We start from the raw sequence: 55052 nt of genomic DNA on the forward strand, positions 1-55052 counted from the left end.
CGAGGGCGGCGCGCGTTTCCTCGACGCGCTGCAGCTGTTCACGCGGCTGGTCAATATCGGCGACGCCAAGTCGCTGGCCACGCACCCTGCGTCGACCACGCACCGCCAGCTCAACGCCCAAGAACTGCAGGCGGCCGGCGTCAGTGAAGACATGGTGCGTCTGTCGATCGGCATCGAGCATATCGACGACCTGATCGAGGACCTGGACCGCGCGCTGGCCGCGGCCTGACCTCCTGCCCGCGGTTTTTCTCCCCTCTCCCGCTCGCGGGAGAGGGGCCGGGGGAGAGGGTAGGCGCATGCACTAGCCGATCATCCCACCTCTTTCTCGTCACCGCGCTTGCCCCGCGCCTCCAGCACGAAATAGCTCACGGCCCCGATCATCAACGGAATCAGGTAATACAGCGCCCGATACGCGATCAGCGCGGCAAGCAGCAGCCCGTGCGGCACCTGGTCGCCCAGCATCGTCAGGAACACGGTCTCGATCACGCCCAGCCCGCCGGGGATGCGCACCACCACGCCCGCCAGCCCGGACGCCAGCAGCACGCCCAGCACCGTGAAGTAGGTCGCATGCGTATGCAGCAGCGCGTACAGGATCGCGCCCATCGACATCCAGTGGGCGGCCGACAGCACGCATTGCAACGCGGCGAAGCGCACCGTGGGCACGTAGATGTCGTGATCGCGCACGGTACGGTGGCGGCCGTGCCAGAGCGCGCACGCGGCCAGGTAGGCGGCCGGGAGGGCCAGCATCAGCACGCCGAGCATCCGCGTCAGCGCCGCGGGAATGCCCCACTCCGGCGGCAGCACCACCAGTTCGCCGGCGAGGATGGCGCCCGCCAGCACCGCATAGCCGAGCCAGTTGGTGGTGACCACCACCACGAACAGGCTCCAGATCTGCGGCGCGCTCAGTCCCGCGCGCGAGTACAGCCGGTAGCGCACGCCCGCGCCGCCCAGCGTGGCGCCCAGGTTGAGGCTGAGCGTGTAGCTGACATAGGAGATCGCCATCACCCGGCGCAGCGGCAGCGGGTGCCCGGCATAGCGGCAGCCGAGCACGTCGAACTGGCTGTACAGCAGCCCGCTCAGTGCCACGAATCCGGCCGCCGGCAGCAGCGTGCGCGCGTTGAAGCCGCGCAGCGCTTCCAGCACCGCGTTCCAGTCGATGGTGCCCAGCTTGCGCGCGATCAGCGCCAGCACGGCGGCAATGAAGAGGATGCCGATGGCACGGCGCCAGGCCGGCCAGTGCGCGTGCTGGCGGATGGCGGTCAGGGCCTCGGCGCCCGTCATTCCGCGCCTCCGCGCAACACCACCACGCGCCGCGCGTTGCGCCGCCCGCCCGGCATCGGCTGCACCAGCCGGGGCGCATGCGCCGGCAGCCAGCCCGCCCAGGCCGGGAAGCGCCGCAGGAAGTGGAACATCAGCGTCGCGCCCAGCGCATCGAGGCGGTTGCGCGGAGACTTCAGCCCCGGCGGCACCGCGCGGCAGCGCGCGCCGATCAGCGCTTCCAGCCGGCTGCGCAGGTGGCGTGCAAAGGCTTCATCGCGGATCACGAGATTGGCCTCGAGGTTCAGCGACAGGCTCAGCGGGTCGAGGTTGCTTGAGCCGACCGTAGCCCAGTCGTCATCGACCACCGCGACCTTGCCGTGAAACGGCCGCTCGACGTATTCGAGGATCTGCACCCCGGCGTCCTGCAGCTGCGCGTAGAGCAGGCCGCCGGCGCGCGCCACCCACGGCATGTCGGGCTTGCCCTGCAACAGCAGCCGCACCCGCACGCCGCGCGCGGCGGCCTCGCACAGCGCATGCAACAGCCGGTAGCCCGGCAGGAAGTACGCATTGGCGATGATGACCTCGCGCCGCGCCGCGCGGATCGCGTCCAGGTAGGCAAACTCGATGTCGTTGCGGTGGCGATGGTTGTCGCGCGTGACCAGGCAAGCGCGTGCGGGATGCGTGCACGGATCCTGCTCCTCGCGCTCGGCCTGCGGCCCGGCCAGGGCCGGCGGCAGGCTCGCGCCTGGCATCGCGCGCACCAGGAAGTCGTGGACCTGGCGCGCAAACGGCCCGCGGATTTCCACCGCATAGTCCTGCTTGGCCAGCGGCCCGAACTGGTACAGGTGCTGCGCGGAGAAATTGAGGCCGCCGACGAACGCGACTTCGGCATCGATGGCGATCAGCTTGCGGTGCATGCGCCGGAAGATATGCGTGCGCACGCCGAACAGCCGCGGCCGCGGCGAGAATGTGCAGAACTGCACGCCTGCATCGACCAGGCTGGTGATGAAGGCCGGCGACAGGTCATGCGAGCCGAAGCCGTCCACCGTCAGCGCCACGCGCACGCCGCGGCGCGCCGCCGCCAGCAGGGCGGCGTGCAATTTGTGACCTACCTCGTCTTCAAAGAGGATAAAAGTTTCCAACAGTACGCTTCGGCGCGCGCGCGCAATGGCGTCGAACACGCGCGGAAAATACTCCTCGCCGTTCTCCAGCAGGCGGAAGCGGTCGGAAGCGGTCGGCAACTGTGTCATGGCCGGGAAATCGCCGCAAACACCATGCCAGCGAAAACCCGGGGCCGGTCGCTCCTAACCCGGGCGACGGCCGCGCCGCCAGCGGGCCAGCACCGCGGCGGCCAGCGCACCGGCCGCCACGCCGGCAACGAAGATCGCCACCGTCATGCCGCTCCACGGGCCCGCGGCGTCGGCGTCGGCGCTGCCGCGAGCCAGGGGGGCGAGCGACTGCCAGTCGGCGGCGGTGAACTGCGTCATCGCGGGCGCGCCATCGAGCCCGTACACGCAGACCTCGCCGCCGGGCAGCTTGCAAAAGCGCGCCGGCGGACAACTGCGCAGAATGGCCTGGGTCTCGCCCTCGCCGCAGCGGGCGCCGGCGCTGCGCAACACCTGCAGGGTGACGTCGGGATGCTTGGTCAGTTGTTCGGGCATGGCAGCCTCCCAGGGGCAGGGCAAGCGGGTGTCGCGTTCCTACAGCGTAGGCCTTATTCCGCCCGGGCATATCGCCATGCGTAATCGCTCGTTCGTCCTTTGGCTGCCTTTCCATACAATGGGCCGATGCCACGGCGCGACGCCGCGGGCAACAACCACATCAAAGGGGAGCATCCGATGCAATACGGGAAATTCGGCCTGGCCGCGCGGCTGGCAGCAGTCGTGCTGGCGCTGGGCGTGGTCCATGGCGCCGCCGCGGCCGATCCGGACAAGAAGGAAATCCGCTTCGGGGCCACCGCGGGCCCGTACGCAGACCAGATCCGCTATGGCGTCAAGCCGGTGCTGGAACAGCGCGGCTACAAGGTCACCATCGTCGAGTTCAGCGACTACGTGCAGCCCAACCTGGCGCTGGCCGACGGCGCCATCGACGCCAATGCCTTCCAGCACGTGGCCTACCTGAAGAAATTCTCGGCCGACCGCAAGCTGGCCCTGAGCGACGTGGTCCAGGTGCCAACCGCGCCGATCGGCATCTACAGCCGCAAGCACAAGGCGCTGGCCGAGGTGAAGGCGGGCAACACCGTGTCGTTGCCGAACGATCCGACCAACCTGGCGCGCGCCATCGCCATCCTGCAGCAGATCGGCTGGGTCACGCTCAAGCCAGGCACCGACCCGATCCGCGCCAGCGAACGCGATATCGACGCCAACCCGCACAAGCTCAAGCTGGTCCAGCTCGAAGCCGCGCAGCTGCCGCGCTCGCTCGACGATGTCGACTATGCCTTCGTCAACGGCAACTATGCGCTGGCCTCGGGGCTGAAGCTGACCTCGGCGCTGGCGCTGGAGAAGATTCCGGACTACTACATGAACCTGGTCGCGGTGAAGACCGCCGACCTGAACAAGCCCTTCGTCAAGGACATCCGCGAGGCCTACCAGTCCGCGGAGTTCAAGGCGGTGACGCAGCAGCGCTTCGCCGGCTTCGTGCCGCCGCAGTACCAGCGCTGAACGCTGGGCCGGGCCTGCAAGGCGCGCCACGGGGGCGCCTTCGCGTTACTTCTACGGGCCGGCACGGCACCGCCACCGCGTCCGATGCCGCCCCGCATTGTTCTGGTTTTCTGGATGATCTATCCAGTCGCCGCCGATTTATTCCCACCTCTTGCCCGCCTAAGCTGAAGCCTCCTTCGACGCATCCACAGGAGAGTTTCATGGCTGACCATTCCATCCGCGGCAAGGTCGCGCTGATCGCCGGCGGCGCCAAGAACCTGGGCGGGCTGATCGCGCGCGACCTGGCCGCCCAGGGCGCCCGCGCCATCGCCATCCACTACAACAGCGCGGCCTCGCGCGCCGACGCCGATGCCACGGTCCAGGCGCTCCAGGCAAGCGGCGCCGAGGCCGTGGCGCTGCAGGCGGACCTGACCCGCGCGGGCGCGGTCGAGCGGTTGTTTGCCGATGCCGTGGCCGCGGTGGGCCGTCCCGATATCGCCATCAACACGGTGGGCAAGGTGCTGAAGAAGCCGTTCGCCGACATCAGCGAGGCCGAGTACGACGAGATGTCGGCCGTCAACGCCAAGAGCGCCTTCTTCTTCCTCAAGGAAGCCGGCCGCCACGTCAACGACCACGGCAAGATCGTCACGCTGGTGACCTCGCTGCTGGGTGCGTTCACGCCCTTCTATGCCGCTTATGCCGGCACCAAGGCGCCGGTCGAACACTTTACCCGCGCCGCGGCCAAGGAGTTCGGCGCGCGCGGCATCTCGGTGACGGCGGTGGGTCCGGGCCCGATGGACACGCCGTTCTTCTACGGCCAGGAGGGCGACGATGCCGTGGCCTATCACAAGAGCGCGGCGGCGCTGTCGCCGTTCTCGCCGACGGGACTGACGCATATCGAGGATGTGGTGCCCTTGATCCGCCATCTGGTCAGCGACGGCTGGTGGATCACCGGCCAGACCCTGCTCATCAACGGCGGATACACGACCAAATAAGCCATAGGCCAGCCCGCCAGGCGCCGGTACCCGCACGCATTGCAGGTATGCTTGCGCCATCGACGAGCGAGGCGCATGGACAGATTCGACCAGTACCGCGTATTCCTGCAGGTGGCCGAGATGGGCAGCTTCATCAAGGCCGCCCATGCGCTTGGGCTGCCGCGCGCCTCGGTGTCGGCGGCGGTGCAGGGTCTGGAGGCCCAGGTCGGCACGCGCCTGCTGCACCGGACCACGCGCCAGGTGCGGCTGAGCGCCGACGGCGCGCAATTGCTCGAACGATTGCGCCCGCTGCTGGCCGAGGTCGAGGATATCGACCAGCTGTTCCAGGCCGGCCAGCGCCAGGCCAGCGGCCGACTGAACGTCGATATGCCCAGCCGCATCGCGCGCCGGCTGGTGGCACCTGCGTTGCCCGCCTTGCTGCGGCGCCATCCGCGGCTGCAGCTGTCGCTCGGCTCCAGCGACCGTGCCATCGACCTGGTGCAGGAAGGCGTGGACTGCGCGGTGCGCTTCGGCGTGCTGGCCGACAGCAGCCTGGTAGTGCGGCCGCTGGGCCGGATCGCGCTGGTCAACTGCGCCAGCCCGGCCTACCTGCGCGAACACGGCGAGCCCCGTGAGCCGAGCGAGCTGCGCCGCGGCCATCTCGCGGTGGGCTACGCCAGCCCCCGCACCGGCCGGGACCTGCCGTGGGAATTCCTGGATGCCGAGGGCAGCGTGCACGAGGCCGAAGTGGCAACGCGCGTCTCGGTCAACAATGCCGAGAGCTATATCGCCTGCTGCCTCGGCGGAATCGGCCTGATCCAGATTCCGCGCTTCGACGTGCAGCACCTGCTCGACAGCGGACAGTTGCTGGAAGTCATGCCCGACTGGCGCCCGCCCACCATGCCGGTGTCGCTGCTCTACCCGCACCGGCGCCAGCGTTCGCAACGGCTCGCGGTGTTCCTGGAGTGGTTCCGCGCGCTGATGCAGCCGCACCTGGAAGGCTGAGCGGCGGCCCCGCGCGCGCACTGCCGCATTGTGCGCAGCAAGACAATTTCGCGCGGCGCCGGCCGCGCAAATGCCCTACACTCAAGCTCAAGTCCCCCGCGCCCAAAAAGCACGGCAGGGATCACAACGCGATCATTGCCGCGGAGGGCTGCGAAGATCCTCGCCCCGGTCCGCGCGGATCCTGTCGAGACAACCGCATCGAGAGACCTGCCATGTCCACGGTTGCGCGCTTTGAGATCGGCTATACCCGCTACCTTGCCCCACCGGGCGACACCACTCCCACCACTGTTCCCCTTCCACCGTTCGGCAGCGACCCTGACGCGCTGGTACCGCTGTACCAGGCCATGGTGCTGACGCGCCAGTTCGACCTGAAGGCAATCGCGCTGCAGCGCACCGGCAAGATCGGCACGTTCGCGTCGGCCCTGGGCCAGGAGGCCATCGGCGTGGGCGTGGCCTACGCCATGCGACCGGAAGATGTGCTGGTGCCCTCGTACCGCGACCACGCGGCGCAGTTTGTGCGCGGCGTCACGATGACCGAGAGCCTGCTCTACTGGGGCGGCGACGAGCGCGGCAGCGGCTTTGCCGCGGCGCCGCATGACTTTGCCAACTGCGTGCCGATCGGCACGCAGGTGTGCCACGCGGCCGGCGCGGCCTACGCGTTCCAGCTGCGCGGCGAGCCGCGCGTCGCGGTCTGCCTGCTGGGCGACGGCGGCACCTCCAAGGGCGACTTCTATGAAGGCATGAACATGGCCGGCGCGTGGCGCGCGCCGCTGGTGATCGTGATCAACAACAACCAGTGGGCGATCTCGATGCCGCGCAGCGGCCAGACCGCGGCCCAGACGCTGGCGCAGAAGGCCATTGCCGCGGGCATCCCGGGCGAGCAGGTCGACGGCAACGACGTGGTCGCGGTGCGCCACCGCGTCGGCGAAGCGATCGCGCGCGCCCGCGATGGCGGCGGCCCCGCGCTGATCGAGGCCATCACCTACCGGCTGGGCGACCACACTACCGCCGACGATGCCTCGCGCTACCGCGACGAAGCCAGCGTCAAGGCGCACTGGCAGCACGAGCCGCTGTTGCGGCTGCGCACCCACCTGCTGGCCCTGCATGCCTGGGACGCGGCGCGCGAAGAAGCGCTGGTCAGGGCGTGTTCGCAGCAAGTGGCGCAGGCGGTCGAAACCTATCTGGCCATGCCGCCGCCAGACCCGGCCGCGATGTTCGACTGCCTGTACGCGGCCATGCCGGCCGAGCTGCAGGCGCAGCTGGAGATCGCGCGGCGCTTCCCGGCGCAGCACGGCTAGCCGCTGCCGGCGCCGCCGGCGCTGCGCGCGCACTCCTTCCCCGACCCGGTCCCACAGCGAGCGAACCATGGCGGAAATCAATCTGGTCGAAGCAGTCAACCTGGCGCTGGCCCATGCGCTGGACCACGATCCCGATGTGCTGCTGCTGGGCGAGGACATCGGCGTCAACGGCGGCGTGTTCCGCGCCACCGTGGGCCTGCAGGCGCGCTTCGGCGCCGCGCGCGTCATGGATACGCCGCTGGCCGAAGGCGGCATCGTCGGCGCGGCGATCGGCATGGCGGCGATGGGGCTCAAACCCGTGGCCGAGATCCAGTTCACCGGCTTTATCTACCCGGCGGTCGATCACATCATCAACCACGCCGGGCGCATGCGGCACCGCACGCGCGGGCGGCTCGCCTGCCCGCTGGTGGTGCGCTCGCCGTGCGGCGCGGGCATCCACGCGCCCGAGCATCATTCCGAAAGCCCGGAGGCGATGTTCGCGCACATGCCGGGCATCCGCGTGGTGGTGCCGTCATCGCCGGCACGCGCGTACGGGCTGCTGCTGGCGGCAATCGCCGATCCCGATCCGGTCATCTTCCTCGAGCCCACGCGGCTGTACCGGCTGTTCCGCCAGGAGGTGGCCGATGACGGCGCGGCGCTGCCGCTCGACACCTGCTTCACGCTGCGCGAAGGCAGCGACATCACGCTGGTGAGCTGGGGCGCGATGGTCCAGGAGACGCTGGCCGCCGCCGACGCGCTGGCCGCCGAAGGCGTCACCGCGACCGTCATCGACGTGGCCACGCTCAAGCCGCTGGACATGCAGACCATCCTGGAGGCGGTCTCGCGCACCGGCCGCTGCGTGATCGTGCACGAGGCACCGCGCACCGCCGGCTTCGGCGCCGAGATCGCGGCGCAGCTGGCCGATGCGGGGCTGTACTCGCTGGCCGCGCCGGTGCAGCGCGTGACCGGCTTCGATACCGTGGTGCCGCTGGCGCGGCTGGAGTACACCTACCTGCCCGGCGTCGCGCGCATCGTCGATGCCGCGCGCAGGGCGCTGGCGGCGTAGGCCGCCGACCGCAACCGGACCGTTCACGCTAGCCAAGGAGGACCGATGCGAGTCTTCAAGCTGCCCGACCTGGGCGAAGGCCTGCAGGAGGCCGAGATCGTGGCCTGGCACGTCAAGACCGGCGACACGGTGGCGGCCGACCAGCCGCTGCTGTCGGTGGAGACCGCCAAGGCGATCGTCGAAATCCCCTCGCCTTATGCCGGCAGCATCGGCAAGCTGTTTGCGCAGCCGGGCGACATCGTGCACCTGGGCGCGCCGCTGGTGGGCTTCGAGGGCGCCGGCGAGGATGCCGACGCCGGCACCGTGGTGGGCTCGGTCCAGGTCGGCACGCACGTGGCCAGCGAAGCCGCGCCGCCCGGCACGGCCGCGCCCGCGGCGGGCATGGCCGCGCGCGTCAAGGCCACGCCGGCGGTACGAGCGCTGGCGCGCCAACTGGGCGTGGACCTGGCGATGGCGACCGCCTCGGGCCCCGAGGGCATCGTCACCGCCGCCGACGTGGAACGGGTCGCCGCCACGCTGAAGGATCTTGGCGCGCCGGAAGAGCTGCGCGGCGTGCGCCGCGCGATGGCGCAGAACATGGCGCGCGCGCAGGCGGAAGTGGCCGCCGCCACCGTGATGGACGACGCCGACATCCACGCCTGGCACGCCGGCGCCGACGTCACCATCCGGCTGGTGCGCGCGCTGGTGGCTGGCTGCCGCGCCGAGCCCGGGCTCAACGCCTGGTACGAAGGACAGACCGGGCGCCGCCACGTGCTGAAGAAGATCGACGTCGGCATTGCCGCCGACCTGCCCGAGGGCCTGTTCGTGCCGGTGCTGCGCGATGTCGGCAACCGCGACGCCGCCGACCTGCGCCGCGGGCTCGACCGCATGCGCGCCGATATCCGCGCGCGCACCATCGCCCCCGAGGAGATGCGCGGCAACACCATCACGCTGTCCAACTTCGGCATGATCGCCGGGCGCTATGCGGCGCCGATCGTGGTGCCGCCCACCGTGGCGATCCTGGGCGCCGGGCGCGTGCGCGACGAAGTGGTCGCGGCCGGCGGCGTGCCCGCGGTGCACCGGGTCATGCCGCTGAGCCTGACCTTCGACCACCGCGTGGTCACGGGCGGGGAAGCGGCGCGGTTCCTGGCGGCAGTGATTGCGGATCTGGAGATGGCGGAATAGGGAAGACTACTGGTTTTGCCAGCACCAGCTGTGTGCTCCCTCTCCCGCACGCGGGAGAGGGAGCAAGCCACCAGCATGCACACGGCCGCTAAAGCCCCGCGGCAGCGCTGTATATAATGCCCATCCAATCGCCGCCGCCATCTCCGGCCCGGAGCGCCGCACACCCTCATGGAATCCAAGACCGCCCGCCTTACCATCCTGATCGATCCGGTCAAGAAGAAGGCCTTTGAAACGCTGTGCGCCGCGCAGGACCTGACGCCGTCGCAGGTGGTGCGCCAGCTGATCCGCGATTACCTGGCGCAGCATGGCGTGGATTACGCCACCAAGCCCAAACCGGCGGGCAGCACGCGCCAGAAGAAGTAAGTTCAGCGTGGGGCGCTGGCCTCGCCGCGCCCCTCTCCCGCCAGCACGGCGCAGCGCTGCGCCGCCTGCGCCAGCGAATCCGCGTAGTTGCCCTCGCCCAGCGCCGCCAGCACGCCGGCGCGCGCCAGCTTTTCCCGGACCCGCGCGTTGGCCTCGGCCAGCACCACGGCGACGCCGCGCTTCTGCAGCGTGACGATCACCGCCTCCAGCGTCTGCAGCCCGGTCATGTCCATGAAGGGCACGCGGCCCAGGCGGATCAGCAGCACGCGCGGCTCGGTATGGGTCTGCACCAGGGCACGCTCGCACGCTTCGACGGCACCGAAGAAGAACGGACCGTCGATGACATAGACCATCACGCCCGGCGGCATCGGCGCCACCGCGCCGGTGCCTGCATCGCCCAGTTCGCGCGCGACGGCCTCGGCGGCCTGGGGTGCCACTTCCACCGATGCCGACATGCGCCGCAGGAACTGCAGCATGGCCAGGATCACGCCGATATTGACCGCCACCACCAGGTCGGTCAGCACCGTCAGCGTAAAGGTGATCAGCAGGATCGCGACATCGGCGCGCGGCGCGCGCCGCACCATGCGGGCGAACTGGCGCATCTCGCTCATGTTGTAGGCCACCACGAACAGGATCGCGGCCAGCGCGGCCAGCGGCACGCTGGCCGCGAGCGGCGCCAGGAACAGCAGCACCAGCACCAGCGTGAGCGCATGCACCACGCCGGCCAGCGGGCTGTTGCCGCCGTTGCGGATATTGGTGGCGGTGCGCGCGATCGCGCCGGTGGCGGCAAACCCGCCGAACAACGGTGCCAGCACATTGGCGATGCCCTGTCCCACCAGTTCCTGGTTGGAGTCGTGCCGGGTGCCCGCCATGCCGTCGGCCACCACGGCCGACAGCAGGGACTCGATCGCGCCCAGCATGGCAATGGTGAAGGCAGGCCCCGCCAGCTCCAGCACGCGCGCCAGCGTGACCTCCGGCAGCGCCGGCACCGGCAGGCCGCGCGGCAGGCCGCCGAAGGCCGTGCCAATGGTGGCCACGCCGTCGAAGCCGAACAGCGCCTGCGCCGCGGTGGCCGCCACCAGCGCCACCAGCGGCCCCGGCACGCGCCGCAGCCAGCGCACGCGCGGCGCGCCCACCACCAGCGCCAGGCTGCCCAGCGCCAGCGCGGTGGTGGCGGGGTGCCATTGCGGCAGCGCCTGCAGCAGATGCCAGAGCTTTTCATGGAAATGCGCGCTGGCCACCGGTGGCAGCCCGAAGAAATCGCGCCACTGGCCAACGAAGATGATCACGCCGATGCCCGCGGTAAAGCCGACAATCACCGGCGCCGGAATGTAGCGGATCACGCTGCCCAGCCGCGTCAGCCCCATCGCCAGCAGGATCAGGCCCGCCATCAGCGTGGCGATCTGCAGGCCGTCGATGCCGTGGCGCGCCGTCACCGCGGACAGCACCACGATAAAGGCGCCGGTGGGCCCGGCGATCTGCAGCCGGCTGCCGCCCAGCAGCGACACCGCCAGCCCGGCGACGATGGCCGTGTACAGGCCCTGCTCCGGCTTGGCGCCCGAGGCGATCGCGAACGCCATCGCCAGCGGCAGCGCCACCACCCCGACGATCACGCCCGACACCACGTTCGGCAGCCAGTTGCCGCGTTGGAACAATCCGGCCAGCCAGGCTTCGCGTAGCGCAATCATGCTTCAGTCCCTTCCATCGGTGCGGGGGCAAAGGTGAATCGAATGATAACAGCATGTTAATGCTTGCCCCGGCTCCGGCCGGATTGGCGGCCGCGCTCCGGGGCGCCGGGCGTCCTGTTCCTTATGCCGCGCAATTCCTATACTGGATTGGCTCGCCCGCCAGTGCGCGGACGCGCCAGGCTGGCGCGGTATCTTTTTGCAAGCGGAGGCTCATCATGTACAGGCACCTCCTAGTACCGACCGACGGCTCCGCGCGCGCCGATGCCATGGTGGGCCGCGCGATGGCATTCGCCAGCCGCATCGGCGCCCGCGTGACCGGGTTGCATGTGCTGCCCGAGTACCACGTGCTGACCTACCGGCTCACCAGCCTGCAAGACACCAAGAGCAACTTCGCCGCCGAAGCCGCGCGCCACGCCGACACCTTCCTGGCCGCGCTCAGCCACAGCGCGGCACAGGCCGGCGTGCCCTGCGACACCATCACCGCCACCGACGACCATCCCTGGCAGGCCATCATCGCGTGCGCGCAGCAGCGCGAGTGCGACCTGATTGTGATGTCGTCGCATGGCAAGCGCGGGCTGCAGGCGCTGCTGATCGGCAGCGAGACGCACAAGGTGCTGACCCACAGCACGATCCCGGTGCTGGTGTTCCGCTGACGGGAGACAGCGCCAAGGGGGGGTAGCGGGATAGCGGGGATAGCGGGCAACAGTGCGCGGCAACGCGCGATTCCAAACCATGCCAACTGCAAGGAGCGCAACCATGGCGATTCGACTGGGCGAGCAAGCCCCTGATTTCACCGCCGACACCACGGAAGGCCAGATCAGCTTCCATCAGTGGATCGGCGACGGCTGGGCCATCCTGTTCTCGCATCCCAAGGACTTCACGCCGGTGTGCACCACCGAGCTGGGCTACATGGCCCGGCTCAAGCCCGAGTTCGACAAGCGCAATACCAAGATCATCGGACTGAGCATCGATCCGGTGGGGGATCACCAGCGCTGGGTCAAGGACATCGAGGAAACGCAGGGCTGTACCGTCAACTACCCGATGATCGGCGATGCCGACCTGAAGGTGGCCAAGCTCTACGACATGATCCACCCGGAGGCCAGCGGCAGCGGTCCGCGCACCGCGGTGGACAACGCCACCATCCGTTCGGTGTTCATCATCGGCCCCGACAAGAAGGTGAAGGCGATGCTGGTGTACCCGATGAGCGCGGGACGCAATTTCGACGAGGTGCTGCGGCTGCTTGACTCGCTGCAGCTCAACGCCAAGCACACCGTGGCCACGCCGGTCAACTGGAAGCCGGGCGAGGACGTCATCATCCCGACCTCGGTCTCGGACGAGGAAGCCAGCAAGAAATACCCGCAGGGCTTCAAGACGCTGAAGCCCTACCTGCGCACGGTGGCCCAGCCCAAGTAGCGCAACGACGCAGGGAGGCGAGAACAGGGAGAGCGAGGAGCGGCGGCACCAGGGAGCGCGGCGGCGCGGAGCCCGCGCCGGGCCGCGGCTGGGGCTTCCCGGCCGGCATCGCGCGATGCCGGCCGGGAGGGCACCGGCGGCTCCGACTTGTCCACAGAAAATATCCACAGGAACAGTGGATATCCCCCCTCTTGACAACCGCGAAGGGCGCGCCCGTGCTGGAACGCGCTGGAGTGCCCGTTTTATAGGCAACCAACCGGCGTACGGGAATGGTTGCGGGCGCTTGCATTTTGTGCCTGCCGCTCATACCCGCGGCAGCGTGCCTATCGGGTCAGCACCGCGCGGATGGTGTCGGCCAGCTCCTTGGCCACGAACTTGGCCACATAGGCATCGGCCCCCACCTTGCGCACATGTTCTTCGCTGGCCTCGCCCGACAGTGATGAATGAATCACCACGGGCAGCGATTTCAGCCGGCTGTCGGCCTTGATCTTGCGGGTCAGCGTAAAGCCGTCCATCTCGGGCATTTCCAGGTCGGTCAGCACCAGCGCCACGTCGTCCTGGACCGGGCGGCCCTGGCTGGCGGCTTCGGTCGCGATGCGGTCCAGCAGTTCCCAGGCTTCCTTGCCGGACTTGGTCATCACCACCGGCGCGCCCAGGGCCTTAAGGCCCTGCTCGATCAGCCCGCGCGCCAGCGCGGAGTCGTCGGCGGCGATCACCCTGGCGCCCGGCCGCAGCTGCAGCTGCGGCCCGACCTCGCCCGGATCCACGTCTGGCTGGCGCGTCGGCAGCACGTCGCGCAGGATCTGCTCGACGTCGAGCACCTGCACCAGGCGTGCCGCGTCCGCACTGCCCGCGGCTCCATCCGCGCCCCCTTCCAGCTTGGCGATGCTGGTCACATGGCCGGTGCGCACGCTGCCTTCGGCCGAATGCACCTGGTTCCATTCCAGCCGCACGATTTCCTCGACGGCCTCGACCGCGAAGCCCTGGGTCGAGCGGGCGTATTCCGTCACCAGCAGGATGCCCAGGCCGCCGCGCGGCTTGCAACCCACCAGCCGCGGCAGGTCGATCACCGGAATCACCTGGCCGCGGATATCGGCCATGCCCAGGATCGACGGGCCGGCACCGACCACGGTCGTCACCGGCGGCATCACCAGGATCTCGCGCACCTTGAAGACATTGATGCCGAACAGCTCCGACTGGCCGGAATGCTCCGCCTCGCCGAGCCGGAACAGCAGCAGCTCGAACTGGTTGTTGTTGGTGAGGTTAGTCCGTTCGTCGATGTCCCTCATGGAACTGCTCATGCGTTGCTCCCGTGCCGTGCGTGTGTGTGTTGCCGCCATCGTTGTCATCTGCCCGCGGCCGCGGCGGATGGCGCACGGCAGGGTTCATGACTGGATATCGGCGAGCGGTATCGGGAGTTGAGTGGCGCAGCCAGCGCAAGTTCGGATTTCATCCTTGCATATCCGGATTGCTTCGTTCCTCCGGCACGGCGTCGTCCATATAGTGATTCCCAACTTGTCATAACACGCTATGTCGATCCGATGACCTCCCGGACCAACGCGGTACCCACCCTCGGCGCCACGGCATTGCCGGCCACCATGCCGATCCCGCTGCCGCTCTACACGCAGATCAAGGATGCCTTGCGCGCCCGCATCCTCGACGGCACCTATCCGCCGCACCACCAGATGCCGTCGGAGAGCGAGCTGGGCGAGAGCTTCCGCGCCAGCCGCATCACCGTGCGCCAGGCGCTGGGCGACCTGCAGAAAGAGGGCCTGATCTTCAGGATCCATGGCAAGGGCACCTTCGTCTCCAGGCCCCGCGCCTTCCAGAACGTGACCTCGCTGCAAGGCTTTGCCGAGGCGATGTCGAGCATGGGCTATGAGATCCTGAACCAGGTGCGCAGCTGCAAAAGCGTGCCCGCCAGCCGTCACGTTGCCGCGCAACTGGGTCTGCGCGAAGGCGACCCGGTGGTGGAGATCCGGCGCGTGCGCCTGCTCAACCGCGAACCGGTGTCGCTGGAGCTGACCTGGGTGCCGGAGGCCGTCGGCCGCCGCCTGCTCAATGCCGACCTCGCCACGCGCGACATCTTCCTGATCCTGGAAAACGACTGCGGCGTAAAGCTCGGCCATGCCGACCTGAGCGTCGACGCGATCCTCGCCGACGACGACCTGACCCGGGCGCTGCGCATCCAGGACGGTGCGCCGGTGCTGCGCATCGAACGCCTGACCCACGACGCGCAAGGCACGCCGATCGACTACGAGTTCCTCTACTTCCGCGGCGACGCGTTCCAGTACCGGCTGCGTGCAGACCGGCACAAGGCGGCGCCCGCCACCAACGTCAACCACACCGCAGGCCGCGCGCGGCCCCGCAAACCAGCCAGCAAGGGGAAGCCCTCCGCATGAACACCCTGACTCACGAATACGACATCGTTGTCGTCGGCGGCGGCACCGCCGGCCCGATGGCCGCGATCAAGGCCAAGGAACGCAATCCCGCGCTGCGCGTGCTGCTGCTCGACAAGGCGCACGTCAAGCGCAGCGGCGCCATCTCGATGGGCATGGACGGGCTCAACAACGCCGTGATCCCCGGCCACGCCACCCCCGAGCAGTACACGCGCGAGATCACCGTGGCCAACGACGGCATCGTCGACCAGTCCACCGTCTATGCCTACGCGCGCCACAGCTTCGCCACCATCGAGCAACTGGACCGCTGGGGCGTGCGGTTCGAGAAGGACGAGACCGGCGACTACGCAGTGAAAAAGGTCCATCACATGGGCTCTTACGTGCTGCCGATGCCGGAAGGACATAACGTCAAGAAGGTGTTGTACCGCCAGCTCAAGCGCGCGCGGGTGGAGATCACCAACCGCATCGTCGCCACGCGCGTGCTGACCGACGCCAGCGGCGCCGCCAGCGGCGTGATGGGCTTTGACTGCCGCACCGCGGACTTCCACGTGATCCGCGCCCGCGCCGTGATCCTGTGCTGCGGCGCCGCCGGCCGCCTGGGCCTGCCCGCGTCCGGCTACCTGATGGGCACCTACGAGAACCCCACCAATGCCGGCGACGGCTACGCCATGGCCTATCACGCCGGCGCGGCGCTGGCCAACCTGGAGTGCTTCCAGATCAATCCGCTGATCAAGGACTACAACGGGCCGGCCTGCGCCTACGTAACCGGCCCGCTGGGCGGCTATACCGCCAACGGCAAGGGCGAGCGCTTTATCGAATGCGACTACTGGAGCGGCCAGATGATGTGGGAGTTCTACCAGGAGTTGCAAGGCGGCAACGGCCCGGTGTTCCTGAAGCTGGACCACCTGGCCGAAGAAACCATCCAGACCATCGAGACCATCCTGCACACCAACGAACGCCCCAGCCGCGGACAGTTCCACGCCGGGCGCGGCACCGACTACCGCAAGCAGATGGTCGAGATGCATATCTCCGAGATCGGCTTCTGCAGCGGCCACAGTGCTTCCGGCGTGCATGTGAACGAGCGCGCCGAGACCACCGTGCCGGGCCTCTATGCCGCCGGCGACATGGCCGCGGTGCCTCACAACTACATGCTGGGCGCCTTCACCTATGGCTGGTTTGCCGGGCAGAACGCCGCCGATTACGTTGCGGGCCGCGCCCTGCCGGAAGCCGATGCGGCCCAGGTCGGGGCGGAGCGCGCGCGCGTGTTCGCACCGCTGGCCCGCGCGAGCGGCCTGCCGCCCGCGCAGGTGGAATACAAGCTGCGCCGCATGGTCAACGACTACCTGCAGCCGCCCAAGGTCACGCGCAAGATGGAAATCGGCCTGCAGCGCTTCGATGCCATCGCCGAGGACATCGGCCAGATCCGCGCCGCCAATCCGCACGAGCTGATGCGCGCGGTCGAGGTGATGGCGATCCGCGACTGCGCGGAGATGGCGGCACGTGCCTCGCTGTTCCGCACCGAGAGCCGCTGGGGCCTCTACCACCATCGCGTCGACTATCCGCAGCGCAATGACGCCGAATGGTTCTGCCATACGCACCTCGGCAAGGATCACGCCGGGCGCATGGTCAGCCACAAGCGCGAGGTCGAACCGTACATCGTGCCGGTGGAAGGCGACGACGCCACCGCCTACCAGCGGCTGCGCGTCGGCCGCGGCCACGCTCCCGCCCCGGCCGCCACGGCCGCAATGTCCGGACCGGCCACCCTGGCTGCCGCCTGAAGGAACCCACGCCATGGCCTACACCCCGCATGAAATCACCCAGCGCAGCAGCGCACCCGTCACCATCGACGAAGACAAATGCATTGCCGACAAGGGCTGCACGGTCTGCGTCGATGTCTGCCCGATGGACCTGCTGGCTATCGACCTGGCCAAGGGCAAGGCCTATATGCAGTTCGACGAGTGCTGGTACTGCATGCCTTGCGAGAAGGATTGCCCGACGGGCGCGGTCCGGGTCGAGATCCCGTACCTGCTGCGTTGATGGCCCCGCTTCATGACCACAGCACCACAGAGATAGCCCCATGAAAGCCTCCACCAGCCTCCACCTGTTCCTGGCGCTGGCCGCCGCCAGCCTGGGCGGCGCAGCCAGCGCCGAAACCATCCGTGTCGCCATCGGCACGCAGGACACCACCATCAACTGCGCCACCGGCGGCCTGCTGATTCGCGAACTGAAGCTGCTCGACAAATACCTGCCACGCACCGGCAAGTACAAGGACGTCACCTACGACGTGCAATGGAAGAACTTCACCTCCGGCCCGCCGCTGACCAACGAGATGGTGGCGGACAAGCTCGATCTCGGCGCCATGGCGGATTTCCCCGGCTCGCTCAATGCCGCGGCCTTCCAGAAGGCCGGCAAGAAGAGCCTGTTTATCGCGCCCCTGTCGGGCAATGCGATCGGCACCGGCAACGGCATCGTGGTCCCCACCGATTCCCCGGTCCAGTCGCTGGCGGAGCTCAAGGGCAAGACCATCTCGGTACCGTTCGGCTCGACCGCGCACGGCATGCTGCTGCGCGCGATCAAGCGCCAGGGCTGGGACCCGGACAAGGACGTGACGCTGGTGTCGCAGTCGCCCGAGGTCGGCGGCTCGGCGCTGCAGGCGCACAAGGTCGACGGCCATGCCAACTTCGTGCCGTTCCCCGAGTTGTTCGCCTTCCGCGGCTTTGCCCGCAAGATCTATGACGGCTCCCAGGCCGAGGCGCCCACCTTCCACGGCGCGCTGGTGAGCGCGGACTATGCGCAGAAGTATCCGGAGATCGTGGTGGCGTACCTGCGCGCCGCCATCGAGGCCGACCGGCTGATGGCGGCCGAGCCCGAGAAATACAGCGAACTGATTGCCAGGGTGACCGGCATCGACGCCGAGGTGGACTACCTGTTCCACGGCCCGCTCGGCCTGCAGAACCGCGACTACACCTGGAAGCCGGAATACCGCCAGGCGCTGCAGACCTCGATCGAGACGCTGAAGCTGCTCAAGCGTACCGATGCCGACCTGAGCGCCGACACCGTGATCGACGACCGCTACATCCGCGAAGCCTTCAGGCTCGAGGGCCTGGACTATGAGGCGCGCCTGAAGGCCTACGACAAGCAGCCCCTCGCCGCCAGGGACGCGGGCAGCGGCAAGCCCATCGCGGAACCGAAGCTGGCCGCGCAACTTTGGCTGCGCGGCGAGCCCAGGGTGCGCGCCTATGCCTCGCCGGCGGCAGCGTTCGCCGCGCTCAGGCAGGCTGCAAAGGAGGGCAGGCAGGCGCGCGTGCTGTATGTGCATGACCGCAATACCGGCCTGAAGCTGCTGGCGAACAAGGCGTGGTACGTGCAGGACGGCAAGGGACAGGTCAGCGCCTTCCTGCTCAAGGGCTCCGCCGATGGCTGGGCCAAGGCCAATGGTGGCAATGTGCGCGACTTCGCCGCGGTCAGCGGCGCAGCCGTTGCCGTCGCCAGCAACTGACGCGGAGCGCAGCGATGACCGCAATCACGCTTGAAGCCGGGGCGCCCCCGGTGGCGCCGGCCGCACCGGGCGCGGCACGCGAGCGGCTGGCGCGCTGGCTGGTGCGCCTGGCCGCGCTGGCGGCCTGCATCGTGCTGTGGCAACTGGCTTCGTCGCACCGGGCCCATCTTGGCATTGTCACGTTCGCCAACGTGCCGGCGCCCAGCGACGTGGTGCCCGCGGCCTGGCAGTTGCTGCAGTCGCCCAAGCTGGTGCTGCACCTGGGTAACAGCCTTTACCGCGTGTTTGCCGGCTTCGGCGCGGCGGCCGTGGCGGGCATCGTGCTCGGCATGGCGATCGGCCGCTCGCGCTGGCTGGAAGACCTGCTGCTGCCGCCACTGGAGGTGCTGCGCCCGATCCCGGGCGTGGCGTGGATTCCGCTGGCAATCCTGATGTTCCCCTCGTCGGAGCTGAGCATGATCTTCATCACCTTTATCGGGGCGCTCTTTCCGATCCTGCTCAACACCATCCACGGCGTGGAGCGTACCGATCCCCGCCTGATCGCCACGGCGCGCAGCCTGGGCGCGCGCCGCTGGACGCTCTTCCCCGAAGTGCTGCTGCCGGCGGCGCTGCCCAGCATCGTCACGGGCCTTGCGATCGGCATGGGCACGTCCTGGTTCTGCCTGGTCACCGCCGAGATGATCGCGGGCCAGTACGGCATTGGCTACTACACGTGGGAGGCCTACAACCTGCAGAACTATGCCGACATCGTCGTCGGCATGCTGCTGATCGGCGCCTTCGGCATGGGCAGCAGCGCACTGATCAAGCGAACCGGCGCGTGGCTGATGCCATGGACCCGCCTGCAGCAGGTGCGTGCATGACGAGCCAACCGATCCGCGCGGGCCGCTTGCAGGTGCGCGGCCTGGACGTGGCGCTGGGCCACGGCGAGTCCGGCTTTACCGCCGTGCACCAGCTTTCCATCGACATTCCCGCCGGGCAGTTCGTCTGCATCCTGGGGCCGTCGGGCTGCGGCAAATCCACGCTGCTGGGCGCTATCGCCGGCCACCTGCCGGCGGCGGCGGGCGAGATCCTGCTCGACGGGGCGCCCGTGCGCGACCCCGCCCCGGAGCGCGGGCTGGTGTTCCAGCAGCACTCGCTGTTCCCGTGGAAGCGCGTGCTCGACAACGTCGGCTTCGGCCTGAAGATGCAGGGCGTTGCCGCCGCCGCGCGCAAGCGCGAGGCGCAGGCCCTGCTGGACCTGGTCGGGCTGGGCAGTTTCGCGCGGCGATATCCGGCCGAGCTCTCGGGCGGCATGCAGCAGCGCGTGGAGATCGCGCGCGTGCTGATCAACCGGCCGCGCGTGCTGCTGATGGACGAGCCCTTCGGCGCGCTCGACGCGCAGACCCGCGCCCACATGCAGGCGCTGCTGCTCGACATCTGGACGCAGGTGCGCACCACCGTGGTCTTTGTCACCCATGACATCGACGAGGCGTTGTTTCTCGCAGACCGGGTGCTGGTGATGTCGCAGCGGCCCGGACGCATCCTGGAAGACATCGCCATCCCCTTCGAGCGGCCCCGCCGCGCCGAGCTGATGACCGATGACGATTTCATCCGGCTCAAGCGCCGCTGCCGCGACCTGCTCCATGACCACACCCAGGCCGGCGCGCTCGCGACTGCCGCCTGACTGCCATATCGACCCGACTGCCATCCATGCCGCACGATTGCGCTTTGCCTGACCCCTCCCTGCCTGACCTCGATCCCGCCATCCGCGCGCTGGCGCTGCGCCTGGCCGACCCCGACCCCGCCGTGCGCCGCGTGGCCGTGCTGCAACTAGCCGACCTGGAGGACGAGGACGGCGTGCCGCTGCTGCTGCAGCGGCTGCAATCCGACCCCGCCGAGACCGTGCGCGCCGAAGCCGCGCGCACGCTGGCCAGCTGGGAACAGGCAGAGGTCGTGCCGGCCCTGGCCGCCGCCCTGGCCGATCCCGGCCGCGAAGTGGCGGACGCCGCGGCGCAAGGGCTGTCAGAACTGAAAGACCCCGCTTCCGGCGCCGCCCTGCTGCCGTGGGTCACGCACCAAGACCCCTTTGTCCGCGCGGCCGCGTGGCGCGGCCTGCGCGAGTTGCGCCATGCGCCAGGCTTCGATGCGGCCATGGCCGCGCTGTCCGATGCGGCCGCGCCGGTGCGGCGCGAAGCCGTGGCCGTGCTGGGCTGGCTCAAGCGCAACGAAGCCCTGCCGGCGCTGGCCCGGGCCGCCACCGGCGACACCGACACCGACGTGCGGCGCGCCGCCGCCGGGGCCCTTGGCCTGGCAGCCGACCCGTCGGCACGCGACGCCTTGCTTGCGGCCCTGCGCGACAGGGCCTGGCAGGTGCGGGAAGAAGCTGCGCGGACCATGGGAAAACTGAAATTCCCCGACGCCGTGCGCCCGTTGATCGAGGCGCTGGAAGACCCCTACTGGCAAGTCCGCCTGCAGGCCGCCAGGGCCCTCGGCAAGCTGCGCGATCGCGCCGCGACGGCGCCGCTGACAGTGCAACTGACCCACGCCATCAGCAACCTGCGCAAGGAGGCCGCGCTGTCGCTGGGCAACCTGCAGGATACGGCGGCGCTTCCGGCCCTGACCGTTGCGGCGGACGATGCCGATCCGGAGGTACGCAAGGCCGCGCGCATCGCGCTGGCGCAGATCGGCTCGCCGCCGGGACCGGCATGAGCGGCGGCATGGTCATCCCCACGCGCCTGGAGCTGTCGCGCAGCGAAGGCGCGCTGCGCATCTGCTGGCCGGACGGACAGCGCCAGTCGCTGGACCCGGCCCGGTTGCGCGCGGCATGCCGTTGCGCCGCCTGCCGCGGCAAGCCGGTTCAGGGCGGAATGCGCGACCTGCAAATCGTCGCCCTCGGGGACATGGGCTACGGCGTGCAGATCGTGTTCAGCGACGGGCACGACCGCGGCATCTACCCATGGCAGTACCTGCAGGCGCTATAGCCGGGTTTCACCCGCCTGCCAGCGCCTGCAGGATATGCACCTCGTCGGTCTCCTGCAACGGCGCATCCAGCCGCATCAGCTGTGCGCGATTGACGAAGACGCGGATATACGGCCGCAGCTTGCCCTGCTCGTCGACGATGCGAAAACGCATGCCGGGAAACTGGCGGTCGAGGTCGTCGAGCAACTCGGCAATGCTGGCGCCGTGGCCCTCGACATATTCGCGCTGTCCGGTATAGGAAAACAGCGGCGTCGCGATACGGACCTGCATGTTGAATCCTCCGGCGCGGTGGCCGGCGCTCAGGCCGGACGCGCCACGCTGACCGCGTAGATCTGCGGCAGGTTGCGGGCGATGCATTGCCAGGCCTCGCCTTCGTCCGCGCTGGCCCATAGCTCGCCGCCGGTGGTGCCGAAGTACACGCCCACCGGAGCATGGCCGTCGGTGGCCATGGCCTGCCGCTTGACCGTGAACCAGCCCTGTTCGGCGGGCAGGCCGCGGTCCTGGCGCTGCCAGGTCTCGCCGCCATCGCGCGTGACATAGGCGGCGGGCCGGCCGCCCGGGCTCACGCGCGGCCACACGTCGCTGCCATCCATCGGGAACACCCACACCGTGCGCGAGTCGCGGCGGTGCGCCACGATCGGGAAGCCGATGTCGCCGACCTCCGCCGGCATCGCCTCGCCGATCCGCTTCCACACGCCTTCGCGGCGGTCCATCCGGTAGATGCCGCAATGGTTCTGCTGGTACAGGATGTCCGGATTGGCGGGATGCTGCAGCACGCAGTGCGGGTCCTGGCCGTACTCCGGGTTGGGGTCCGGCAGGAAATTGGCGATGCTGCCGCGGTTCAGCGGCTTCCAGTCGGCGCCGGCGTCGGTGCTCTCGAACACGCCGCCGCTGGACATGCCGATATACAGGTGGCGCGCATCACGCGGATCGACCAGCACGGAATGCAGCTTGGGACCGTCGGGGGTGCCGTCCTGCTCGCCGCCGGTCCAGGCGCGCCACATCGGATGATCGTTGAAGCCGCGCACCGGCTCCCAGGTCGCGCCATGGTCGGCACTGCGGAACAGCCCCTGTGGCGAGGTGCCGGCGTACCAGGTGCCGGGCTCGCTGGCATGGCCGGGGGTGAGCCAGAACACGTGGTCGACCACGCGGCCGCTCTCGCCCTCGGGCACCTTGTCGAACGCGGGCGGGCGGGCCGCCTCGGTCCAGTTGCGGCCGCCGTCGGCGGAGCGGAACACGGTCGGGCCGAGGTGGCCGGTGCGGGCCGCCATCAGCAGGCGCGACGGGTCGCGCGGGTCCTGCACGATGTGGTGGATGGTATGGCCAAGGAAGGTCGGGCCGTCGATCTGCCAGCCGCGGCGCGCGGCGTCGCTGGTCAGGAACCAGGCGCCCTTGGTGGTGGCCACCAGCAGCCGGACCGGGCCGGTGTCCGTTTCGGGGGTGGGGGAAGTCGTCATCTTGGCTCCTGCAAGAAGGCCGGGTGAACGATGTTTCCGAGTCTAGTACATGTAGACAGTGTTCACAATGAACGATGGCGACAGCCCATCCCCGCGCGCTGTCAGCCGCCCGCGGGCGTTCGAAGTAGAACGGAGTTCACGGTGGAAGCCGGCGACTTGTCTGGACATTCCCGATGAAGTGTGGCATAAGCAATGTTCCTTCGCACCCTCGCGCCCCCACCCTCCATGCCTTGCTTCGCCCGTTTCGCCACCCTGAACCGCCCGGCCCAGCCGGCGGCAGGCGTGCGCGCGCGCGCCGCGCAGCAAGGCCTTGCCCCTGACCTGGCCAGGCACTTCCCCGCCTGCAACCCGGTCCGCCGCGCCGTGCTTTTCCTGGCCGTGCGGGCAGTTCGGGGCGCCACCCTCCAGCCCTGAGCTTTCCCGCACGGCCCATGTCGCGGATGCCATCCGGCACCCGCTCGATCATGCAGCCAGGAGAAAGCCAGACATGTCACCGCTCTACCGCCATACCTTCTGCGCCATGGTGGCGCTCGCCGCGCTCTACCTGCTCCTCAATTCCTGAGCGGGCGAGACTGCCATGGCGAATTTCCATGCCCTGCGCCTGCCGGCGCCGGCGCTGCCGCGCGCGCTCGAACTGCGCATCGACGTTGAACTGGCCCCCGCCGAGATCGAGCGCGAACTCGATGCCCTGCATGGCCGCATCGGCCGGCCGGGCGATCGCCTCCATGCGATGCCCGCCCTGCCGGCGGGCGCGCCCGGCCTGCGCCTGCGCTACCGCGAGGCGGACGGCGAGTACTACGTGTATGTGGAAGACGTGATGCAGCGCCGGTTGGCCGGTTATACCGTCTTCAACCGGCTGATCGAAGTCGGCCGCCGGGCCGATCCGTGGGTGCGGGCGCCGCATAGCAAGTTTGCGCCCGCTTTCCAGCGCCGCGGGCTGGCGCGGGCGCTCTATCGATGGGCGCTGGACGGCGGGCTATGCCTGCTGAGCGGCGCGCGGCAGTCTGCGGGCGCCCACGCGCTATGGCAGGCACTGGCCTCCGATTACGCCATGGGCTATGTGGATTTGCGCAGCAAGACGCTGACGTGGCTCGGCGATGACGTCGATGCCGCCACGCGCGACGGCCTGCATACGCGCATGCTGCTGCTCGGGCGCGGCTGGACGCTGGAGGCGTTCATGGCCCGCACCGGCATGTACTGACGCGGCGCGCGGGACTTTACAGCCAGCGGATCGGCGCGGCCTCGCGGGCATTGGCGGCGTACAGCGCCCAGCCCTGCGCAAAGTAGGCGCGCACGCGCGCGGCCAGCGACTGGCCGCCGCCCATGCGGGCGTAATAGGCGACATCGCGCGCCGGCTCCGCGGCGCCAGGCTGCGCGGACTTCGGCTGGGCGGGCTGGCGATAGAGGGTGTCGGCGAGTGCTTGCATGGCGATTCTTCCTTTCCGGTTGGGAAACAGGTTTAGTGTCTCGTGAAGCACTTCTGGCCGGAATTCGGCCCGGATCTCGAGACAATTCAGGGTTATCCCTAGTATAGAGAAGTCGACCGCCGGGCATCCGGGTCATTCCCTATAGGCCGTATATGCGGCGCCTGATAACGGCAGCCGCCGAAAACGCCACCTGAAGCGCCCTTACCGCCAAGAGATACTCACGCATCACATTCGATATTCTCCGTCGCACATGCCGCGCATTGAGCGCCGGTGATGATGGCCGGCGCCGCCTCACCTAGCCTTCAGCCTTGCCCGGATCACGCCCACAGAAGGCACCGACAAGCGGCACACCGATAACAGCGGGGTTGGCCAGGATTTCCGCCTCCAGCCCAGACCAGAACCACGTGAGACCGTCTGACGACGTTCCGCACGACGGACGTTGCAGCGCCCGCAAGGAGACAGCCCATCATGATCGAACAACCCTATCCGTCGTCCGCGGCGGAGGCCGATCCCGCACGCCCCCACGCCCCCAATGTGCCGGAAGTCAAAGGCCGGCTCGATGCCTTCTTCGAGATCACCGCGCGCGGCAGCACGCAGCGCCAGGAAGTGGTGGCCGGCGTCACCACCTTCATGGCGATGGTCTACGCCGTCTTCGTCGTGCCGGGCATGCTGGGCAAGGCCGGCTTCGATACCAGCGCGGTCTTTGTCGCGGTGTGCCTGACCACGGCCTTCGGCTCGCTGCTGATGGGCCTGTGGGCCAAGCTGCCGATCGCCATCGGCTGCGCCATCTCGCTGACCGCGTTCATGGCCTTTGGCCTGGTGCTGGGCCAGGGCCTGTCGCCGGCGGTGGCGCTCGGCGCGGTGTTCCTGATGGGCCTGATCTTCACCGCGATCTCGGTCACCGGCGTGCGCTCCTGGATCCTGCGCAACCTGCCGGCCGGCGTCGCGCACGGCACCGGCATCGGCATCGGCCTGTTCCTGCTGCTGATCGCCTCGAATGAAGTCGGGCTGGTGGTCAAGAACACGCATGCCGGCCTGCCGGTGGCGCTGGGCAAGATCACCTCGTTCCCGGTGGTGATGTCGGTGCTGGGCCTGGCCGCAATTTTCGGGCTCGAGCGCCGCAAGGTGCCGGGCGGGATCCTGCTGGTCATCATCGCCATCTCGGCGCTGGGCCTGGCCTTCGATCCGGCGGTGAAGTTCACCGGCGTGTTCGCGCTGCCGTCGCTGAGCGCACCGGGCCACGAGTCGCTGATCGGCGCCATGGACGTGCGCGGCGCGCTCACCGCCGCCGTACTGCCGAGCGTGCTGGCACTGGTGATGACCGCGGTGTTCGACGCCACCGGCACCATCCGCGCGGTCGCCGGGCAGGCCGGGCAGCTCAATGCCGCCGGCCATATCCACAACGGCGGGCGCGCGCTGACCGCGGACTCGGTCAGCTCGATCTTCTCGGGCATGTTCGGCGGCGCCCCGGCCGCGGCCTATATCGAGTCGACCGTCGGCGTCGCCGCCGGCGCCAAGACCGGCCTGACCGCGGTGGTGGTGGGCCTGCTGTTCGTGGCGGTGATGTTCTTCTCGCCGCTGGCCGCGCTGGTGCCGTCCTACGCCACCGCGCCCGCGCTGATGTACGTCGGCCTGCTGATGCTGTCGAGCGTCAGCCGCCTGCACATGGATGACCTGGTCGATGCACTGGCCGGCCTGGTCTGCGCCGTGTTCATCGTGCTGACCTGCAATATCGTGACCGGCATCATGCTCGGCTTCTGCACCCTGGTGGTGGGCCGCATCGTGGCCGGCGAATGGCGCAAGCTCAATCTCGGCACCGTGGCCATCGCGGTGGTGCTGGCTGCGTTCTACGCCGGCGGCTGGGCGATCTGACCACGCTGCGCATGAGCGCGTCCCGGACGTTGCCGGGACGCTGGCAACCAGATGTCTCCTCCACCGCGATCCAGGTGGATTTCAAGCCCGGGCTTCCTGCTTTCCCGGGCTGTTTTTTTTGGCGCGGGCCCGGCGCGATGGCGCGTTCACTGCGACGCCTGCATTGCCGCCACATCCATGTACACCAGCTCCCAGACATGGCCGTCGAGGTCCTGGAAGCCGTGGCCATACATAAAGCCCAGATCCATTGGCGGCTTGTAGGTATTGCCCCCCGCCAGCACCGCGGCATTGACCATTTCATCGACGCGGGCGCGGGTTTCCATCGACAGGCAAACCAGCACTTCGGTGGCTTTGCGCGCATCGCAGATGTCATTGGGCGAGAAGCTGCGGAACTTGGCTTCAGTGAGCAGCATCACAAAAATGTTCTCGCCGACGATCATGCAGGTCGCGGTATCGTCGGTAAATTGCGGATTGAAGGAAAAGCCCAGCTGGGTAAAGAAGGCAATCGACTTTTGCAGGTCGCGCACGGGTAAATTGACAAAGATCTGCTGACTCATGGGGGGCTCCGGTAGTCGTGGCGTGGCACTGCGCGGGGCGCAGACAAACAGTCTAGGCGCTAAAGCCGGGCGGCGCGCGTATTTCGATTGGCCCGGAATGAGGGCAAGAAAATGGAAACCCGCACTGCAAAACGACCATTGGCTGGGGCAATGTCGCAGCCATGGAAGCGGCAATGGTTCCCGCATTCGGCGAGACAATGATGCCGACCAGCGCCCCGACAATCTGTCCGTGCAATCTGCGTTATTTTTTGTAAAATTTTTTCAGGTGCCCTGACACCTGAATTTCTAGTACCATGCAGCGGCCTAATTGCAGAAAGGGGATATAAATGGCGACATACAAGCAACTCCTGGCTGAGAAGGAAGCGCTGGAAGCCAAGCTGAATGAAGTGCGCGCGAACGAAGTGGCGGGCGTGATCGATAAAATCCGCGAACTGATGACCGAATATGGCCTGACCGCGGAAGACATCCTGCCGCGGCGCAAGCGCGGCCGTCCCGCCGGCAGCAGCGCGCGCAAGACTGCCGCCGCCCTGCCCCCCAAGTACATGGACCCCAAGACCGGCAAGACCTGGTCGGGCCGCGGCCGGGCGCCGGCCTGGCTGGGCAAGCGTCCGGAGCGCTTCCTGATCGAGCAGTAAGCCAGCCCTGCCGTCGGGGCTCAGGGGCCGCGCCGGTTGCCCGCTGCCCCGCCAACCCGTCCGCAGCCGGGGGGCCCGGACGGGTTTCACAACGCCTGGCAGACATAATCCTTTCGCAGCGCCCTGAAACCCTGCTGCGTCGGCTCGGCCGTCAGGCGTGCGCCGCCGTCGGCCAGCGGCTGCAGGCGCAGGATTCGCGCCGAACACTGGCTGGCGGTCTCGTCCCGCTGGTAGCGGATCTCGTACTGCGCGCCGGCCACCGGCACGAACGACACGCCCGCGGCGCAGCGCATCTCGGGCAGCGGCGGCGCAGCCGCCGACGTCACCGCCACATAGATGCGCCGGCCCGCCTCGACCAGTCGCTCACGCGTGCGCGCGGCCGGCTCCGGCGAACGCCCGGCCATGTCCAGGCCGCGCTCCCTTCCCATCGCCGACAACTGCCTGCCCATCCCCGCCAGCACCAGCGGCCGGGCCGGATCCGGGCATCTGGCCGGATCGACGACGGTGAACGAGGTGTTTTCATCGGTGCTGGTCATCAGCCGCACGCTGGCGGACGGCGCACCGGCAGGTACCCGGTATTGCGCCACGCAGCCCGACAGCGTCACGGCGGCGGCAAGCAGCGGCAACACGGCAAGGCGGGGCGGGAAGGCGAACGACCGGTCATGGCGCATGGCAGCGGGCAGGTTGACTCGCGAAAGGGGGATGCCGGGCCTGGTGCAGCGTTGGCGGCACGATGATGCGAAATGGCGCATGGATGCGACCCGATCGCGCCGAGGCCGACCCCCACCGCCGGTGGCCGCCGGCGCCGCAGGAGCCCCGCCATGCAGTCAAACCGGCCCAGCATACCCGCTTCCGACGTCCGCCGGCAGCCGCACAAACCCATGTTGAAAACTTCGACGTGATATCCACAGAATCTGTGGATATCCTGCCGTGACCTGTCCGAAAACCCCGGTCTGTGCGCCACCGCACCGGACTGCCCAAAATTTAAGCAACGGGTTGCAGCGACCCGCCAGGCCAGCAGCGGCGCGGCCCTCCCTGTCGCCTGGCATCCAGGGATGCCTTCCTGAGCGTCCGTTAAGCTGCCTGGCACACACTTCCGGCCGCCCCGCGCCCTTGAAGGGGCCATCGTCACCGCGTAATCTCTTTCGTACCGGGGGCTGCACGGGCGCAATTGCGCCACCTTGCCAGCCAGAAAACGACGATGCCACAACAAGAGCCTATCCAGGCCGGGCCGTTGCCTCGTGACCTGCTGCACGCGCTGCGTGAAGGCGGTTACGACGTATCGGCACTCGCGCCTGCCCCGGAATCCGACTCCGACTCCGACTCCTGCGACCACCAACCCGCCGCGCATGCGGCCGACCCGCAACAGGCCATCCACCTGCTGCTGGCCGTCTATCACGCCACCGGCGACCCCGCCATCGGACTGTGGCTGGGCAGCCGGATGCCGCCCGACCTGCTCGGCCTGGCCGGCCTGCCCGCGATGGCCGGCCCGTCATTGGGCACCGCCCTGCGGCGCATCGCGCGCTACCAGAAGCTGCTGGCCGGCGATCGTGTCGAGCTGCGCCGCCAGGGCGACGAAGCCTGGGTCTGCATCCGCCCGAGCGATCCCGAGGCGCCCGACAGCCGGCCGCGCATCGACATGGAGCTGTGCTCGCTGCTGGCCTTCGGCCGGCGCTTCACGCGCAAGCCGCTGCATCCGCTGCGGGTGTCGCTGCGCATTGGCCAGCCGGCCTGGCACCTGCGCTATACCGAGGCCTTCGACTGCCCGGTGCGCTTTGGCGAGCCCGAAGACGCGATCGTGTTCGGCCGCCGCGACCTGGCGCTGCGGCTGATGGCGCGCGACCGCTCCAGCCCGGCGGCGCCCGCCGCCAGCCGCGACCTGCGGCCCGCCGCGGCATCGCTGGGCGATGTGCGCAGCGCCCTGCAGCAGCTGGCCGGCGATCGCGCCCTGAGCCTGGCCGCGGTGGCGCGCCACCTCGACATCAGCGAGCGCACCTTGCAGCGCCGGCTGATGGCCGCCGGCACCAGCTTCCGCACGCTGTGCGAAGACGCGCGGCGCGACCTGGCCGGCCACTACCTGAGCGAAGGCGCGATGTCGCTCGGCGAGATCGCGTTCCGGCTCGGCTTCGACGATGCCAACTCGTTCTTCCGCGCGTTCCGCCGCTGGACCGGCATGACGCCGGGCGACTACCGGCGCCACGCCACGGCCGCGCCGCAGCCGGCGGCGTAGCGCGGGCCCCGCTCACCCGCCGTGGAGCCGTTCCCACGGCGGGTGTTCGCCAAAGCGTTCAGCCAGGAAATCGACGAAGGCGCGCACGCGCGGCGGCACCAGGCGCCGCTGCGGCATCACCGCGTAGATGCCGGTGTCGGCCACCGGGTAATCGGGCAGCACCTGCACCAGCCGGCCGGCCTGCAGGTCGGCGCACACATGCCAGGCCGAATGCAGCGCGATGCCGAAGCCCGCCAGCGCCGCGTCGGACAGCAGCTCGCCGGTATTGGCCTCGATCCGGCCGCGCACGCGCACGGCAATCTCGCCGCCGGCGCCATCGCCCAGCCGCCACACATCCTGCCGTCCCTGGCTGCCCACCAGCAGCAGGCAATCGTGCCGCGCCAGGTCCTGCGGCGTGCGCGGCGTGCCGCGCCGGCGCAGGTAGTCGGGCGACGCGCACAGCAGCCGCCGGTTGTTGGCCAAGCGGCGCGCGACCAGCGCCGAGTCGTCGAGCGCACCGATCCGGATCGCCAGGTCGAAGCCGGCGCTGACCAGGTCCAGCACGTGGTCGCTCAGGTTGACGCTGAGCGATACCCCGGGATGGCGCCCCAGGAATTCCGGCAGCAGCGGCGAGACGTAAAGCCGCCCGAACGACGACGACGTCGTGACCCGCAAGGTGCCGGTGATGCCGGTGCCGGCCTGCCGCAACGACGCCCCCAGCGCCTCCAGGTCGTCCACCAGCGCGCGCCCCTGCTCGGCCAGCACCGCGCCCTCCGGGGTGGCGTGCAGCCGCCGCGTGGTGCGATGCAGCAGGCGCACCCCAAGCTCGCGCTCCAGCCGTTGCAGGCGCTGGCTGGCCACCGCCACCGACAGGTCCAGGCTGCGCGCCGCGGCACTGATCGAGCCCAGGTCGAGCACGCGCAGAAACAGGCCGATATCGCCGATCCGGTCCATGATTTTCAATGATTTATTGAAACTGATTATGGATCATGCCGGTTTTTGCTGAAGCCGCAAAGGGCCAGACTGCGGGCTTCGTCCTCCCTTGCGCCCCTCTCCGACCATGGCTTCCTCCCCTTCCACCTTCGCCGCTCCCACCCGGGCCCGGCTGCCGCTGGCGTTGTACGCGCTGACGGCCGGCTCGTTCGGCATCGGCTGCGCCGAATTCGTGATCATGGGCCTGCTGCTGCAGGTCGCCGCCGACCTGCAGGTGACCATCGCCGCGGCCGGCATGCTGGTGTCCGGCTACGCGCTGGGCGTGTTCGCCGGCGCGCCGGTACTGACGCTGCTGACGCGCCGCATGCCGCGCAAGGCGGTGCTGCTGGCGCTGATGGTGATCTATACCGTCGGCAACGCCGCCTGCGCGCTGGCGCCCGACTACACCACGCTGATGATCGCGCGCGTGCTGACCTCGCTCACGCATGGCACCTTCTTCGGCGTCGGCGCGGTGGTCGCGACCGGGCTGGTGCCGGAGGACCGCCGTGCCTCGGCGATTTCGGTGATGTTCTCGGGCCTGACCCTGGCCACGCTGCTGGGCATGCCCGCCGGCGCCTGGCTGGGCCTGCACCTGGGCTGGCGCTCGACCTTCTGGGCCATGACGCTGGTCGGGCTGCTGTCGCTGGCGGTGATCGCGCTGCTGGTGCAGAAGAGCCAGGACCACGGCGCACGCGTCGCACTGCGCGACGAGCTGGCCACCATCGGCCGCCCGCAGGTGCTGCTGGGGCTGTTGATGACGGTGCTGCAGTCGATGGGCATCTTCGCCGTGATCACCTATGTGCAGCCGTTGCTGACACGGGTGTCCGGCTTTGGCGAGGTGGCGGTATCGCCGATCCTGCTGCTGTTCGGCGCCGGCATGATCGTCGGCAACGTGCTGGGCGGCCGCTTTGCCGACCGCGCCCCGGCGCGCGCGGTGCTGGCCACGCTGGCGGCGCTGACGGTGGTGCTGGCGGCGATGACGCTGGCCATCCACAGCCAGGTGCTGGTGGTGGCCTTCGTCGGCATCCTCGGCGTCGCGGCCTTTGCCACGGTGTCACCGCTGCAGCTGCGCGTGCTGCGCCACGCCCACGGCGCCGGCGAGAACCTGGCATCGAGCTTCAATATCGCCGCATTCAACCTGGGCAACGGCCTGGGTGCGTGGATGGGCGGGGTGGTGGTCGATCACGGCCCGGGGCTGACGGCACTGCCCTGGGTGGCGGCACTGGCGCCGATGGCGGCGCTGGCGGTGGCCTGGCTGAGCGTGAAGCTGGACCAAGGCGCGCGCAACCGCGCGCCAATGGCGCAGGCCTGCCCCTGAGCGCCAGCGCGGTCTCGTCAGCCCGGCTTGCCGTCCACGCGCGGGCGCGCCAGCCGCGGCGCATACGTCAGCGCATAAAGGCCAAAGCCCGCCACCCAGCACGCCCCCGCGCCCCACACCCAATGCAGGTAGCCGGCGGGCCAGGCCATCGGCCCGAACACGCGCAACACCGCCGCCGCGGCCACCAGCCAGTACGCCGCGGTCTCGGCGCGGCCGGCCACCAGCATGCGGCCGGTGTGGCCCAGCGCGGTGCGGGTAATCATGGCAATGATCGCCACACCGAGCACGCCCACCGTGAACGCGTGCGTCGCCAGCCCGGCCATCACCAGTCCGAGCGCGCCGAGCGCCTGCAGCAGCAGCGCCAGCGGCAGCCACGCGTAGGCCAGGTGCAGCACCCACAGGATCGGCCGGTTGCCGACCGCGTAACCGCGCCACCCCGCCACGCGCGCGCCCAGCACCAGCGCCGCCAGCAATGACAGCGCCGCCGCCAGCCATGCCGGCACGGGCAGCAGCCCGGCCGCCAGGCCGAGCACCGCAGCAGGAATCACCAGCCGATCCACCCGCCGGTACTGGCGCAACCGGAAGCCGGGAATCGCATTGGTGGTGAACATCGGAATCACGCGCCCGCCGATCACCACCACGAACAGCGTCACCAGCGCCACGCCGGCGCGGCACGCCAGCATCGCGCCGGCGTCATGGCCGCGCGCCTGCAGCCACAGGCTGGCGATATCGGCCAGCGCCAGCAGCCATAGCGCGAGCGCGAGCGGATAGTTGCGGCGATTGCCGCCGCGCACCAGCGTGCGCGTGAAGGCCAGCGCCGCCAGCGGCAGGAACGCGGCTTCGATGGCGAAGGCCACGGTGCCCGGCGCCACCCACAGGCCCACGCGTCCGGCCAGCCACAGCCCGAACAGCACGGCCAGCGCCGCGCCGGTCGGCGTGGGCTGCCCGGTCCAGGCACGTCCCGCCGTGAACAGGAATCCCACCACGATCGCGGCGGCAAAGCCGAACACCATCTCGTGCGCATGCCAGAACATCCCGGGCAGCACTGGTGCCGGACCGACCGATTGCATGCCCGCCAGCATTGCCGACCAGGCCGCGATTGCCAGCGCGGCAAACACCGCACCGCCCAGATAGAACGGCCGGAATCCCAGCGCAAACAGGGCAAAGCCACGTGGCGGCGGGCCCGCGGGGGCGTTGCCGGAAGGCGGCATGCGCCGCGCGGGAAGGATGGGAATGGTGTCCATGTCTGGAAGGCAACGGAGGTGCGGCGCGCGGTCGGCCGCGGCGGCGCCAACACTGCGCCGCATGTCGTCGCCACGATAGCACCGCCACCGCGCCGGCGACCTCCCCCGGTAGAACTACTTCCAAAGGCAGTCAGCGCCGCGCCTGCGCTGTGCGGCCGGCGAATAGGCAGCACCAGCGCCCGCCCCTACTCTGGCATCACCCCCGCCAAAGTTGACACAGGAGCATGGCCATGGCCACCCAACCCCGCGCGCCGGAGCCGATCCCGCCCGGCGCCGCAATGACACTGGCGTCCAGTACTTTTGCCTTCACCATCTGTTTTGCCGTGTGGATGCTGTTCGCGGTCCTCGGCATTCCCCTCAAGCAACAGCTCGGCCTGAACGACACCGAATTCGGCCTGCTCGCCGCCACCCCGGTGCTGAGCGGCTCGCTGATCCGCGTGCCGCTGGGGCTGTGGACCGACCGCTTCGGCGGCCGCATCGTGTTCTTCGTGCTGATGCTGGCCACCGTGATCCCGATCTGGCTGATCTCGTATGCGACCACGTTGTGGCAGCTGCTGGTGCTGGGGCTGTTCGTCGGCCTGGCGGGCGGCTCGTTCTCGGTCGGCACGCCCTACGTGGCGCGCTGGTTCCCGCGCTCGCGCCAGGGGCTGGCGATGGGCATCTTCGGCGCCGGCAACTCAGGCGCCGCGCTGACCAAGTTCGTCGCGCCAGCGCTGATCCTGGCGGCAGGCACCTGGACCGTCGTGCCGCGCGTCTATTCGGTGGCGATGCTCGCCACCGCGCTGCTGTTCTGGGTGTTCTCGCGCAGCAACCCGGCGCACATGGTCAAGTCCAGCGTGGGCTGGCGCGAGCAGCTGGCGGTGATGCGCGATCCGCGCGTGTGGCGCTACTCGCAGTACTACTCGGTGGTGTTCGGCGGCTATGTCGGCCTGTCGCTGTGGATGACCAAGTACTACATCGGCGAATACGGCTTCGACATCAAGACCGCCGCCTTCCTGGCCGCCTGCTTCTCGCTGCCCGGCGGCGTGCTGCGCGCCATCGGCGGCTGGATCTCGGACCGCTACGGCGCCCATCGCACCACCTGGTGGGTGATGTGGGTGAGCTGGGTCGGCTTCTTCCTGCTGAGCTATCCGCAGACCGATTTCATCATCCAGACCACCAGCGGTCCGCAAGGCTTCCGCATCGCGCTGACGCCCACGGTATTCACTGTCCTGCTGTTCGTGGTCGGCATTGCCTTCGCCATCGGCAAGGCCTCGGTGTTCAAGTTCATCTCCAACGATTTCACCCACAACATCGGCGCGGTTTCCGGCGTGGTCGGCCTGGCCGGCGGCCTGGGCGGCTTCATCCTGCCGATCCTGTTCGGCATGCTGGCCGACCTGACCGGCATCCGCAGCAGCTGCTTCATGCTGATGTACGGCACGGTGTGCGTGAGCCTGGTGTGGATGCACTACAGCCACCGCGCTGAACGCCAGCGCAAGGCGCAGGCCGTCGGCCTCACGCAGGCAGCCTGATTGCTCACCTCACAAGCGCGCCTCCGCGCTCTCTCAACCAAGGCATACCAATCATGACCTCATCCGTACTCACCCGCTGGGAGCCCGAGAACGCGGCATTCTGGCAAAGCGAGGGCGAGCGCATCGCCTATCGCAACCTGTGGATCTCGATCCCGGCGCTGATGCTGGCGTTCGTGGTCTGGATGCTGTGGAGCGTGGTCGCGGTCAACCTCGACCGCGCCGGCTTCCAGTTCACCAAGAACCAGCTGTTCTGGCTGACCGCGCTGCCGGCGCTGTCCGGCGCCACGCTGCGCATCTTCTATTCCTTCCTGGTGCCGATGTTCGGCGGGCGCCGCTTCACCGCGATCTCCACCGCGCTGCTGCTGATCCCCGCGCTGGGCATGGGCTTCGCATTGCGCGACCCGTCCACCGGCTATCCCACGCTGCTGGTGCTGGCGCTGCTGTGCGGGCTGGGCGGCGCCAACTTCAGTTCGTCGATGGCCAATATCAGCTTCTTCTTCCCCAAGGCGAAGAAGGGGCTGGCCACCGGGCTGAATGCCGGCATCGGCAACCTGGGCGTGTCGGTGGTGCAGTTCGTCACGCCGCTGGTGGTGTCGCTGGCGGTGTTCGGCGCGCTCGGCGGCGAGCCGCAGCAGTACCAGGCCAACGGCGCCACGCAGGACCTGTGGCTGCAGAACGCGGGCTTTATCTGGGTGCCGTTCATCGTGGTGTCGGCGCTGGCCGCGTGGTTCGGCATGCATGACATCGCCGATGCGAAGGCGTCGTTCGCCGAGCAGGCCGTGATCTTCAAGCGCAAGCACAACTGGCTGATGTGCTGGCTGTACGTGGGCACCTTCGGCTCGTTCATCGGCTTCTCGGCCGGGCTGGCGCTGCTGACCAAGTCGCAGTTCCCGGGCGTGAACCCCACCGCCTATGCCTTCCTCGGGCCCCTGGTCGGCGCGCTGACGCGTCCCGTGGGCGGGTGGATCTCCGACAAGCTCGGCGGTGCGCGCGTCACGCTGTGGACCTTCGTCGGCATGATCGTGGCGGTGTTCGCCGTGCTGGCGGCGCTGCCGCACGACGGCGCCGGCGGCAACTTCACGTACTTCCTCGCGGCCTTCATCGCGCTGTTCGCGCTGACCGGCATCGGCAACGGCTCGACCTTCCGCATGATCCCGGTGATCTTCCTGACCGAGCGCCAGCGCGCCGCGAAGGGCAAGGGCGACGCCGCGCAGCGCCAGGCGCTGCAGGAAGCCGGCAAGGAATCCGCGGCGGTGCTGGGCTTTTCCGGCGCGATCGGCGCCTACGGCGGCTTCTTCATCCCCAAGAGCTTCGGCACCTCGCTCGAGCTGACCGGTGCCCCCGACGCCGCGCTGTATTGCTTTATCGCCTTCTACCTCAGCTGCGTGCTGGTGACGTGGTGGTACTACGCGCGCCGCAACGCCCCCATGCCCTGCTGATTCCCTTGCCGGCCGGACTAGTTCTTCGGAACTAGGTCCGCGCCGGGCATCTCCCCCGATCGCCATCCGGCGGCTGTTCCACCAGCGAATTGGCCGCCGCCCCGCTCCCCCATAAGCTCGAGGTGTCCCTGCAAATGCTCCCGGGCAACCGCCGGAGCCCCGCAGAATAGCCTCGCGGAGAACAAGCAAATGAGTCATTTCCTGGATCGACTGAAGTTCATGTCGCGCGTCAAGTCCACCTATGCGGACGGCCACGGCGCGGTGGTGAACGAAGACCGCAAGTGGGAAGACGGCTACCGCAGCCGCTGGCAGCACGACAAGATCGTGCGCTCCACCCACGGCGTGAACTGCACCGGTTCGTGCTCCTGGAAGGTCTACGTCAAGAACGGCCTGATCACCTGGGAAACGCAGCAGACCGACTATCCGCGCACGCGGCCGGACCTGCCCAACCACGAGCCGCGCGGCTGCCCGCGCGGCGCCTCGTACAGCTGGTACGTCTACTCCGCGCAGCGCGTCAAATACCCGATGATCCGCGGCCGCCTGATGGAGATGTGGCGCGAGGCCCGCAAGACCATGGATCCCATCGCCGCCTGGGAATCGATCAGCCAGGATCCGAAAAAAGCGGCGCGCTACAAGAGCGTGCGCGGCCAGGGCGGCTTCGTCCGTGCCGACTGGAACACCGCCACCGAGATGATCGCCGCGGCCAACGCCCTTACCGTGAAGAAGTTCGGCCCGGACCGCGTGATCGGCTTCTCGCCGATCCCGGCGATGTCGATGGTTTCGTACGCCGCCGGTGCGCGCTACCTGAGCCTGCTCGGCGGCGCCTGCCTGTCGTTCTACGACTGGTACTGCGACCTGCCGCCGGCCAGCCCGCAGATCTGGGGCGAACAGACCGACGTGCCCGAATCGGCCGACTGGTACAACTCCACCTACCTGATGGTGTGGGGCTCCAACGTGCCGCAGACGCGCACGCCCGACGCGCACTTCTACACCGAGGTCCGCTACAAGGGCACCAAGACCGTCGCGGTCTCGTCCGACTTCGGCGAAATGGTCAAGTTCGGCGATATCTGGCTGGCGCCGAAGCAAGGCACCGATGCCGCGCTGGCGATGGCCATGGGCCATGTGGTGCTGAAGGAATTCCACGTCAGCGGCAAGTCCGCCTACTTCCGCGACTACGTGAAGCAGTACACCGACATGCCGATGCTGGTGCTGCTGCGTGACAACCAGGGCACGCTGGTGCCCGACCATTTCCTGCGCGCGTCGCACCTGGCCGACAACCTCGGCGAAGCCAACCATCCCGAATGGAAAACCCTGCAGATTGACGACGCCACCGGCGAGATCGTCGCGCCCAACGGCTCGATCGGCTTCCGCTGGGGCGAAGGCGCCCACAACGGCGGCGAGAAGGTGGGGCGCTGGAACCTGGAAATGAAGGACGGCGGCAGCGGCCGCGCGGTCGAGCCGCGCCTGTCGCTGCTCGGCAAGGAAGACGAGGTGGTGGAAGTGGGCTTCCCCTACTTCGGCGGCGAACACGATGAACTGCTGCGCCGCCGCGTGCCGGCACGCCGGCTGACGCTGGCCGATGGCAGCACCGCACTGGTGGCCACCGTGTACGACCTGCAGATGGCCAATTACGGTGTCGACCAGGGTCTGGGCGGCCCCAACGTGGCGTCGTCGTATGAGGACGACGTGCCCTACACCCCGGCCTGGCAGGAGAAGCACACCACCGTCCCGGCCCGCCTGGTGACCCAGGTAGCGCGCGAATTCGCCGACAACGCCGACCGCACGCAAGGCAAGAGCATGGTGATCGTCGGTGCCGCGCTGAACCACTGGTACCACAACGACATGATCTACCGCGGCATCATCAACCTGCTGATGATGTGCGGCTGCATCGGCAAGAGCGGCGGCGGCTGGGCCCACTATGTCGGCCAGGAAAAGCTGCGCCCGCAGTTCGGCTGGGCCCCGCTCGCGTTCGGCCTGGACTGGTCGCGCCCGCCGCGCCAGATGAACGGCACCTCGTTCTTCTACAACCACACCAGCCAGTGGCGCCACGAGAAACTGGGCGTCGACGAGATCCTGTCGCCGACCGCCGATCGCAAGCGCTACGACGGAATGTCGCTGCTGGACCTGAACGCGAAATCCGAGCGCATGGGCTGGCTGCCGTCGGCGCCGCAGCTGGGCGCCAATCCGCTCGACGTGGTCGATGCGGCCGAGCAGGCCGGCAAGGACCCGGTGGCCTACACCGTCGAGCAACTGAAGTCGGGCGCGCTGCAGTTTGCCTGCGACGATCCCGACAACCCGGCCAACTTCCCGCGCAACATGTTCGTGTGGCGCTCCAATATCCTGGGCAGCTCGGGCAAGGGGCATGAGTATTTCCTGAAGTACCTGCTCGGCACGCAGAACGCCGTATTCGGCGACGAAAACGACGCGATCACGCCGAGCGAAGTCAAGGTGCGCCCGGCCGCCGAAGGCAAGCTCGACCTGCTGACCGTGCTGGACTTCCGCATGAGCACCACCTGCCTGTACGGCGACATCGTGCTGCCGACGGCAACCTGGTACGAGAAGGACGACCTCAACACGTCCGACATGCACCCCTTTATCCACCCGCTGTCCGAGGCCGTGCAGCCGCTGTGGGAAAGCAAGACCGACTGGGAAATCTACAAGGCCATCGCAAAGAAGTTCAGCGAGATCGCCGGCCCGTACCTGGGCACGCGCAAGGACCTGGTATGCACGCCGCTGCTGCACGACACCCCGGGCGAACTGGGCCAGCCCTTCGAGCCGAAGGACTGGAAGGCCGGCGAGTGCGACCTGATCCCCGGCAAGACCGCGCCGTCGATGACGGTGGTCGAGCGCAACTACGCGGACATCTACAAGAAATTCACCTCGATCGGCCCGCTGCTCGACAAGCTCGGCAATGGCGGCAAGGGCATCAACTGGAACACCCAGCATGAGGTCAAGGAAATCGGCGACCTGAGCCACACGGTGACGGAACCCGGCGTGAGCCAGGGCCGACCGAAGCTCGAAACGGCGATCGACGCCGCCGAGATGATCCTGACCTTCGCGCCCGAAACCAACGGCCACGTCGCCGTCAAGGCGTGGGAAGCGCTGTCGAAGATCACCGGCCGCGACCACACCCACCTGGCCGAAGGGCGCGAGCACGACAAGATCCGCTTCCGCGACGTGCAGGCGCAGCCGCGCAAGATCATTTCCGCGCCGACGTGGTCGGGCCTGGAATCGGAGGAAGTCAGCTACAACGCCGGCTACACCAACGTGCACGAACTGATCCCCTGGCGCACGCTGACCGGCCGCCAGCAGTTCTACCAGGACCATCGCTGGATGCTGGACTTCGGCGAAGGCGCGTGCGTGTACAAGCCGGCCATCGACACCAAGACCGTGGCGCCGATGCTGGGCAGGAAGCCCAACGGCAACCCGGAGCTGGTGCTGAACTGGATCACGCCGCACCAGAAGTGGGGCATCCACTCCACGTATTCGGACAACCTGCGCATGCTGACGCTGTCGCGCGGCGGCCCGCACGTGTGGATCTCGGAAGCCGAGGCCAAGGCCAACGGCATTCGCGACAACGACTGGGTCGAGGTGTTCAACGTCAACGGCACGCTGACCGCGCGCGTGGTGGTGTCGCAGCGCGTGCCCAAGGGCATGTGCCTGATGTACCACGCCCAGGAAAAGATCGTGAACGTGCCGGGTGCCGAGACCAGCGGCATGCGCGGCGGCATCCATAACTCGGTCACGCGCGCCGTGACCAAGCCCACGCACATGATCGGCGGCTACGCGCAGCTGGCCTACGGCTTCAACTACTACGGCACCGTGGGGAGCAACCGCGATGAGTTCGTGATCCTGCGCAAGATGAAGAGGGTCGACTGGCTGGAAGGCCCGCTCGTGGAAAAGACTGAGAAGGAAGGAGCAACGCAATGAAGATCCGCGCCCAGGTGGCCATGGTGCTGAACCTCGACAAGTGCATCGGCTGCCATACCTGCTCCGTGACCTGCAAGAACGTCTGGACCAGCCGCGACGGCGTCGAGTACGCGTGGTTCAACAACGTCGAGACCAAGCCCGGCATCGGCTATCCCAAGGAATGGGAGAACCAGGACAAGTGGCAGGGCGGCTGGAAGCGCAATGCCGACGGCACGCTGGAGCCGCGCCAGGGCGGCAAGCTGAAGATCCTGGCGAACCTGTTCGCCAATCCCAACCTGCCGGCGATCGACGAGTACTACGAGCCCTTCACCTACGACTACGAGCACCTGCAGAAGGCGCCGCTGTCGCAGACCCCGCCCACCGCGCGTCCGGTCTCGGTGCTGACCGGCCGCAAGATGGAAAAGATCGAGTGGGGCCCGAACTGGGAAGACGACCTCGGCGGCGAGTTCAGCTCGCGCGGCCGCGACAAGCTCTTCGACGACGTGCAGAAGGAGATGTACTCGACCTTCGAGAACACCTTCATGATGTACCTGCCGCGCCTGTGCGAGCACTGCCTGAACCCGGCGTGCGTGGCCTCGTGCCCGTCGGGCTCGATCTACAAGCGCGAGGACGACGGCATCGTGCTGGTCGACCAGGACAAGTGCCGCGGCTGGCGCATGTGCATCTCGGGCTGCCCGTACAAGAAGATCTATTTCAACTGGCAGAGCGGCAAGGCCGAGAAATGCCTGTTCTGCTATCCGCGCATCGAGGCTGGCCAGCCCACGGTCTGCTCAGAGACCTGTGTCGGCCGCATCCGCTACCTCGGCGTGATGCTGTACGACGCCGACCGCATCGAGCAGGCCGCGTCGGTGGCCGATGAGCGCGACCTGTACCAGTCGCAGCTCGACGTCTTCCTCGATCCGCACGACCCGGCGGTGCAGGCCGAGGCGCTGCGCCAGGGGATTCCGCAAGGCTGGCTCGACGCCGCGCGCAAGTCGCCGGTCTACAAGATGGCGTGCGAGTGGAAGGTCGCCTTCCCGCTGCACCCGGAGTACCGCACGCTGCCGATGGTCTGGTACATCCCGCCGCTGTCGCCGATCCAGTCGGCGGCCGAGGCCGGCCACATGGGCATGAACGGCATCATCCCCGACGTCAAGAGCCTGCGCATCCCGGTCAAGTACCTGGCCAACCTGCTGACCGCGGGCGACGTGATGCCGGTGCTGTCGGCGCTGGACCGCATGCTGGCAATGCGCGCGTACAAGCGCTCGCAGGTCGTGGACGGCGTGCAGGACCTGGACGTGCTCAGGCAGGTGGGCCTGACGCCCGCGCAAGTCGAGGACATGTACAAGACCATGGCCATCGCCAACTACGAAGACCGCTTCGTGATCCCGTCCTCGCACAAGGAAATGGTCGAGGACAGCTTCAACGACAAGGCCAGCTGCGGCTTCACCTTCGGCAACGGCTGCTCGGGCGGCACCTCGGATGGCGCGCTGTTCGGCAAGAAGCCGCAGGGCAGCGTGCATTTCGTCGACATGCCCAGGTCGCGCAAGAAGGCAGTGATGAGCTGAGCGACCGCGAACGAACCGGAGAACAACATGCCCCTCTATCCCATCCTCAGCGCGCTGCTCGGCTATCCCGAGCAGGACCTGGTCGACGCGCTGCCCGAGATCGACGCCGCGCTGGCCGAGTGGCCGCAGGCGCGACACCTGCTGGCCCCGGTGACCGGCATGCTGCGCGGCGAAGCGCTGATCGCGCTGCAGGAGAACTATGTCGCCACCTTCGACCGCAACCCGGCGCACTCGCTGCACCTGTTCGAGCATGTGCACGGCGAAAGCCGCGACCGCGGCCAGGCCATGGTCGACCTGATCGACGAGTACCGGCGCGACGGCTTCGAGCCCGCGGCGTCGGAGCTGCCCGACTACGTGCCGTTGTTCCTGGAGTTCCTCGGCGCGCTTGCGGCCGACGGCAATGACGCCCGCGCCGAACAGTTGCTCGGCGAAGCCATCCACGTGCTGGCCGCGATCGGCGACCGCCTCGCGCGCAACCAGAGTCCGTACGCCGGCGTGTTCGCCGTGTTGCGCACGCTGACCGACGTGCAGCCGCAACCGCAGCAGGAGCCGCCGGTGCGCGACATGGACGAGGCGCTGGAGACCTTCGGTCCGGGCGCCGATGGCGTGGAGCCGCTGCTGGCACCTCAGGCCGGGCCGCAGGCGGTGAAGTTCTATCCGCGCGGCACCGCGCCGGCGCCCGCAGCCTGCTGACATGCTTTCGCGAGTCGCTTGTTTTCTCCCCTCTCCCGCGTGCGGGAGAGGGGCGGGGGTGAGGGCGGGAGCTTCAACGGAGCGCCGGTGCTTAAACCACCCCTCACCCTGCCCTCTCCCCTGAGGGGAGAGGGGAACACAATCGGCAAAGACGCACACGCACGCCCTTGCAGCCCCACTTACCGAGCTAACACACCATGGCAACCCTCCACCAATTCCTCTTCGGCATCTACCCGTACATCGCGCTTGCCATCTTCCTGTTCGGCAGCCTGGCCCGTTTCGAGCGCGAGCAATACACCTGGAAGAGCGACAGCTCGCAGGTGCTGTACCGCGGCAACCTGCGCACCGGCAACATCCTGTTCCATGTCGGCATCCTGGGCCTGTTCTTCGGCCACCTGGTGGGCCTGCTGACCCCGGTGGCGGTGTGGGACGCGCTGGGCGTCTCGCACGGCTTCAAGCAGGGCGTGGCCATGGCCGCCGGCGGCGTGATGGGCACCATGTGCCTGGCCGGCCTGCTGATCCTGCTGCACCGCCGCCTGACCAACGCGCGCGTGTCCGCGGTGACCCGCACCGGCGACAAGGTGCTGCTGCTGTGGCTGCTGGCGACGCTGCTGCTGGGCCTGTCCACCATCTTCGAATCGGCCGGCCATATGGACGGCCACATGATGGTGCAGCTGATGAACTGGGCCCAGCACATCGTCACGCTGCGCGGCGACGCCGCCGGCTTTATCGCCGACGCCCCGCTGCTGTTCAAGGCGCACCTGTTCATGGGCATGACCCTGTTCGTGATCTTCCCGTTCACGCGGCTGGTGCATGTGTGGAGCGGCTTTGCCTCGCTCGGCTACCTGGGCCGCGCCTGGCAGCTGGTGCGCAGCCGCTGAACGCCATCACCGCACAAGGAGAATCCGATGCCTGTCACCGTCAACGGCGTGGAACTGCGCGACGCCGATATCGAACGCGAGCTGGACCATCATCACGACGCTGCCAATCCCGCCAGGATGGCGACGATCTCTGCCATCCTGCGCCTGCTGGTACGCGAAGAGGCTGGCCGCATCGGCCTGGCCGTTCCCGGCCAGGACGACGACGCGCTCGCCATGGCGCTGCTGGAACGCGAGGCCGGCATCCCCGAGCCTGACGAAGCCAGCTGCCGCCGCCACTACGACAGCCGTCCGGAGCGCTTCCGCGACGGCGAATGGGTCGAGGCCGACCACATCCTGTTCCAGGTGACGCCACGCGTGCCGCTGGACGCGCTGCGCGAGATCGCGGCGCAGACGCTGGCGCTGGTGCGCGGCGATCCGTCGAACTTCGCGCAGCATGCCCGCGCGCTGTCCAATTGCCCGAGCGGCAACAACGGCGGCCGCCTGGGCCGCGTGTTCCGCGGCGAAACCGCGCCGGAGTTCGAGCGCGCGTTGTTTGCCGCGCAGCATGACGGGGTATTGCCGCAACTGGTCGAGACCCGCTTCGGGCTGCATATCGTGCGCATCCTGGAGCGCTGCACCGGCACCCGCCTGCCTTTCGACGCCGTGCGTGGCGACATCGCCTGTGCGCTGGCCACGGCGGCACGCGACCGCGCCTGGAAGCAATACGCCAGCCTGCTGATCGGGCGCGCCCGCATCGAGGGCATCGAGCTGGAAGGCGCCGACAGCCCGCTGGTGCAGTAGCGCCGCCATCCTGACCAACGGAAACCGCCATGCATCAGATCGAACATCTACTGAAGGGCTTCGAGCGGTTCCAGCAACGCTATTTCGACGATGCGCCGAGCCTGTTCGATGCACTGCGCACCGGGCAGCAACCGCCCACGCTGCTGATCGGCTGCTGCGACTCGCGCGTGGACCCGGCCCTGCTGCTGGGCTGCGACCCGGGCGATCTCTTCACCGTGCGCAATATCGGCAACCTGGTGCCGCCCTGCACCGGGCGTCATGAAGGCAGCCTGCACGGCGTGTCCGCCGCGATTCAGTTCGCGGTCGAGCAGCTGCAGGTCGACCGCATCATCGTGATGGGCCATGGCGGCTGCGGCGGCATCCGCGCGCTGCTGGCGCAGCCGGCCGACGCCGGCGACCATCCCCCCGACGAAGGCGACTACCTCGGCGCCTGGGTGCGCATCGCCGCACCGGCGCGCCGGCAGGTAGAACAAACGCTTGCCGACGCCAGCCCGGCGCAGCGCCAGCGCGCCTGCGAACAGGCGGCGATCCTGGTCTCGCTGCGCAACCTGCAGACCTTCCCGTTCGTGCGGCGCGCGCTCGAAGCCGGAAGGCTGACGCTGCACGGCTGGTACTTCGACCTGCAGGCCGGTGCGCTGCTGGCCTACTCGCAACGCGCCGATGCCTTCCTGCCGCTGGTATGCCCTTTGCCCATTACCACCGCACCAACCGAATCCGTCACGACATGAAACCCTTTATCTTCGGCATCACCGGCACCTCGGGCAGCGGCAAGACCACGCTGATCACCGCACTGCTGCCGTGGTTTCGCACGCAAGGCCTGACCGTCAACGTGATCAAGCACAGCCACCATCCGCTGGAACTCGAGCCTCCCGGCAAGGACAGCGCGCGCTTTCGCGCAGCCGGTGCCACCGAAGTGATGGTGGCCTCGCCCTATCGCTACGCCATCGTGCGCGAGCTGGCCAATGAAGCCGAGCCGACGCTTGCCGAGCAGGTGGCACGGCTGCGGCCCGCGGACATCACGCTGGTCGAAGGCTTCCGCCGGGAGGACATTCCGCGCATCGAGGTGTACCGCCCGGCGCATGGGCGTGCGCCCTACTATCCCTGCGATCCCTCGATCGTCGCGGTGGCTACCGATGCGCGGCTCGACACATTGCTGCCGTGCCTGCCGCTGGACGATACCGCGCAGGTCGGGCGGCTCATCCTCGCGATGCGTGGCCGGAACCATCTGGATGCGCTCGATCCCGGCGCTTTCCCCACAGCGATGGACATGGTGGCCGCCTGAGGGCAGCCTCCGGCAGCCCCGGCGGCATGTGCGGAATGCAGCGTCCGCGCATAGCCGGAACGCGCGCGCCAGTGCCCGCCCCGCCACCCGTCTCGACAATTTCCGCACGCCGCCTATCTTAAGGGTGTCAGTACCGGCGCGTCGGTGCTGCCGGCTGCCCGTCCGCGGCGGCGGTTGCCGATTTGCCGGGCGCAGGCACCAAGCGAATGAACGAGGACTCACCCCCGCGGCAGAACTATGAGGATGCCTTGCTCGGCATCGTGGGGGAGATGTCTACCGCTATGCGGCCGCAAACCGAAGCCGGTGCAGCCGCCGCCCCCTCGATGGACAGCGCGCTCGAAGCCGAGCTGGGCTTCGACAGCCTGACGCGCGCCGAACTGCTGACCCGCATCGAGCAGCGCTTCGGCGTCAGCCTGCCGGAACAGGTACTCGCCCAGGCCGACACGCCGCGCGCTTTGCTGCGCGCCGTGCTCGCCGCCAGGGATCTGCCCCCGGGTGCTGAAGATGCGCCCGCACGACTCGCCAGCCCGGCACCGGCAGAGGCCGCGGCGCAGGCGCCGGAAGGCGCCGCGACCATGACTGACGTGCTGCGCTGGCACCTGCACCGCCACCCTGACCGTACCCACATCATCCTGCTCGGCGGCGAAGGCGCGGATACGCCGATCACCTTTGCGCAACTGCACCGCCGCGCCTGCAACGTCGCAGCCGGCCTGGCCGCACGCGGCGTGCGCGCCGGTACGACCGTGGCGCTGATGCTGCCAACCAGCGCGGAGTACTTCTACTGTTTCACCGGCATCCTGATGGCGGGCGGGATCCCCGTGCCGCTCTACCCGCCGGCGCGGCTGGCGCAGATCGGTGACCACTTGCAGCGCCACGCCGGCATCCTGGCCAACGCGCAGGCGCCGATCCTGATCACGGTGGCCGAGGCGCGGCCGCTTGCCACCCTGCTCAAGGCCAGCACCGGCACGCTGCAAAGCGTGCTGACGCCGCAAGAAGCGGAGGACACCGGTGCGACGCCGGTCGATGCGATGCTGCGCGCGCACGACATCGCGCTGCTGCAATACACCTCCGGCAGCACCGGCTCGCCCAAGGGCGTGGTATTGACGCATGCCAACCTGCTGGCCAACCTGCGCGCGATGGGCATGGCGCTGTCGGTCGACTCGCGCGACGTCTTTGTCAGCTGGCTGCCGCTGTATCACGACATGGGCCTGATCGGCGCCTGGATGGGCAGCTTGTACTTCGCCTTCCCGCTGGTGGTGATGTCGCCGCTCACGTTCCTGGCGCGTCCCGAGCGCTGGCTTTGGGCGATCCACAAGTACCGGGGCACGCTGTCGGGCGGGCCCAATTTCGCCTATGAGCTGTGCCTGCACAGGCTGGCCCAGGCGGCGCTTGCGGGGCTGGATTTGTCGAGCTGGCGTTTCGCCTTCAACGGCGCCGAGCCGGTCAGCCTGCAGACCATGCGCCAATTCATGGCGCGCTTCGCCCGCCATGGACTGCGCGCGCAGGCGGCAGCGCCGGTCTACGGGCTGGCGGAAGCATCGGTGGGCCTGACCTTTCCGCCGCCGGGTCGCGAGCTGGCTGCCGACCTCATCGACCGCGCCGCATTCGTACACACTTCGCGGGCCATTCCCGCCGCGGCGGACGGATCTGGCGTGGCAGGTGAGCGGGACGCCATGGAGATTCCTTCGTGCGGCCGGCCGCTGCCAGGCCACGAAATCCGCATCGTCGACGCCAGCGGCTGCGAACTGCCCGAGCGGCGGGAGGGCCTGCTGCAGTTCCGCGGGCCTTCGGCCACCAGCGGCTATTTCCGCAACGCGGCACAGACGCGCCAGCTCTTCGAGCATAGTTGGCTCAATACCGGCGACTACGCCTATATCGCCGACGGCGAGCTCTTCATCACCGGACGCGCCAAGGAAACCATCGTTCGCGGCGGCCGCAATCTCTATCCCTACGAGGTGGAGCAGGCCATCGGCGCCATTCCCGGCATCCGCAAGGGCTGCGTCGCGGTGTTCGGCAGCCCCGATCCGGACAGCGGCACCGAGCACATCGTGGTGATGGCGGAAACCGCGGCAACGGACGAAGCGGCGCGCCGGGCGCTGCAACGGCAGGCGCTGAAGACCGCGCTCGATGTGCTTGGCATGCCGCCGGACCATGTCGTGCTGGTGCCGCCGCACACCATCCTGAAGACGTCGAGCGGCAAGATCCGCCGCGCCGCTTGCCGCGAGCGATTCGAGCATGGCGGCGCCGGCCTGGGCGACGCCGCGCCATGGCTGCAGATCGCGCGCTTCGGCTGGCAGGCGCTGCTGCCGCAGCTGCGCCGTAGCCGGCATGCCACCGCCGGGCTGTCCTATTCGCTGTATGCGTGGCTTCTGTTCGCCGCAATGGCGCCGGTGACGTGCCTGGCATCGGTGGCGATGCACCGGCCTGCCATGGGCTGGACGCTCAGCCACCACACCGCCCGGCTGCTGCTGCGGCTGGCGGGGGTGCCATGGTTCGTGCAGGGGCTGGAGCAACTGCCGCGCAATCGCGCCTGCGTGCTGGTATCGAACCATGCCAGCTACCTGGACGGCATGGTGCTGATCGCCGCACTGCCCATGCCGGTGTGCGTGGTGGCCAAGCGCGAGCTGCAAGGACAGCGCATCCCGGGGGCCTACCTGTCCAGCATCGGGGCCGACTTCATCGACCGCTTCGACAACGTGCGCGAATCCGAGGCCATCGAGCGACTGGTCACAACCGTGCGCGCCGGGCGCTCTGCCCTGCTGTTCCCGGAAGGCACCTTCGGCCGCGAGCCGGGGCTGCAACGTTTCCGCTCGGGCGCCTTCGTCGCCGCCGCCCGCGCCGGCGCCCCGGTAGTTCCCATTGCGCTGCGGGGCACCCGCTCGGTGTTGCGCGACGGCCAGTGGCTGCCGCGCCGGGGCCCGATCGGCGTCGTCATCGGCCGGCCTCTGCCGCCCGACGGGCAGGACTGGCCGGCGGCAATGCGGCTGCGCAACGCCGCCCGCGCCGAGATCCTGCACTACTGCGGCGAACCCGATGCCCTGCGTATCAAGGCGCAGCCTGCGCGGCCCCACCTCGCGCGGCAACTGCCATGATCGCTGCTGGCCGGACCGGGCGCGAGCCGCCGGCCGTCACACCTGCCGTCTCACCGGCCGTCTCACCATAAGGCAATGGACACCTTTGCCACCGCCCCGATGTGGGCCGGATTCTTTGTCCTGGTGCTGGGCACACTGTTCGTGGACATCTTTGTCCTCGGCGGCCGGCATGCACACCGCGTCTCCTCGCGCGAGGCGCTGGGATGGACCCTGACCTGGATGACCCTGGCCGCGCTGTTCGGCATCGCGCTCTGGTGGGTGGTGGCCGAGGAGGCCGGCCACGACGCCGCCTATGGCAAGGTGCTGGAGTTCTACACCGGCTACCTGATCGAGCTGTCGCTGTCGGTCGACAACATGTTCGTGTTTGCGATGATCTTCAGCTATTTCGCCGTGCCACCGGAACTGCAGCGCCGGGTGTTGCTGCTCGGCGTGCTCGGCGCGATCCTGATGCGCGCCGCGATGATCCTGGTGGGGGTGTGGCTGATCAGCCAGTTCGCCTGGGTCCTCTACGTGTTCGGCGTGTTCCTCGTCATCACCGGCATCAAGATGCTGTTCATGTCCAGGCGTGCGCCGAACCTCTCGCGCAATCCCATCGTGCGCTTCCTGTGCGCGCATATGCGGATCACCCCGGAGTATCAGGGCGAACGCTTCTTCGTGCGCATCGACGGCCTGCGTTATGCCACCCCGATGTTCGTGGTGGTGCTGATGGTCGAGGCCACCGACCTGGTGTTCGCGGTCGACAGCATCCCCGCGATCTTCGCCGTGACCACCGATCCCTTCATCGTCTTCACTTCGAACATCTTCGCGATCATGGGACTGCGCGCGCTGTACTTCCTGCTCGCCAACCTGGCGGCGCATTTCCATTACCTGAAGTACGGCCTCGCCATCGTGCTCGCCTTCATCGGCGCCAAGATGCTGGTCGAGCCGTGGTTCCACGTACCGGTGCACTGGTCCCTGGGCGCGGTCGCGATGACGCTGTTCGTTTCCGTCCTGCTCAGCCAGGCCAGGACCAGGCGAGCCGCCGCGGCGCGCGATCAGCCGGGCCGCAGCGGCACACCGCGCGAACGCGAGACCGGTAACCGGCGCACATGAGGAGCAAGCCATGAACAAGATCCTGCTGGCGACCGACGGGTCGTCCTATAGCGACGCGGCTGCGCGCTACCTGGCGCAAAGCCCGTTGCTGACCCGCGACTTCGTCGTGCACGTGGTGCATTGCGAGCCGGATGTGCCCGGCGACATCAAGTCGTTCATCGACCGCGGCACGCTCGACGACTGGCATCGCGAACAGAACGAGAAGGCGATGGGCTCGGTGGCGAGCATCCTCGGCGATGCCGGGATTCCGTTCGAGCGCCATGGCTTCACAGGCTTCGCGCCGGCCCGCATCGTCGAGTACGCGAGCCAGATCGGCGCCGGCCTGATCGTGATGGGCTCGCACGGCCGCGACGGCTTCCTGGATGCCATCGTCGGGTCGGTGGCCAGGCGGGTCCTCGCCCATGCGCACTGTCCCGTGCTGCTGATCAAGGATTAGCAGCGCGTCGCTCCCACTACGCAGGGGCCCTTGCCTTCAGGGCGGCGCGCGATCCCGCGAGATGGCGCCGCCCCGGGAACACGCGCGCCTGCCGCACACGCAACCCCGTCTTCTCGACAGGCAAAGAACCGCTGCATGACATCCTGCCCGGTTTGATGCCAGTCAATCCCCTTCTCGCAGTGTGTCCGCATCATCTCTGCAAGCGCCTGGTGCCAGTTCGCGCCCCACAGCACCGCGACAACAGCTTTCCACAACCCGCTGAAACACGGCACCATGAAAGCAAGAAAATGGCTTTACCCCGCATGCGCGGCACTGCCGCTCTCGCTCTGGCTGGGTCTTCCCCAGGCAGCCACCAACACCGCCAGGGCAGCAACGAAGCCTGAGGCAAAGGCCGAACAGAAGGCTGTACAGAAGGCGGCAATCCCCACGCTCACCGCGGCTGAATTCGACCACGCACGGCAGATCTACTTCGAACGCTGCGCCGGCTGCCACGGCGTGCTGCGCAAGGGCGCCACCGGCAAGGCGCTGACGCCGGACATCACCCGCGCGCGCGGCACCGAGTACCTGAAGACCTTCATCAAGTACGGCAGCCCCGCCGGCATGCCCAACTGGGGCACCTCGGGCGACCTCACCGACAAGGAAGTCGACCTGATGGCGCGCTACATCCAGCTCGACCCGCCGACGCCGCCCGAGTTCTCGCTCGCCGATATCGAGAAAAGCCGCAAGGACATCGTACCGGTGGCCAAGCGCCCGACGCAGAAGATGAACCAGTACAACCTGGACAACCTGTTCTCGGTCACGCTGCGCGACGCCGGCGAAGTCGCGCTGATCGACGGCGACAGCAAGCAGATCATCAATATCGTCAAGACCGGCTATGCGGTGCATATCTCGCGCATGTCGGCGTCGGGACGCTACCTCTACGTGATCGGCCGCGACGCGCGGCTGGACCTGATCGACCTGTGGCTGCCCAAGCCCGATATCGTCGCCGAAGTGAAGATCGGCATGGAGGCGCGCTCGGTCGAGACCTCCAAGTACAAGGGCTACGAGGACAAGTACGCCGTGGCCGGGTCCTACTGGCCGCCGCAGTACGTGATCATGGAGGGCGACACGCTCAAGCCGCTCAAGGTAGTGTCCACGCGCGGCATGACCGTCGACAACGAATACCACCCCGAGCCGCGCGTGGCGTCGATCGTGGCCAGCCATTTCCATCCGGAGTTCGTGATCAACGCCAAGGAGACCGGCAAGATCCTGATGGTCAACTACTCGGACCTGGCCAACCTGAAGACCACCACCATCGACTCGGCCAAGTTCCTGCATGACGGCGGCTTCGACTCGACCGGACGCTACTTCCTGGTCGCCGCCAACGCCTCCGACAAGATCGCCGTGGTCGATACCAAGGAAGACAAGCTGGCGGCGCTGGTCAACGTCGGCAAGACCCCGCACCCTGGCCGCGGCGCCAATTTCACGCATCCGCAGTTCGGCCCGGTCTGGGCCACCAGCCACCTCGGCGACGAGACCATCAGCCTGATCGGCACCGACCCCGCCGGCCATCCGGCGCAGGCGTGGAAGGTGGTGCAGACGGTCAAGGGCCAGGGCGGCGGCTCGCTCTTCATCAAGACCCATCCCAAGTCGTCCAACCTGTGGGTCGATACGCCGCTGAACCCGGATGCCAAGCTCAACCAGTCGGTCGCCGTGTTCGACACGCGCAATCTCGACGCCGGCTTCAAGGTGCTTCCCATCGCCGAGTGGGCCGACCTGAAGGGCAGCGGCGCCAGGCGCGTGGTGCAGGCCGAATACAACAAGGCCGGCGACGAGGTCTGGTTCTCGGTGTGGGGCACCAAGGACGGTGAGTCGGCGCTGGTGGTGGTCGACGACAAGACCCGCACGCTCAAGACCGTGATCAAGGACAAGCGACTGATCACGCCGACCGGCAAGTTCAACGCCTACAACACGCAGCACGACGTCTACTGAGCCGGCACCCTCGCTGCGCCCCGGCGCGGCGAGGGTTGCCAGTCCTCCGCGTGACTTCCATGGAGCAATGCATCATGCGAACAACATCCGCGCTACCTGCGCTGCTGGCATCGTTCGGCTGCGCGCTGGCATTCGGCACAGCCATGCCGGCCCACGCCAGCCAGGCCCTGGCATCGAGCAAGGCCTGCCTGGCGTGCCATGCCATCGACAAGAAGATGGTCGGCCCCGCCTTCCAGGACATCAAGGGCAAGTACACCGGCAGGAAGGACGCGCAGGCGCAGATGGTCCAGTCCATCCTGAAAGGCAGCAGCGGCCGCTGGGGCCCGGTGCCGATGCCGGCCAACGCCGTCAGCGCGGCCGACGCCAACACGCTGGCGAAATGGATCCTTTCCCTCTGAACCGCATGGCGTGGCGCCGCGCCGCGGCCGCGGCGCTGGTCGTCACAGGCTGCGCCGGCGCACTCGCCGCGGCGGACCCGCCCGCCCCGGCGCGGCAGGCGCAACTGGCGCACTGGCTGCGCGATGACTGCGGCGCCTGCCACGGCATGACCCTGCGCGGCGGGCTGGGTCCGCCGCTGACGCCCGCCAGCCTTGCAGGCAAGCCGCCTGACGGCCTCGTTGCCACGGTGCTGTACGGCCGGCCCGGCACGGCGATGCCGCCCTGGTTACCTTTCATGACGCAGGATGAAGCCCGATGGCTGATCGATCGACTGCAGGCCGGCCAGCCGCCGGCCGTCACGCCGCAAGACAACTGATGCGCGGGCTGGCCGCGGCGGCATGCGCTGCGCTCGTCGCCCTGCTCGCTGCCGGTTGCGCCGGCACCGTGCGCGGCACCGGCGACCTGGGCGTGGTGGTGGAGCGCGCGGCGGGCCGGCTGCAGATCGTCGAGACCACCGGCATGACGCGCCTCGCCACGGTCGAAGGGCTGGGCGACCTGTCCCATGCCAGCGTGGTGTTCTCGCGCGATGCGCGCTACGCCTATGTGTTCGGCCGCGACGGCGGGCTGACGCGTGTGGACCTGCTTGGCGCGCGCATCACCCACCGCGTGCTGCAGGCCGGCAACAGCATCGGCGGCGCGATCTCGCAGGACGGCCGCGTGGTCGCCGCGCAAAACTATGCGCCGGGCGGCATCCGGCTGTTCGACGCGCAGACGCTGGCGCCGCTGGCAGAGCTGCCGGCGATCGGCAGCGACGGGCGCCGCGCCAAGGTGGTCGGGCTGGCCGACCTGCCCGGCCGCCGCTTCGCCGCGAGCCTGTTCGAATCCGGCGAAATCTGGATCATCGACGCCAGCGATCCGCGCCGGCCGCAGGTAACGCGTCTGCCCGCGGGGCGCGAGCCTTACGACGGGCTGGTCACGCCGGACGGCCGCTGGTACCTGGCCGGCCTGTTCGGCGACGACGGCCTGGCGCTGGTCGACCTGTGGCAGGCGCCGCCGCAGGCGCGCCGCATCCTGTCCGGCTATGGCCGGGGCAATGCGCCGCTGCCGGTCTACAAGATGCCGCACCTGCGCGGCTGGGCCATGGCGCAGGGCATGGCGTGGCTGCCGGCGGTCGGGCGCCATGAAGTGCTGGTGGCCGATCCCGCCAACGGCTGGCGCGAGGCGGCGCGCGTGGCGCTGGCGGGCCAGCCGGTGTTCGCCATGGCGCGGCCCGACGGGCGCCAGGTCTGGGTCAATTTCGCCTTCCCGCACAACGACACCGTGCAGGTGATCGACGCCGCCACGCGCCAGGTGCTGCGCACGCTGCGCCCCTGCCGCGGCGTGCTGCACATGGAATTCACGCCCAAGGGCGAGGCGCTGTGGCTGTCCTGCCGCGACGACAACCGCGTCGAGGTCTACGACACCGCCACCCTGGAACGCCTGGCGACGCTGCCGGCCGACAATCCCAGCGGCATCTTCTTCACCGCGCGCGCCCAGCGCTTTGGCATGTAGGGCCCGCCATGTTCAACGAGCAAACCCTCTATGACCAGCTGCAGCGCGGCTTCCCGCTGCAGCCGCGCCCCTACCAGGCGCTGGCGGCGAAAGCGGGGCTGTGCGAGCACGCACTGCTGAGCTTGCTGGCGCGCGATCTCGGCAGCGGGCGCATCAGCCGCGTCGGCGCGGTGTTCGCGCCGAACGTGATCGGCGTCAGCACGCTGGGCGCCTTGTCGGTGCCGCCGGCGCAGCTGGACCGCGTGGCGGCGCGCGTCAGCGCCTGCGCGGCGGTCAGCCACAACTACGCGCGCAGCGGCCATCGGTACAACCTGTGGTTTGTCGCGGGCGCGCGCGAGCGCGGCATGCTCGATGCCACGCTGGCGTCGATCGGCAACCTCACCGGCCTGCCGCCGCTGGACCTGCCGATGGCGCGCGAGTACCACATCGACCTGGGTTTTCCGCTGGCACGCCAGCACGGCGCCCGCCCGCGCCGGTCCGCGCTGGCGGTGCCCGCAGCCGCGGTGGCGCTGGACGACGATGACTGGCGCCTGGTCGCCGCGCTGGAAGCGGGCCTGCCGCTGACACCGCGCCCCTTTAATGCGCTGGCCAGGCAGGCGCGCCTGGCCGTGCCGCAGGTGCTCGAGCGGCTGGCGCAATGGTCGGCGCAAGGCGTGATCCGGCGCCTGGGGGTGGTGCTGCGCCACGGGCGCTTTGGCTACCGCCACAACGCCATGTGCGTGTGGGACGTGCCCGACGGCCGCGTCGACGCCGTCGGCATGCGGCTGGCGCGGCAGCCGCGCGTGACCCTGTGCTACCGCCGCGCGCGGCGGCTGCCGGACTGGCCCTACAACCTGTTTGCCATGATCCACGCCCGCAGCGCGCCGGACCTGCAGACCGCGCTGGCCCAGGTCCGGGCCGCCGCCGGCCTGGAGCAGGTGCCCGGCACGGTCCTGGTCGGCACGCATTGCTACAAGCAGCGCGGCACGCGCTACGCCACGCAGGAGGCGGCGTGAGCATGCCAGCCGATGCCTCTGCTGCGTTGCTTCCCGACACCATCGACGCCACCGACCGCCGCATCATCAACGCGCTGC

The 55052-nt window shown here is 68.8% G+C and carries 53 protein-coding genes (2 of these 53 only partly in view); 41 read left to right on the top strand and 12 right to left on the bottom strand.

Going from position 1 to position 55052, the window contains the following annotated elements; all coding sequences use genetic code 11:
- A protein-coding gene (locus AC3FMM_RS09120; protein ID WP_115713927.1) for an O-acetylhomoserine aminocarboxypropyltransferase/cysteine synthase family protein crosses the window boundary here: on the top strand, window positions 1–229 show its end. 1046 nt of this gene lie to the left of the window's left edge; 229 of the gene's 1275 nt are visible here — the last part of the coding sequence; its start codon lies off the left edge, out of view; its stop codon occupies window positions 227–229.
- 80 nt (window positions 230–309) lie between these two features.
- On the opposite strand, the gene AC3FMM_RS09125 is transcribed toward AC3FMM_RS09120, so the two are convergent.
- Genes AC3FMM_RS09125 through AC3FMM_RS09135 form a run of 3 tightly spaced genes read right to left on the bottom strand, consistent with a single transcriptional unit; the run spans window position 310 to window position 2921 of the window.
- Window positions 310–1281 carry a lysylphosphatidylglycerol synthase domain-containing protein gene (locus AC3FMM_RS09125; protein ID WP_488686475.1) on the bottom strand — a complete coding sequence of 324 codons (972 nt, stop codon included), beginning with the start codon at window positions 1279–1281 and terminating at the stop codon, window positions 310–312.
- Window positions 1278–2510 (bottom strand): cardiolipin synthase ClsB, encoded by a 1233-nt coding sequence (gene clsB, locus AC3FMM_RS09130; RefSeq protein ID WP_488686476.1) that lies wholly within the window; start codon window positions 2508–2510, stop codon window positions 1278–1280. The genes AC3FMM_RS09125 and clsB overlap by 4 nt, the downstream gene beginning before the upstream one ends.
- Window positions 2511–2564: 54 nt before the next feature.
- Window positions 2565–2921: a hypothetical protein gene (locus AC3FMM_RS09135; protein ID WP_326346422.1), complete on the bottom strand. Its 357-nt coding sequence runs from the start codon at window positions 2919–2921 to the stop codon at window positions 2565–2567.
- A 177-nt stretch (window positions 2922–3098) separates the two neighbouring features.
- On the opposite strand from AC3FMM_RS09135, the gene AC3FMM_RS09140 reads away from it, so the two are divergent.
- The 7 genes from AC3FMM_RS09140 (at window position 3099) to AC3FMM_RS09170 (ending at window position 9748) form a co-directional block, all read left to right on the top strand.
- On the top strand, window positions 3099–3920 hold the full coding sequence (locus AC3FMM_RS09140; protein WP_488686477.1) for a MetQ/NlpA family ABC transporter substrate-binding protein: 822 nt from the start codon (window positions 3099–3101) through the stop codon (window positions 3918–3920).
- Between the two features lie 200 nt (window positions 3921–4120).
- Window positions 4121–4894: an SDR family oxidoreductase gene (locus tag AC3FMM_RS09145; RefSeq protein ID WP_473704632.1), complete on the top strand. Its 774-nt coding sequence runs from the start codon at window positions 4121–4123 to the stop codon at window positions 4892–4894.
- 75 nt (window positions 4895–4969) lie between these two features.
- A complete protein-coding gene (locus AC3FMM_RS09150) occupies window positions 4970–5878 on the top strand; it encodes a LysR family transcriptional regulator (protein ID WP_473704631.1) in 909 nt (302 codons plus the stop codon).
- Window positions 5879–6090: 212 nt separating this feature from the next.
- A complete protein-coding gene (gene pdhA / locus AC3FMM_RS09155; protein WP_115713933.1) occupies window positions 6091–7176 on the top strand; it encodes a pyruvate dehydrogenase (acetyl-transferring) E1 component subunit alpha in 1086 nt (361 codons plus the stop codon).
- Window positions 7177–7243: 67 nt separating this feature from the next.
- Window positions 7244–8221 (top strand): alpha-ketoacid dehydrogenase subunit beta, encoded by a 978-nt coding sequence (locus AC3FMM_RS09160; RefSeq protein WP_115713934.1) that lies wholly within the window; start codon window positions 7244–7246, stop codon window positions 8219–8221.
- A 45-nt stretch (window positions 8222–8266) separates the two neighbouring features.
- On the top strand, window positions 8267–9385 hold the full coding sequence (locus tag AC3FMM_RS09165) for a dihydrolipoamide acetyltransferase family protein (RefSeq protein WP_115713935.1): 1119 nt from the start codon (window positions 8267–8269) through the stop codon (window positions 9383–9385).
- Between the two features lie 168 nt (window positions 9386–9553).
- On the top strand, window positions 9554–9748 hold the full coding sequence (locus AC3FMM_RS09170; protein ID WP_018006421.1) for a ribbon-helix-helix domain-containing protein: 195 nt from the start codon (window positions 9554–9556) through the stop codon (window positions 9746–9748).
- A gap of 2 nt (window positions 9749–9750) precedes the next feature.
- Here the strand turns inward: AC3FMM_RS09170 and AC3FMM_RS09175 are convergent, their stop codons facing one another.
- On the bottom strand, window positions 9751–11436 hold the full coding sequence (locus AC3FMM_RS09175; protein WP_488686478.1) for a SulP family inorganic anion transporter: 1686 nt from the start codon (window positions 11434–11436) through the stop codon (window positions 9751–9753).
- 215 nt (window positions 11437–11651) lie between these two features.
- Between AC3FMM_RS09175 and AC3FMM_RS09180 the strand changes: the two genes are divergently transcribed.
- Both AC3FMM_RS09180 and AC3FMM_RS09185 read left to right on the top strand, forming a co-directional pair.
- Window positions 11652–12089, top strand: a complete 438-nt coding sequence (locus AC3FMM_RS09180; protein WP_116313969.1) for a universal stress protein — start codon at window positions 11652–11654, stop codon at window positions 12087–12089.
- Window positions 12090–12192: 103 nt separating this feature from the next.
- Window positions 12193–12849 (top strand): peroxiredoxin, encoded by a 657-nt coding sequence (locus tag AC3FMM_RS09185; RefSeq protein ID WP_488686479.1) that lies wholly within the window; start codon window positions 12193–12195, stop codon window positions 12847–12849.
- Window positions 12850–13172: 323 nt separating this feature from the next.
- Here AC3FMM_RS09185 and AC3FMM_RS09190 read toward each other — a convergent pair whose 3' ends face one another.
- The gene (locus AC3FMM_RS09190; RefSeq protein ID WP_488686480.1) at window positions 13173–14150 is read right to left on the bottom strand and encodes a chemotaxis protein; all 978 of its coding nucleotides are present in this window, start codon (window positions 14148–14150) and stop codon (window positions 13173–13175) included.
- A 297-nt stretch (window positions 14151–14447) separates the two neighbouring features.
- Between AC3FMM_RS09190 and AC3FMM_RS09195 the strand changes: the two genes are divergently transcribed.
- Genes AC3FMM_RS09195 through AC3FMM_RS09230 form a run of 8 tightly spaced genes read left to right on the top strand, consistent with a single transcriptional unit; the run spans window position 14448 to window position 21707 of the window.
- Window positions 14448–15251 carry a GntR family transcriptional regulator gene (locus AC3FMM_RS09195; RefSeq protein WP_115714306.1) on the top strand — a complete coding sequence of 268 codons (804 nt, stop codon included), beginning with the start codon at window positions 14448–14450 and terminating at the stop codon, window positions 15249–15251.
- The gene (locus tag AC3FMM_RS09200) at window positions 15248–17026 is read left to right on the top strand and encodes a fumarate reductase/succinate dehydrogenase flavoprotein subunit (RefSeq protein ID WP_488686481.1); all 1779 of its coding nucleotides are present in this window, start codon (window positions 15248–15250) and stop codon (window positions 17024–17026) included. Before AC3FMM_RS09195 ends, AC3FMM_RS09200 begins: the two co-directional genes overlap by 4 nt.
- A gap of 13 nt (window positions 17027–17039) precedes the next feature.
- On the top strand, window positions 17040–17285 hold the full coding sequence (locus AC3FMM_RS09205) for a 4Fe-4S dicluster domain-containing protein (RefSeq protein ID WP_115682390.1): 246 nt from the start codon (window positions 17040–17042) through the stop codon (window positions 17283–17285).
- 40 nt (window positions 17286–17325) lie between these two features.
- Window positions 17326–18747, top strand: a complete 1422-nt coding sequence (locus AC3FMM_RS09210) for an ABC transporter substrate-binding protein (protein ID WP_116313966.1) — start codon at window positions 17326–17328, stop codon at window positions 18745–18747.
- Between the two features lie 14 nt (window positions 18748–18761).
- Window positions 18762–19607 (top strand): ABC transporter permease, encoded by an 846-nt coding sequence (locus AC3FMM_RS09215; RefSeq protein WP_414248569.1) that lies wholly within the window; start codon window positions 18762–18764, stop codon window positions 19605–19607.
- Window positions 19604–20410 carry an ABC transporter ATP-binding protein gene (locus AC3FMM_RS09220; RefSeq protein WP_116313964.1) on the top strand — a complete coding sequence of 269 codons (807 nt, stop codon included), beginning with the start codon at window positions 19604–19606 and terminating at the stop codon, window positions 20408–20410. The genes AC3FMM_RS09215 and AC3FMM_RS09220 overlap by 4 nt, the downstream gene beginning before the upstream one ends.
- Before the next feature lie 26 nt (window positions 20411–20436).
- Complete coding sequence (locus tag AC3FMM_RS09225; RefSeq protein WP_488686482.1) at window positions 20437–21435, top strand: HEAT repeat domain-containing protein; 999 nt, start codon at window positions 20437–20439, stop codon at window positions 21433–21435.
- Between the two features lie 8 nt (window positions 21436–21443).
- Complete coding sequence (locus AC3FMM_RS09230; protein ID WP_240071163.1) at window positions 21444–21707, top strand: gamma-butyrobetaine hydroxylase-like domain-containing protein; 264 nt, start codon at window positions 21444–21446, stop codon at window positions 21705–21707.
- A 7-nt stretch (window positions 21708–21714) separates the two neighbouring features.
- Here the strand turns inward: AC3FMM_RS09230 and AC3FMM_RS09235 are convergent, their stop codons facing one another.
- Together AC3FMM_RS09235 and AC3FMM_RS09240 are read right to left on the bottom strand one after the other, a co-directional pair.
- A complete protein-coding gene (locus AC3FMM_RS09235; RefSeq protein ID WP_115713946.1) occupies window positions 21715–21975 on the bottom strand; it encodes a MoaD/ThiS family protein in 261 nt (86 codons plus the stop codon).
- 29 nt (window positions 21976–22004) lie between these two features.
- Window positions 22005–23162 (bottom strand): glycosyl hydrolase, encoded by a 1158-nt coding sequence (locus AC3FMM_RS09240; RefSeq protein ID WP_488686483.1) that lies wholly within the window; start codon window positions 23160–23162, stop codon window positions 22005–22007.
- Window positions 23163–23739: 577 nt separating this feature from the next.
- On the opposite strand from AC3FMM_RS09240, the gene AC3FMM_RS09245 reads away from it, so the two are divergent.
- Entirely contained in the window at window positions 23740–24363 is a 624-nt protein-coding gene (locus AC3FMM_RS09245; protein WP_116313961.1) for an N-acetyltransferase, read from the top strand.
- 16 nt (window positions 24364–24379) lie between these two features.
- On the opposite strand, the gene AC3FMM_RS09250 is transcribed toward AC3FMM_RS09245, so the two are convergent.
- Window positions 24380–24589 carry a hypothetical protein gene (locus AC3FMM_RS09250; RefSeq protein ID WP_115713949.1) on the bottom strand — a complete coding sequence of 70 codons (210 nt, stop codon included), beginning with the start codon at window positions 24587–24589 and terminating at the stop codon, window positions 24380–24382.
- A 468-nt stretch (window positions 24590–25057) separates the two neighbouring features.
- Between AC3FMM_RS09250 and AC3FMM_RS09255 the strand changes: the two genes are divergently transcribed.
- Entirely contained in the window at window positions 25058–26461 is a 1404-nt protein-coding gene (locus AC3FMM_RS09255) for an NCS2 family permease (RefSeq protein ID WP_115713950.1), read from the top strand.
- A 146-nt stretch (window positions 26462–26607) separates the two neighbouring features.
- Here the strand turns inward: AC3FMM_RS09255 and AC3FMM_RS09260 are convergent, their stop codons facing one another.
- Complete coding sequence (locus AC3FMM_RS09260; protein WP_115682378.1) at window positions 26608–27018, bottom strand: VOC family protein; 411 nt, start codon at window positions 27016–27018, stop codon at window positions 26608–26610.
- Window positions 27019–27344: 326 nt separating this feature from the next.
- Here AC3FMM_RS09260 and AC3FMM_RS09265 point away from each other — a divergent pair, with 326 nt between their 5' ends.
- Window positions 27345–27653, top strand: coding sequence for an H-NS histone family protein (locus AC3FMM_RS09265; protein WP_111516681.1), 309 nt, complete (start codon window positions 27345–27347; stop codon window positions 27651–27653).
- A gap of 86 nt (window positions 27654–27739) precedes the next feature.
- On the opposite strand, the gene AC3FMM_RS09270 is transcribed toward AC3FMM_RS09265, so the two are convergent.
- Complete coding sequence (locus AC3FMM_RS09270) at window positions 27740–28324, bottom strand: hypothetical protein (RefSeq protein WP_115713952.1); 585 nt, start codon at window positions 28322–28324, stop codon at window positions 27740–27742.
- A 530-nt stretch (window positions 28325–28854) separates the two neighbouring features.
- Here AC3FMM_RS09270 and AC3FMM_RS09275 point away from each other — a divergent pair.
- On the top strand, window positions 28855–29883 hold the full coding sequence (locus AC3FMM_RS09275) for an AraC family transcriptional regulator (RefSeq protein WP_240987779.1): 1029 nt from the start codon (window positions 28855–28857) through the stop codon (window positions 29881–29883).
- A 12-nt stretch (window positions 29884–29895) separates the two neighbouring features.
- Here the strand turns inward: AC3FMM_RS09275 and AC3FMM_RS09280 are convergent, their stop codons facing one another.
- On the bottom strand, window positions 29896–30816 hold the full coding sequence (locus AC3FMM_RS09280; RefSeq protein WP_326346410.1) for a LysR family transcriptional regulator: 921 nt from the start codon (window positions 30814–30816) through the stop codon (window positions 29896–29898).
- Window positions 30817–30922: 106 nt separating this feature from the next.
- Here AC3FMM_RS09280 and AC3FMM_RS09285 point away from each other — a divergent pair, with 106 nt between their 5' ends.
- Window positions 30923–32152 (top strand): MFS transporter, encoded by a 1230-nt coding sequence (locus AC3FMM_RS09285; protein ID WP_488686484.1) that lies wholly within the window; start codon window positions 30923–30925, stop codon window positions 32150–32152.
- Window positions 32153–32169: 17 nt separating this feature from the next.
- Here the strand turns inward: AC3FMM_RS09285 and AC3FMM_RS09290 are convergent, their stop codons facing one another.
- A complete protein-coding gene (locus tag AC3FMM_RS09290) occupies window positions 32170–33396 on the bottom strand; it encodes an NnrS family protein (RefSeq protein ID WP_488686485.1) in 1227 nt (408 codons plus the stop codon).
- A gap of 230 nt (window positions 33397–33626) precedes the next feature.
- Between AC3FMM_RS09290 and AC3FMM_RS09295 the strand changes: the two genes are divergently transcribed.
- The 18 genes from AC3FMM_RS09295 to AC3FMM_RS09380 all read left to right on the top strand — a co-directional run.
- Entirely contained in the window at window positions 33627–34907 is a 1281-nt protein-coding gene (locus AC3FMM_RS09295) for an MFS transporter (RefSeq protein ID WP_115713956.1), read from the top strand.
- Window positions 34908–34960: 53 nt separating this feature from the next.
- A complete protein-coding gene (locus AC3FMM_RS09300) occupies window positions 34961–36346 on the top strand; it encodes a NarK family nitrate/nitrite MFS transporter (RefSeq protein ID WP_473704625.1) in 1386 nt (461 codons plus the stop codon).
- Between the two features lie 189 nt (window positions 36347–36535).
- Entirely contained in the window at window positions 36536–40276 is a 3741-nt protein-coding gene (locus AC3FMM_RS09305; RefSeq protein WP_116313959.1) for a nitrate reductase subunit alpha, read from the top strand.
- The gene (narH, locus tag AC3FMM_RS09310) at window positions 40273–41823 is read left to right on the top strand and encodes a nitrate reductase subunit beta (protein WP_488686486.1); all 1551 of its coding nucleotides are present in this window, start codon (window positions 40273–40275) and stop codon (window positions 41821–41823) included. The genes AC3FMM_RS09305 and narH overlap by 4 nt, the downstream gene beginning before the upstream one ends.
- Window positions 41824–41850: 27 nt before the next feature.
- Window positions 41851–42516, top strand: a complete 666-nt coding sequence (gene narJ / locus AC3FMM_RS09315) for a nitrate reductase molybdenum cofactor assembly chaperone (protein ID WP_488686487.1) — start codon at window positions 41851–41853, stop codon at window positions 42514–42516.
- Between the two features lie 197 nt (window positions 42517–42713).
- Window positions 42714–43397 carry a respiratory nitrate reductase subunit gamma gene (gene narI / locus AC3FMM_RS09320; RefSeq protein ID WP_116313956.1) on the top strand — a complete coding sequence of 228 codons (684 nt, stop codon included), beginning with the start codon at window positions 42714–42716 and terminating at the stop codon, window positions 43395–43397.
- A 27-nt stretch (window positions 43398–43424) separates the two neighbouring features.
- Window positions 43425–44177 carry a peptidylprolyl isomerase gene (locus AC3FMM_RS09325; protein ID WP_116313955.1) on the top strand — a complete coding sequence of 251 codons (753 nt, stop codon included), beginning with the start codon at window positions 43425–43427 and terminating at the stop codon, window positions 44175–44177.
- 29 nt (window positions 44178–44206) lie between these two features.
- The gene (locus tag AC3FMM_RS09330; RefSeq protein ID WP_116313954.1) at window positions 44207–44905 is read left to right on the top strand and encodes a carbonic anhydrase; all 699 of its coding nucleotides are present in this window, start codon (window positions 44207–44209) and stop codon (window positions 44903–44905) included.
- The gene (gene mobB / locus AC3FMM_RS09335) at window positions 44902–45459 is read left to right on the top strand and encodes a molybdopterin-guanine dinucleotide biosynthesis protein B (RefSeq protein ID WP_115713964.1); all 558 of its coding nucleotides are present in this window, start codon (window positions 44902–44904) and stop codon (window positions 45457–45459) included. Before AC3FMM_RS09330 ends, mobB begins: the two co-directional genes overlap by 4 nt.
- Window positions 45460–45665: 206 nt before the next feature.
- Window positions 45666–48551 carry an AMP-binding protein gene (locus AC3FMM_RS09340; RefSeq protein ID WP_488686488.1) on the top strand — a complete coding sequence of 962 codons (2886 nt, stop codon included), beginning with the start codon at window positions 45666–45668 and terminating at the stop codon, window positions 48549–48551.
- Between the two features lie 75 nt (window positions 48552–48626).
- A complete protein-coding gene (locus AC3FMM_RS09345; protein WP_116313952.1) occupies window positions 48627–49643 on the top strand; it encodes a TerC family protein in 1017 nt (338 codons plus the stop codon).
- A 10-nt stretch (window positions 49644–49653) separates the two neighbouring features.
- Window positions 49654–50079: a universal stress protein gene (locus AC3FMM_RS09350; RefSeq protein WP_116313951.1), complete on the top strand. Its 426-nt coding sequence runs from the start codon at window positions 49654–49656 to the stop codon at window positions 50077–50079.
- Between the two features lie 273 nt (window positions 50080–50352).
- Entirely contained in the window at window positions 50353–52050 is a 1698-nt protein-coding gene (locus AC3FMM_RS09355) for a nitrite reductase (RefSeq protein ID WP_115713968.1), read from the top strand.
- Window positions 52051–52124: 74 nt separating this feature from the next.
- Window positions 52125–52448 carry a c-type cytochrome gene (locus tag AC3FMM_RS09360; RefSeq protein WP_172581856.1) on the top strand — a complete coding sequence of 108 codons (324 nt, stop codon included), beginning with the start codon at window positions 52125–52127 and terminating at the stop codon, window positions 52446–52448.
- Entirely contained in the window at window positions 52430–52804 is a 375-nt protein-coding gene (locus AC3FMM_RS09365; RefSeq protein WP_116313950.1) for a c-type cytochrome, read from the top strand. The genes AC3FMM_RS09360 and AC3FMM_RS09365 overlap by 19 nt, the downstream gene beginning before the upstream one ends.
- Complete coding sequence (locus AC3FMM_RS09370) at window positions 52804–53979, top strand: cytochrome D1 domain-containing protein (protein ID WP_116313949.1); 1176 nt, start codon at window positions 52804–52806, stop codon at window positions 53977–53979. Before AC3FMM_RS09365 ends, AC3FMM_RS09370 begins: the two co-directional genes overlap by 1 nt.
- An 8-nt stretch (window positions 53980–53987) precedes the next feature.
- A complete protein-coding gene (gene ahbB, locus AC3FMM_RS09375; RefSeq protein ID WP_115713971.1) occupies window positions 53988–54974 on the top strand; it encodes a siroheme decarboxylase subunit beta in 987 nt (328 codons plus the stop codon).
- A gap of 2 nt (window positions 54975–54976) precedes the next feature.
- Window positions 54977–55052: the 5' end (the start) of an Lrp/AsnC family transcriptional regulator gene (locus AC3FMM_RS09380; RefSeq protein ID WP_115713972.1), read on the top strand. The gene runs 407 nt beyond the window's last position; the window shows 76 of its 483 coding nt (coding positions 1–76); its start codon is at window positions 54977–54979; the stop codon falls past the right edge of the window.

Source organism: Cupriavidus sp. 207A1 (genome assembly GCF_057798955.1).

What these genes read in the sequence shown, in the direction of transcription:
- AC3FMM_RS09125 (WP_488686475.1), bottom strand. Translation starts at nt 1,281, where the DNA reads ATGACGGGCGCCGAGGCCCTGACCGCCATCCGCCAGCACGCGCACTGG.
- clsB (WP_488686476.1), bottom strand. Translation starts at nt 2,510, where the DNA reads ATGACACAGTTGCCGACCGCTTCCGACCGCTTCCGCCTGCTGGAGAAC.
- AC3FMM_RS09135 (WP_326346422.1), bottom strand. Translation starts at nt 2,921, where the DNA reads ATGCCCGAACAACTGACCAAGCATCCCGACGTCACCCTGCAGGTGTTG.
- AC3FMM_RS09140 (WP_488686477.1), top strand. Translation starts at nt 3,099, where the DNA reads ATGCAATACGGGAAATTCGGCCTGGCCGCGCGGCTGGCAGCAGTCGTG.
- AC3FMM_RS09145 (WP_473704632.1), top strand. Translation starts at nt 4,121, where the DNA reads ATGGCTGACCATTCCATCCGCGGCAAGGTCGCGCTGATCGCCGGCGGC.
- AC3FMM_RS09150 (WP_473704631.1), top strand. Translation starts at nt 4,970, where the DNA reads ATGGACAGATTCGACCAGTACCGCGTATTCCTGCAGGTGGCCGAGATG.
- pdhA (WP_115713933.1), top strand. Translation starts at nt 6,091, where the DNA reads ATGTCCACGGTTGCGCGCTTTGAGATCGGCTATACCCGCTACCTTGCC.
- AC3FMM_RS09160 (WP_115713934.1), top strand. Translation starts at nt 7,244, where the DNA reads ATGGCGGAAATCAATCTGGTCGAAGCAGTCAACCTGGCGCTGGCCCAT.
- AC3FMM_RS09165 (WP_115713935.1), top strand. Translation starts at nt 8,267, where the DNA reads ATGCGAGTCTTCAAGCTGCCCGACCTGGGCGAAGGCCTGCAGGAGGCC.
- AC3FMM_RS09170 (WP_018006421.1), top strand. Translation starts at nt 9,554, where the DNA reads ATGGAATCCAAGACCGCCCGCCTTACCATCCTGATCGATCCGGTCAAG.
- AC3FMM_RS09175 (WP_488686478.1), bottom strand. Translation starts at nt 11,436, where the DNA reads ATGATTGCGCTACGCGAAGCCTGGCTGGCCGGATTGTTCCAACGCGGC.
- AC3FMM_RS09180 (WP_116313969.1), top strand. Translation starts at nt 11,652, where the DNA reads ATGTACAGGCACCTCCTAGTACCGACCGACGGCTCCGCGCGCGCCGAT.
- AC3FMM_RS09185 (WP_488686479.1), top strand. Translation starts at nt 12,193, where the DNA reads ATGGCGATTCGACTGGGCGAGCAAGCCCCTGATTTCACCGCCGACACC.
- AC3FMM_RS09190 (WP_488686480.1), bottom strand. Translation starts at nt 14,150, where the DNA reads ATGAGCAGTTCCATGAGGGACATCGACGAACGGACTAACCTCACCAAC.
- AC3FMM_RS09195 (WP_115714306.1), top strand. Translation starts at nt 14,448, where the DNA reads ATGCCGATCCCGCTGCCGCTCTACACGCAGATCAAGGATGCCTTGCGC.
- AC3FMM_RS09200 (WP_488686481.1), top strand. Translation starts at nt 15,248, where the DNA reads ATGAACACCCTGACTCACGAATACGACATCGTTGTCGTCGGCGGCGGC.
- AC3FMM_RS09205 (WP_115682390.1), top strand. Translation starts at nt 17,040, where the DNA reads ATGGCCTACACCCCGCATGAAATCACCCAGCGCAGCAGCGCACCCGTC.
- AC3FMM_RS09210 (WP_116313966.1), top strand. Translation starts at nt 17,326, where the DNA reads ATGAAAGCCTCCACCAGCCTCCACCTGTTCCTGGCGCTGGCCGCCGCC.
- AC3FMM_RS09215 (WP_414248569.1), top strand. Translation starts at nt 18,762, where the DNA reads ATGACCGCAATCACGCTTGAAGCCGGGGCGCCCCCGGTGGCGCCGGCC.
- AC3FMM_RS09220 (WP_116313964.1), top strand. Translation starts at nt 19,604, where the DNA reads ATGACGAGCCAACCGATCCGCGCGGGCCGCTTGCAGGTGCGCGGCCTG.
- AC3FMM_RS09225 (WP_488686482.1), top strand. Translation starts at nt 20,437, where the DNA reads ATGCCGCACGATTGCGCTTTGCCTGACCCCTCCCTGCCTGACCTCGAT.
- AC3FMM_RS09230 (WP_240071163.1), top strand. Translation starts at nt 21,444, where the DNA reads ATGGTCATCCCCACGCGCCTGGAGCTGTCGCGCAGCGAAGGCGCGCTG.
- AC3FMM_RS09235 (WP_115713946.1), bottom strand. Translation starts at nt 21,975, where the DNA reads ATGCAGGTCCGTATCGCGACGCCGCTGTTTTCCTATACCGGACAGCGC.
- AC3FMM_RS09240 (WP_488686483.1), bottom strand. Translation starts at nt 23,162, where the DNA reads ATGACGACTTCCCCCACCCCCGAAACGGACACCGGCCCGGTCCGGCTG.
- AC3FMM_RS09245 (WP_116313961.1), top strand. Translation starts at nt 23,740, where the DNA reads ATGGCGAATTTCCATGCCCTGCGCCTGCCGGCGCCGGCGCTGCCGCGC.
- AC3FMM_RS09250 (WP_115713949.1), bottom strand. Translation starts at nt 24,589, where the DNA reads ATGCAAGCACTCGCCGACACCCTCTATCGCCAGCCCGCCCAGCCGAAG.
- AC3FMM_RS09255 (WP_115713950.1), top strand. Translation starts at nt 25,058, where the DNA reads ATGATCGAACAACCCTATCCGTCGTCCGCGGCGGAGGCCGATCCCGCA.
- AC3FMM_RS09260 (WP_115682378.1), bottom strand. Translation starts at nt 27,018, where the DNA reads ATGAGTCAGCAGATCTTTGTCAATTTACCCGTGCGCGACCTGCAAAAG.
- AC3FMM_RS09265 (WP_111516681.1), top strand. Translation starts at nt 27,345, where the DNA reads ATGGCGACATACAAGCAACTCCTGGCTGAGAAGGAAGCGCTGGAAGCC.
- AC3FMM_RS09270 (WP_115713952.1), bottom strand. Translation starts at nt 28,324, where the DNA reads ATGCGCCATGACCGGTCGTTCGCCTTCCCGCCCCGCCTTGCCGTGTTG.
- AC3FMM_RS09275 (WP_240987779.1), top strand. Translation starts at nt 28,855, where the DNA reads ATGCCACAACAAGAGCCTATCCAGGCCGGGCCGTTGCCTCGTGACCTG.
- AC3FMM_RS09280 (WP_326346410.1), bottom strand. Translation starts at nt 30,816, where the DNA reads ATGGACCGGATCGGCGATATCGGCCTGTTTCTGCGCGTGCTCGACCTG.
- AC3FMM_RS09285 (WP_488686484.1), top strand. Translation starts at nt 30,923, where the DNA reads ATGGCTTCCTCCCCTTCCACCTTCGCCGCTCCCACCCGGGCCCGGCTG.
- AC3FMM_RS09290 (WP_488686485.1), bottom strand. Translation starts at nt 33,396, where the DNA reads ATGGACACCATTCCCATCCTTCCCGCGCGGCGCATGCCGCCTTCCGGC.
- AC3FMM_RS09295 (WP_115713956.1), top strand. Translation starts at nt 33,627, where the DNA reads ATGGCCACCCAACCCCGCGCGCCGGAGCCGATCCCGCCCGGCGCCGCA.
- AC3FMM_RS09300 (WP_473704625.1), top strand. Translation starts at nt 34,961, where the DNA reads ATGACCTCATCCGTACTCACCCGCTGGGAGCCCGAGAACGCGGCATTC.
- AC3FMM_RS09305 (WP_116313959.1), top strand. Translation starts at nt 36,536, where the DNA reads ATGAGTCATTTCCTGGATCGACTGAAGTTCATGTCGCGCGTCAAGTCC.
- narH (WP_488686486.1), top strand. Translation starts at nt 40,273, where the DNA reads ATGAAGATCCGCGCCCAGGTGGCCATGGTGCTGAACCTCGACAAGTGC.
- narJ (WP_488686487.1), top strand. Translation starts at nt 41,851, where the DNA reads ATGCCCCTCTATCCCATCCTCAGCGCGCTGCTCGGCTATCCCGAGCAG.
- narI (WP_116313956.1), top strand. Translation starts at nt 42,714, where the DNA reads ATGGCAACCCTCCACCAATTCCTCTTCGGCATCTACCCGTACATCGCG.
- AC3FMM_RS09325 (WP_116313955.1), top strand. Translation starts at nt 43,425, where the DNA reads ATGCCTGTCACCGTCAACGGCGTGGAACTGCGCGACGCCGATATCGAA.
- AC3FMM_RS09330 (WP_116313954.1), top strand. Translation starts at nt 44,207, where the DNA reads ATGCATCAGATCGAACATCTACTGAAGGGCTTCGAGCGGTTCCAGCAA.
- mobB (WP_115713964.1), top strand. Translation starts at nt 44,902, where the DNA reads ATGAAACCCTTTATCTTCGGCATCACCGGCACCTCGGGCAGCGGCAAG.
- AC3FMM_RS09340 (WP_488686488.1), top strand. Translation starts at nt 45,666, where the DNA reads ATGAACGAGGACTCACCCCCGCGGCAGAACTATGAGGATGCCTTGCTC.
- AC3FMM_RS09345 (WP_116313952.1), top strand. Translation starts at nt 48,627, where the DNA reads ATGGACACCTTTGCCACCGCCCCGATGTGGGCCGGATTCTTTGTCCTG.
- AC3FMM_RS09350 (WP_116313951.1), top strand. Translation starts at nt 49,654, where the DNA reads ATGAACAAGATCCTGCTGGCGACCGACGGGTCGTCCTATAGCGACGCG.
- AC3FMM_RS09355 (WP_115713968.1), top strand. Translation starts at nt 50,353, where the DNA reads ATGAAAGCAAGAAAATGGCTTTACCCCGCATGCGCGGCACTGCCGCTC.
- AC3FMM_RS09360 (WP_172581856.1), top strand. Translation starts at nt 52,125, where the DNA reads ATGCGAACAACATCCGCGCTACCTGCGCTGCTGGCATCGTTCGGCTGC.
- AC3FMM_RS09365 (WP_116313950.1), top strand. Translation starts at nt 52,430, where the DNA reads ATGGATCCTTTCCCTCTGAACCGCATGGCGTGGCGCCGCGCCGCGGCC.
- AC3FMM_RS09370 (WP_116313949.1), top strand. Translation starts at nt 52,804, where the DNA reads ATGCGCGGGCTGGCCGCGGCGGCATGCGCTGCGCTCGTCGCCCTGCTC.
- ahbB (WP_115713971.1), top strand. Translation starts at nt 53,988, where the DNA reads ATGTTCAACGAGCAAACCCTCTATGACCAGCTGCAGCGCGGCTTCCCG.